Annotated in this window: 41 protein-coding genes and 3 pseudogenes; 30 read left to right on the top strand and 14 right to left on the bottom strand. The window is 49.8% G+C overall.

The features are described 5' to 3' along the window. Positions 1 to 209: 209 nt before the first annotated feature. Together N0M98_RS28385 and N0M98_RS28380 are read right to left on the bottom strand one after the other, a co-directional pair. The gene (locus N0M98_RS28385; RefSeq protein ID WP_259619864.1) at positions 210 to 1,376 is read right to left on the bottom strand and encodes a sensor histidine kinase; all 1,167 of its coding nucleotides are present in this window, start codon (positions 1,374 to 1,376) and stop codon (positions 210 to 212) included. Continuing rightward, on the bottom strand, positions 1,366 to 2,055 hold the full coding sequence (locus N0M98_RS28380) for a response regulator transcription factor (RefSeq protein WP_259619861.1): 690 nt from the start codon (positions 2,053 to 2,055) through the stop codon (positions 1,366 to 1,368). The genes N0M98_RS28385 and N0M98_RS28380 overlap by 11 nt, the downstream gene beginning before the upstream one ends. Before the next feature lie 333 nt (positions 2,056 to 2,388). On the opposite strand from N0M98_RS28380, the gene N0M98_RS28375 reads away from it, so the two are divergent. From N0M98_RS28375 to N0M98_RS28355, 5 genes are all read left to right on the top strand, one after another. Beyond that, a complete protein-coding gene (locus tag N0M98_RS28375) occupies positions 2,389 to 3,270 on the top strand; it encodes a phosphotransferase family protein (protein ID WP_259619860.1) in 882 nt (293 codons plus the stop codon). 148 nt (positions 3,271 to 3,418) lie between these two features. Continuing rightward, positions 3,419 to 3,733: an ArsR/SmtB family transcription factor gene (locus N0M98_RS28370; protein WP_249866364.1), complete on the top strand. Its 315-nt coding sequence runs from the start codon at positions 3,419 to 3,421 to the stop codon at positions 3,731 to 3,733. A gap of 104 nt (positions 3,734 to 3,837) precedes the next feature. Then, a complete protein-coding gene (locus N0M98_RS28365) occupies positions 3,838 to 4,839 on the top strand; it encodes an NADP-dependent oxidoreductase (protein WP_259619859.1) in 1,002 nt (333 codons plus the stop codon). Between the two features lie 270 nt (positions 4,840 to 5,109). Then, positions 5,110 to 6,414: a DEAD/DEAH box helicase gene (locus tag N0M98_RS28360; RefSeq protein ID WP_259619858.1), complete on the top strand. Its 1,305-nt coding sequence runs from the start codon at positions 5,110 to 5,112 to the stop codon at positions 6,412 to 6,414. Between the two features lie 92 nt (positions 6,415 to 6,506). Next, entirely contained in the window at positions 6,507 to 6,863 is a 357-nt protein-coding gene (locus N0M98_RS28355) for a nucleotide excision repair endonuclease (protein WP_249860344.1), read from the top strand. Positions 6,864 to 6,994: 131 nt separating this feature from the next. Here N0M98_RS28355 and N0M98_RS33990 read toward each other — a convergent pair. The 3 genes and pseudogenes from N0M98_RS33990 to N0M98_RS28345 form a co-directional block, all read right to left on the bottom strand. After that, positions 6,995 to 7,136: pseudogene (locus tag N0M98_RS33990) on the bottom strand (transposase); the annotation flags it as partial. Between the two features lie 154 nt (positions 7,137 to 7,290). Next, on the bottom strand, positions 7,291 to 7,842 hold the full coding sequence (locus N0M98_RS28350) for a hypothetical protein (protein WP_259619857.1): 552 nt from the start codon (positions 7,840 to 7,842) through the stop codon (positions 7,291 to 7,293). Between the two features lie 330 nt (positions 7,843 to 8,172). Next, a complete protein-coding gene (locus tag N0M98_RS28345; RefSeq protein WP_249860346.1) occupies positions 8,173 to 9,525 on the bottom strand; it encodes an MATE family efflux transporter in 1,353 nt (450 codons plus the stop codon). Between the two features lie 138 nt (positions 9,526 to 9,663). Here N0M98_RS28345 and N0M98_RS28340 point away from each other — a divergent pair, with 138 nt between their 5' ends. Beyond that, on the top strand, positions 9,664 to 10,344 hold the full coding sequence (locus N0M98_RS28340) for a TetR/AcrR family transcriptional regulator (RefSeq protein WP_249860347.1): 681 nt from the start codon (positions 9,664 to 9,666) through the stop codon (positions 10,342 to 10,344). Positions 10,345 to 10,510: 166 nt separating this feature from the next. On the opposite strand, the gene N0M98_RS28335 is transcribed toward N0M98_RS28340, so the two are convergent. Beyond that, a complete protein-coding gene (locus tag N0M98_RS28335) occupies positions 10,511 to 11,992 on the bottom strand; it encodes an MFS transporter (RefSeq protein WP_249866365.1) in 1,482 nt (493 codons plus the stop codon). Between the two features lie 105 nt (positions 11,993 to 12,097). Here N0M98_RS28335 and N0M98_RS28330 point away from each other — a divergent pair, with 105 nt between their 5' ends. Beyond that, complete coding sequence (locus N0M98_RS28330) at positions 12,098 to 12,901, top strand: helix-turn-helix transcriptional regulator (protein WP_249860348.1); 804 nt, start codon at positions 12,098 to 12,100, stop codon at positions 12,899 to 12,901. A gap of 186 nt (positions 12,902 to 13,087) precedes the next feature. Here N0M98_RS28330 and nspC read toward each other — a convergent pair whose 3' ends face one another. The 3 genes from nspC to N0M98_RS28315 form a co-directional block, all read right to left on the bottom strand. Then, on the bottom strand, positions 13,088 to 14,215 hold the full coding sequence (nspC, locus tag N0M98_RS28325) for a carboxynorspermidine decarboxylase (RefSeq protein ID WP_249860349.1): 1,128 nt from the start codon (positions 14,213 to 14,215) through the stop codon (positions 13,088 to 13,090). Between the two features lies 1 nt (position 14,216). Continuing rightward, positions 14,217 to 15,455: a saccharopine dehydrogenase family protein gene (locus N0M98_RS28320; RefSeq protein WP_249860350.1), complete on the bottom strand. Its 1,239-nt coding sequence runs from the start codon at positions 15,453 to 15,455 to the stop codon at positions 14,217 to 14,219. 641 nt (positions 15,456 to 16,096) lie between these two features. Further along, the gene (locus N0M98_RS28315) at positions 16,097 to 16,903 is read right to left on the bottom strand and encodes a class I SAM-dependent methyltransferase (protein ID WP_259619856.1); all 807 of its coding nucleotides are present in this window, start codon (positions 16,901 to 16,903) and stop codon (positions 16,097 to 16,099) included. Between the two features lie 297 nt (positions 16,904 to 17,200). Between N0M98_RS28315 and N0M98_RS28310 the strand changes: the two genes are divergently transcribed. From N0M98_RS28310 to N0M98_RS28240, 15 genes are all read left to right on the top strand, one after another. Further along, positions 17,201 to 21,538: an Ig-like domain-containing protein gene (locus tag N0M98_RS28310; protein ID WP_259619855.1), complete on the top strand. Its 4,338-nt coding sequence runs from the start codon at positions 17,201 to 17,203 to the stop codon at positions 21,536 to 21,538. A gap of 208 nt (positions 21,539 to 21,746) precedes the next feature. Continuing rightward, complete coding sequence (locus N0M98_RS28305; RefSeq protein WP_259619854.1) at positions 21,747 to 23,495, top strand: sensor histidine kinase; 1,749 nt, start codon at positions 21,747 to 21,749, stop codon at positions 23,493 to 23,495. A gap of 46 nt (positions 23,496 to 23,541) precedes the next feature. Next, a complete protein-coding gene (locus tag N0M98_RS28300) occupies positions 23,542 to 24,591 on the top strand; it encodes a response regulator (RefSeq protein ID WP_259619853.1) in 1,050 nt (349 codons plus the stop codon). Positions 24,592 to 24,847: 256 nt separating this feature from the next. After that, positions 24,848 to 25,756 carry an SDR family oxidoreductase gene (locus N0M98_RS28295; RefSeq protein WP_249860353.1) on the top strand — a complete coding sequence of 303 codons (909 nt, stop codon included), beginning with the start codon at positions 24,848 to 24,850 and terminating at the stop codon, positions 25,754 to 25,756. Positions 25,757 to 26,172: 416 nt separating this feature from the next. Then, entirely contained in the window at positions 26,173 to 27,162 is a 990-nt protein-coding gene (locus N0M98_RS28290) for a metallophosphoesterase family protein (RefSeq protein WP_259619852.1), read from the top strand. Positions 27,163 to 27,168: 6 nt separating this feature from the next. Next, positions 27,169 to 27,993 (top strand): metallophosphoesterase family protein, encoded by an 825-nt coding sequence (locus tag N0M98_RS28285; RefSeq protein WP_259619851.1) that lies wholly within the window; start codon positions 27,169 to 27,171, stop codon positions 27,991 to 27,993. A 25-nt stretch (positions 27,994 to 28,018) separates the two neighbouring features. Next, entirely contained in the window at positions 28,019 to 29,329 is a 1,311-nt protein-coding gene (locus tag N0M98_RS28280) for an ABC transporter substrate-binding protein (protein WP_259619850.1), read from the top strand. Between the two features lie 24 nt (positions 29,330 to 29,353). Continuing rightward, positions 29,354 to 29,575, top strand: a complete 222-nt coding sequence (locus N0M98_RS28275; RefSeq protein WP_259619849.1) for a hypothetical protein — start codon at positions 29,354 to 29,356, stop codon at positions 29,573 to 29,575. Then, on the top strand, positions 29,566 to 30,309 hold the full coding sequence (locus N0M98_RS28270) for a carbohydrate ABC transporter permease (RefSeq protein ID WP_259619848.1): 744 nt from the start codon (positions 29,566 to 29,568) through the stop codon (positions 30,307 to 30,309). Before N0M98_RS28275 ends, N0M98_RS28270 begins: the two co-directional genes overlap by 10 nt. Before the next feature lie 12 nt (positions 30,310 to 30,321). Next, positions 30,322 to 31,152 (top strand): carbohydrate ABC transporter permease, encoded by an 831-nt coding sequence (locus N0M98_RS28265; RefSeq protein ID WP_259619847.1) that lies wholly within the window; start codon positions 30,322 to 30,324, stop codon positions 31,150 to 31,152. Continuing rightward, entirely contained in the window at positions 31,152 to 31,850 is a 699-nt protein-coding gene (locus tag N0M98_RS28260) for a GntR family transcriptional regulator (RefSeq protein ID WP_259619846.1), read from the top strand. Before N0M98_RS28265 ends, N0M98_RS28260 begins: the two co-directional genes overlap by 1 nt. Before the next feature lie 40 nt (positions 31,851 to 31,890). After that, positions 31,891 to 32,628: a tyrosine-protein phosphatase gene (locus N0M98_RS28255; protein WP_259619845.1), complete on the top strand. Its 738-nt coding sequence runs from the start codon at positions 31,891 to 31,893 to the stop codon at positions 32,626 to 32,628. Positions 32,629 to 32,814: 186 nt separating this feature from the next. Beyond that, positions 32,815 to 33,792, top strand: a complete 978-nt coding sequence (locus tag N0M98_RS28250) for a LacI family DNA-binding transcriptional regulator (protein WP_259619844.1) — start codon at positions 32,815 to 32,817, stop codon at positions 33,790 to 33,792. Between the two features lie 154 nt (positions 33,793 to 33,946). Next, positions 33,947 to 35,674 (top strand): amidohydrolase family protein, encoded by a 1,728-nt coding sequence (locus tag N0M98_RS28245; protein ID WP_259619843.1) that lies wholly within the window; start codon positions 33,947 to 33,949, stop codon positions 35,672 to 35,674. Between the two features lie 187 nt (positions 35,675 to 35,861). After that, entirely contained in the window at positions 35,862 to 36,560 is a 699-nt protein-coding gene (locus N0M98_RS28240) for a YczE/YyaS/YitT family protein (protein WP_259619842.1), read from the top strand. Positions 36,561 to 36,730: 170 nt separating this feature from the next. On the opposite strand, the gene N0M98_RS28235 is transcribed toward N0M98_RS28240, so the two are convergent. Continuing rightward, on the bottom strand, positions 36,731 to 36,904 hold the full coding sequence (locus tag N0M98_RS28235) for an Arc family DNA-binding protein (protein ID WP_259619841.1): 174 nt from the start codon (positions 36,902 to 36,904) through the stop codon (positions 36,731 to 36,733). A gap of 148 nt (positions 36,905 to 37,052) precedes the next feature. Here N0M98_RS28235 and N0M98_RS28230 point away from each other — a divergent pair, with 148 nt between their 5' ends. Beyond that, complete coding sequence (locus N0M98_RS28230) at positions 37,053 to 37,355, top strand: hypothetical protein (protein ID WP_259619840.1); 303 nt, start codon at positions 37,053 to 37,055, stop codon at positions 37,353 to 37,355. A gap of 126 nt (positions 37,356 to 37,481) precedes the next feature. Further along, positions 37,482 to 38,588 carry a hypothetical protein gene (locus N0M98_RS28225; protein ID WP_259619839.1) on the top strand — a complete coding sequence of 369 codons (1,107 nt, stop codon included), beginning with the start codon at positions 37,482 to 37,484 and terminating at the stop codon, positions 38,586 to 38,588. A 98-nt stretch (positions 38,589 to 38,686) separates the two neighbouring features. Here N0M98_RS28225 and N0M98_RS28220 read toward each other — a convergent pair whose 3' ends face one another. From N0M98_RS28220 to N0M98_RS28210, 3 genes are read right to left on the bottom strand one after another with little or no spacing between them, the layout of a single operon-like run. Continuing rightward, positions 38,687 to 39,928: an MFS transporter gene (locus N0M98_RS28220; protein ID WP_259619838.1), complete on the bottom strand. Its 1,242-nt coding sequence runs from the start codon at positions 39,926 to 39,928 to the stop codon at positions 38,687 to 38,689. A 46-nt stretch (positions 39,929 to 39,974) separates the two neighbouring features. Next, the gene (locus N0M98_RS28215) at positions 39,975 to 40,430 is read right to left on the bottom strand and encodes a CBS domain-containing protein (RefSeq protein WP_259619837.1); all 456 of its coding nucleotides are present in this window, start codon (positions 40,428 to 40,430) and stop codon (positions 39,975 to 39,977) included. A 37-nt stretch (positions 40,431 to 40,467) separates the two neighbouring features. Continuing rightward, complete coding sequence (locus tag N0M98_RS28210; protein WP_375295559.1) at positions 40,468 to 40,908, bottom strand: MerR family transcriptional regulator; 441 nt, start codon at positions 40,906 to 40,908, stop codon at positions 40,468 to 40,470. 469 nt (positions 40,909 to 41,377) lie between these two features. Here N0M98_RS28210 and N0M98_RS28205 point away from each other — a divergent pair, with 469 nt between their 5' ends. From N0M98_RS28205 to N0M98_RS28185, 5 genes are all read left to right on the top strand, one after another. Beyond that, entirely contained in the window at positions 41,378 to 41,842 is a 465-nt protein-coding gene (locus N0M98_RS28205; RefSeq protein ID WP_249860366.1) for a DUF8821 family protein, read from the top strand. Positions 41,843 to 42,172: 330 nt separating this feature from the next. Then, a complete protein-coding gene (locus N0M98_RS28200; protein WP_259619863.1) occupies positions 42,173 to 43,486 on the top strand; it encodes an ABC transporter substrate-binding protein in 1,314 nt (437 codons plus the stop codon). Positions 43,487 to 43,516: 30 nt separating this feature from the next. Beyond that, positions 43,517 to 44,410, top strand: coding sequence for a carbohydrate ABC transporter permease (locus tag N0M98_RS28195; protein WP_259619835.1), 894 nt, complete (start codon positions 43,517 to 43,519; stop codon positions 44,408 to 44,410). Positions 44,411 to 44,420: 10 nt separating this feature from the next. After that, a complete protein-coding gene (locus N0M98_RS28190) occupies positions 44,421 to 45,221 on the top strand; it encodes a carbohydrate ABC transporter permease (protein ID WP_375295558.1) in 801 nt (266 codons plus the stop codon). A 12-nt stretch (positions 45,222 to 45,233) separates the two neighbouring features. Beyond that, positions 45,234 to 45,977, top strand: coding sequence for a Cof-type HAD-IIB family hydrolase (locus N0M98_RS28185; RefSeq protein ID WP_259619834.1), 744 nt, complete (start codon positions 45,234 to 45,236; stop codon positions 45,975 to 45,977). 154 nt (positions 45,978 to 46,131) lie between these two features. On the opposite strand, the pseudogene N0M98_RS28180 reads toward N0M98_RS28185, so the two are convergent. After that, positions 46,132 to 46,680, bottom strand: a pseudogene (locus N0M98_RS28180) (ABC transporter substrate-binding protein); the annotation flags it as partial. A gap of 79 nt (positions 46,681 to 46,759) precedes the next feature. Between N0M98_RS28180 and N0M98_RS28175 the strand changes: the two are divergent. Beyond that, positions 46,760 to 47,251: pseudogene (locus N0M98_RS28175) on the top strand (MerR family transcriptional regulator); the annotation flags it as partial. Between the last annotated feature and the right edge of the window lie 231 nt (positions 47,252 to 47,482).

The raw sequence follows: 47,482 nt of genomic DNA, 5'->3' as shown, positions 1-47,482 counted from the left end.
CGGTGTGGTAGACTTCACCTAAAAGGTGCTCCTCTCTTTGGGTGATGTTGTCCTGGACAAACACCATTCTACCAAAGATTTGGAGCCCTTTTTATGTTTTTAATGCGCAGTACTTTCGAAATTCAGGTTGAAATGATTCTTCGCATATCTCGTCTCCCCCTCATACATGGATATACCATGACTATACGGGAGGAAAGGTTAATTCTAGGTTAATCGCGTAGGTTAGGCAGTTGAACCTCGAATGTGGTGCCCATGCCCATTTCGCTTTGGACTTGTACGGAGCCACTATGCTTGTCGATGACCGCCTTGGTAATGGACAGTCCCAGTCCGTTGCCTCCCAGCTCTCTGGAACGCGACTTGTCCACGCAGTAGAAAGGTTCGAAGATTTTGTCCAGTTGATCCTTTGGAATCCCAATCCCCGTATCGGCGATGATAATCCGCGTTGTATCCGGATGGCGTGTGCCAGTGATTTGAATGCTCCCATTCGGCTTATTATACTTGATGGCATTATGAAAAATGTTGGAGAATGCCCGCTGCAACAGATTCCTCTCTCCATAGACTGGTATATCCTCAAGGCGGACTTCGACATCGATATGCTTGCTTTGAATCTCCGCGGCAAGCTCGCTTACGATCGACTGGAACAGCTCCTTCGCTGAGAATGTCGCACAAGCGGCCACATTCAAGTCCGCATTCATTCGGAGCAGATCGTGAACCAGGGTGTTAAGTCGCTCCGCATTGCACTGCAGATCCTGCAGTGCTTCCTTATATTCTTCAAGTGATGGCGGGCCACCCAGCTGTACCACCTCAATCCTGGCGAGCATAGCGGCGATCGGTGTTTTGAGTTCATGAGCAGCATTGGCTGTAAAGTGTTTATGAACCGTGAAAGATTTTTCCAATTTCCGTGTCATTCGATTAAACGATAGGGATAACCTCGCGACCTCGTCCTTGGACGGGGGAACCTGAACCTGCCTGTACAGATTATTTTCGTCGATCTCTTCGATCTCCTTGCTTAAGTCTGTGACAGGCTTCAGCGCTCCTCCTGCTACCCTGTAGGCAAGGACGCTTCCGCTAGCGATGATCAAGATTACGCACAGGAAGCCGGTAGAGGCGAAGTAAATCTGCTGCTCAATCAAGACTGACGGCACGGAGGGGATGGGAGGTGGGGACGGTATTGGAGGCACAGACGATATGGATGCTGGAAGGGGCTCTCTCCCCATTTCTTCGGAGGCACTGACTCTAGGAACAAGCTGCGGGGCGACATAAACGACGCGAGCTGTATAGATTAAAGCGGCCATGAGCGAGAAGCATGCGATGGAGAGTATCAGCGCCATTAACAAAGTTAGCCGCACACGCAGCGGAAGAGATTTAATATGCATCAAGCGGCACCTCCGCTATGTAATAGCCAAGGCCTCTCCGGTTCTTGATCACTTCCTGTTCACCCAAGAGCGCCGCCAGCTTCTTTTTGAGAGAATTGATATGAACCTTGAGAGAGTTCGAGAACCCGTCGAAGCTGCTGTCCCACAGGTGCTCAATGATTTCTTCCGCACTGACGACTCTATCCTTATTAAGCATCAGGTACTCCAGAATGCCGTATTCTTTCTTCGTCAATTCCATTAGGTCGCCCTTAACGTACGCAGTCTTTAACGCGGTATCGATCAGCAGCTCGCCATGCGACATCCGCGTATCCGTCTGGGTGAATCTCCGGCGGAGCAGCGCCCGCAGTCTAGCCTCCAACTCCTTGAAGTGAAAGGGTTTCGCCATATAATCGTTCGCTCCGGTGTCCAGACCAAAAATTTTGTCCTCTACCTCGGAACGTGCCGACAGAATCAAAATCTTGATGTCCTGGTTATTCTTGCGGATCTCTCTCAAGACATCGATGCCATCGATTCTAGGCAAATTCCAGTCCAGCACGAGCGCGTCATACTCATGGATTTCAACCAATCGCAACGCTTCTTCGCCGTCCGATGCCGCATCAACTGCATAGCTGAATTTTCGCAAACCCATGCAAATCGACTTCTGCATCGACAGATCATCTTCGACAACTAATATTTTCAACTTTGTCGCCCCTATCCTTTTGTTTGCCAATGTTTATATACTTATATACTAACCCGATTCAACTCCTTTTTACATTACCCGGTTTATTTATTTGAAGGGTTGAAGTGTCTTCGACCTGATCGAGGAGTGTCGCTGGAGGTGGCCCAATCCGGCACAAGATGCTGCTGTGTCTTGGATAATCCTCATTCAAATATCCCTCTTAAAAATGAAATGCCTCCTCGAAAAAGGGGTCTTGGGGCTGGGTCAAGAATATGATATATGCAAGATATTGGATATGATTCGGCTTTCAGAGGAAATAAATCGGAAAAATTACTCCAAAACAGGAGGTACCATATGAGTTCCATTCTAAAAGTTATAGAAAAGCTAAAGTTGAACCTCTTGAATATAGAAGATGTTCCAGAGTCGTTTAGTTCTGATGTATACAAACTTACTCTTGCCAGTGGAGACAACGTTTTTGTAAAAATTCCATTTAACAAGGATAAACTATTCCGTGAATTTCAGATGCTTGAAACATTAAAGGGGATCATACCCGTTCCTAAGGTGTTGGACATTTGGTACGGGGATGAAAGTACTACTGGAGCATTGCTGCTTTCAGCAATTCAAGGTATGCCTTGTACAGGAGACATGGATGAGAAGCTCTCTTTTCAAATTGGCGTGTATCAAGCTATGCTCCATGAGGTTAAAACTCCTGGGTATGGTTACCACGTAACCGATGGTTTTAAGTTACTTCATCAGAATGATTGGAGATTATATATCAAAAGTAATTTTGAAAAGTGGAAAGAGCCATGCAAAGAGATTCTCGACTCCAAATTGTATGAAAGATGTATTGTTCGCTTTGATGAGGCTTTCTCCGCTTTACCGGACCCTGACGGACCATGCATTGTTCACATGGATTTTAGACCAGGTAATATATTGGTGAACGGTAACGAGGTTGTCGGCATCATTGATTTCGAGAGTGCCCGTGGCGGATCGTCGGAAATCGATTTTACAAAAGTCAATCGGTACATTTGGGAAGTCAATCCGAGAACAAAGATACCGTTCATGGAAGGTTATCAATCGATTCGACCTATGTTGGCTTTGGAAAGAGTGCTGCCATTTTATGATTTTTACGATGCTTTCAGCGCAGTTGTATGGTGCAAAAACAGAGGCATTGAAAAAAATCAAACGTTCCTTCAGGAAAATATTATTACTTTAAGGAATTCGGTGGGTTATTAGCCGAGAAGACGAACGCGACTTCGCCGCAGGCTCCCATCGCTAGATGGGGGCTAATTGAATTTCAAGTGCGGACACAACTTGATTTTGTTAAAAAAACAGCTATAATTATGTTTAATAGATTAAACGAATGAACGAAAGGGTGGATCGTATGAGCCAGCAAATCGAGCATGTTCTACAACAATTTAAAGATTGTATCCCTCTATTGGAAGTACTGACCGATGAAAACCGTCAAGCTATTATTATGCTGTTGGCACAGAATAAATCGGGACTTAATGTAAATACAATATCAGGCCATATGAATTTGTCTAGACCTGCTGTATCCCATCATTTAAAGGTGTTGAAACAGTCCGGTTTTATTAAATCCGAAAAAAAAGGCGTAGAAAACTATTATGTGTTGACTGTCCGTAAACCACTTGAACAACTCAAATCGTTAATTACTGCCGTTGAAGATGAATGCAAATGACTCCATGTTTACCCTAAGACTTGAAGGGCATACTGTAGCGAGGAACTTTTTTGCATAATAGGTTTATATGTTTAAACTAATAATCATATATGGAGTGATTTTAAATGAAGGCTATGATCATTGAGAAATACGGAAAAAATGTCCCGTTCGTGATTACAGATCAACCAATGCCTACTATCGGAGAACATGATGTGCTAGTGGAGATTCATGCAGCCAGCTTAAATCCTATTGACTTAAAAATTAAGGAAGGGAAAATGAAATTCCTGCTGAATTACAGGTTTCCTCTCATTTTAGGAAATGATTTCTCCGGAGTTGTCGTCAAGGTTGGCGACCGGGTGAATACATTTAAGCCTGGAGATGAAGTTTACGGAAGACCCCGCAAAAATCGGATCGGAACATTGGCCGAATTTATTGCTGTTCATGAGGAAGATATTTGGCTGAAGCCGCAAAATCTAACCTTTGAAGAGGTGGCATCGATACCGCTGATCGGATTGACGGCTTACCAAGCTTTTGTTGATATATTAAATCTGCAAAAAGGCCAGAAAGTTTTGATTCACGCAGGTTCGGGAGGCGTAGGAACCTTCGCCATCCAAATGGCCAAGCTGATGGGCGCTTTTGTTGCCACAACAGCAAGTGAAAAAGGCTATGAATTGGTCAAATCGTTGGGGGCTGATCTAATTATTAATTATAAAAAAGAAAATTTTGAAGAAATGCTTACCGGATATGACGCTGTTTTTGATACTTTAGGCGGAGAAGCCTTGGTAAAATCATTCCGGATACTAAAGCCAGGCGGACAAATCGTATCCATCTCCGGTATGCCAAACGCCAGATTTGGAAAAGAAGCTAATTTGGGCTGGATGAAAACAACAATTTTGTCCGTCGCGAGCCGTAAGATCAAAGCTCAAGAGAAGAAGAGCCAAACAAGGTATCACTTCCTTTTTATGAAACCGAGCGGAGAACAATTGAAGGTTTTAAAGGAATTTATTGAAGGAGGTCTCATTAAGCCTATTATTGATAAGGTGTATCATTTGAAAGATGCCGGGCAAGGATTTAAATACCTGGAAAGCGGAAGGGCGAAGGGGAAAGTAATCATTAAAATAAAGTAAGTGCGGCCGCCGCGGGCATTCCTGCTTGAGCATATCGACCCAAATGCTCATTTCTTTTTGCAGTGCTCGGAATGGAAAAATAACTTGGCGTCCATCTTGTACATGTGCGCCACGCATGGCGATGGGCTAGTGGCGAAAGTCTGCTGCGGGGGCTTGTCGTTGCATGTAGAATTTAACTGTTACAGAGAATGCAGTACATCATCTCATATCTGGTGTATAATGCAAGAAGTGAAACTTCCGCATCGACGGTGGTATGACGAAGGAGATTATATGACATTTGAACAATTGAAACTAATTCCCCCCATTCTTAAAGCGCTGGCTAAGGAAAATTATAGACAGCCCACTCCCATACAGGAGCAAGCCATTCCGCCGGTGCTGGCGGGCCGAGATTTGTTCGGCTGCGCTCAGACGGGGACCGGCAAGACAGCGGCGTTCTTGCTGCCAATTATCCAACTGCTAAGCTCGCAGCAGGGACGACCGAGCGGCGGCAAGCGCGTCATTCGTTCGCTGATCCTGACGCCTACGCGAGAGCTGGCCATTCAGATATCCGACAACTTTAAATCTTACGGACGCTTTTCGAATCTGCGAAGTGCCGTGATTGTAGGCGGCGTCTCGCAAAAAGCGCAGGAGCAGGCGCTGGAGCAGGGCATGGACATTCTAATAGCGACGCCGGGCCGGCTAATCGACCTGATGAACCAAGGGTTCGCCGATCTGCGTCACGTGCAGATTCTCGTGCTGGACGAAGCAGACCGCATGCTAGATATGGGCTTCATTCACGACATGAGAAGGATCATCGCCAAGCTGCCTGCCAAACGACAGACGCTGTTCTTTTCGGCGACGATGCCGCCCGAGATCACTTCTCTGGTTAACTCACTGCTGACGAATCCGATGAAAATCGAAATTACGCCCGTTTCCTCTACGGCGGAGCGGATCAAACAGACACTCTACTTTGTGGACAAGCCGAATAAGCTGCCGCTGTTGATCGACCTGCTGCAAGACCGGTCGATCGAGAGCGCGCTTGTGTTCACCCGTACGAAGCATGGCGCGGATCGGCTGGTGAGGGGCTTGACGAAGGCGGCGATTACCGCGCAGGCGATTCACGGCGACAAGTCGCAGAACGCCCGCCAAGCTGCGTTGAATAACTTCAAGCAAGGTGTGACGCGCATACTGGTGGCGACAGACATTGCGGCCCGGGGCATCGACATCGAGGAGCTGTCGCACGTCATTAACTACAATTTACCGAATATCCCGGAAACGTATGTGCATCGGATCGGCCGCACCGGACGAGCGGGATTAAGCGGAATAGCGATTTCGTTTTGCGAGTACGAGGAGATTCCTTATCTGAAAGATATCGAGAAGCTGATCAAGCAGAAGATTCCGGTGATCGGGGATCATCCGTATCCGATGGCAATGAATGAGTCGACACAGACGACAGTTAGGGAGATCAAAGCCAGCGTCACCTCTTCCGAGGCTGGTATCACCCGCGGCCCTCGCAAAGGCGCTACCCCAAACGACTCTGCTGGCAGAAAAGGAACCTTCGGAGGTTCCGGCCGCCGCTCGAGACGGCGGTCCTAAATCGTTGAAGCTGCTGTTACAGGCGCCGCGTTAAACCGTAACTACGTTTTTTGAAGTATTACATGTAATAATAAAAAAGGGAGCGGATGCACATGATACAAATAACAATTCCAACACCGGATGTCACCATACACAAACAGAAAAACCCGGAGCTAAGCAATATTTATGGGTTTACGGATTTTCACCTGATTTCAAGAGATAAAGCGGGGATTTTCATGTTTTACAATGATCGGGATGAACTCTTATTCGTCGGCAAAGCACGCAAGCTAAGACCCCGAATCAAAAAACATTTTGAAGATACAGTATCCGTCATGAAAAATCACAGGGACGAAGTTACCAAAATCGAGGTTTATATTGTCGAGGACCCCGTTCATAGGGAAATTTACGAAACATTTATTATTAACGAACTTAAGGCCAGATACAATGTAGATAAAGTGTTATACAAATAAGGATAAACGATACGTAAAACCAAATAGGACCTCTCTATCGGGCTCTTTGTTAATGAGTGAGAGGACTGTTGGGAAGCATGTGATATAAAGGAATTTAAAGCCTCTGAGATCTTGAGTCTCAGGGGTTTTTAGTTCACGCCTTTGGCGTACAGCGCGGTGATCGGCTCATCGATCCCGGTCACATCCGTCTGTTTTTTTGACGACAACCGGATTGAACTCGCCCAAGCGGTCCCGCGGCACCTGAATTTGCATATCGGTATGAACGGTTTTCTTCTAACTATAATAAAGCTTTAGCGGATAAATTGTGGCAGTTCAGCTTGAGCTTTATATCCTGACAATAAAAGATGGCCGTCCAAGAGGGCGCATTTTATTTCGTCTTCATGGCGGTACAACCGTATCGCAAGTAAAGCGAATTGTCGGCTGGCATTCACTTTTTTATCCTCAACCCGTTCAATAAATCGATGAATTGCTTTTTGGTCGCCGCCTCTTTGTCATGCTTTGAGAATTCCAGTACGTAGATATTATTGTCTTGTACCGCGATGACGGCGAAATAGACGTCATGTGTGCCGGTCAGACCGGAGGCGGCTGTACCGTTATCAGCGTCGAGAGTGTATAGCGTGCCGCTTCCGATGGGAGTATCGATCGCTTCTTCATTTGTAATTTGGCTATGGTTGGGCTTATACAATTTGAAGTCAAAATCGTCAGTATACGGGTACACGGTAACGCTCCCGAGATTGACGCCGTTCTCGTCGGTTAGGGATGCCTCAAGGCGGTTGTCCGTACCGACAATTAACAACGGTTCTGTTGATTCTTCGGTATTGTTGGTTGCTGAATAAAGAGCCTGTCCCCATTGACCCATAAGGATCAGGTCGTGATTAGTGCGAGGATCTCCGTTACTGTATACAATAAGTGAGCCTGGTCCGTCATCTGCCGCTTCAAAATAATCCCCGTTATCACATTTCACATAACCGAATTTCATTCCAGGTTCTGCTGGGGTGTTTTCAGTTATGCTTCGGTACACCTTTCCAGACCAATTAAGATTTTGCGGTGGAACTTCACATGAATCTGATTTACCGATGAGTGCGGACTGCGAACGCTGATTTATTACTGGTTCAGACGTTGGCGAGTGGCCCTGTGGTTTTTGTGTAGAGTCACACCCGAATGAGAAAAAGAGAAGAAAACTAATCATAAATGATCCCAGCAATTTCAAACCTTATCACCGCCATATTTTAATACATCTCCTCATTAGACGAAACTAATGCGCGAAAAGTTAACACTATCTCCGGCTTTCCTGCGAATGATATATCGTCTATTGTACTAAACTTTCCAAATCCGGCTGCAATTTGTTCCGCAGAACATACAGCATGAGGGCGCCAACGAGGAACGCGACGGCATCCGCGATGACAAGCGACCAGACCACCCCGTGGAAGCCGTTCATTCGATTGGCGATAAACAACACCGGAATCAGAGTGATTCCTTGAATAACGGACATCATAAACGCGGCGGTTCCTTGCGCTGTTGCTTGGAAGATTCCTGTGAACAACGTGGTCATTCCTGTAATGAACAAGGATAAGAACGTCACATGCAAAATGTAGCTGCCCATTTCAATTAATTGCCGGTCATTCGTAAATAAACCAATCAAGTGGTCGGAAATCAGATAGACGATGATACCGAACACGACGGCTAAAGCGACAATCGCTTTAATCGTAAATCCAATAGTATGCTTCATACGAAGTTTATTGGCTGTAAAAGAGAAAGCAATCAGCGGCACGACTCCCTCGCATAAGCCCATCAAAATAAACTCCGGAAATTGCAACAGGCGTGATGAAATTCCGTAAGCCGCCACGGCCTGGTCCCCATATTCGACAAGGAAATGGTTAAAGATAAGCGACATGGCGCCCAAGAAAATACTCATTACAAAGACGGGAACTCCGATTTTGAATACATTGCACAGAATGTCCTTTGTAACCTTAAACCATGTGACGGAGATCGTTAGGAATTGGCTCTTAGATCCCATATGAAAGGCATAGAATGCACTTGCAACCAGATTGGAAATGACCGTGGCAGACGCAACGCCGATTACGCCCCAATGGAAGACGAAGATGACTAGAGCATCGAGAATAATATTGACGACAACACTCAGAATCATACCAGTCATCGACGTGATTGCCGCCCCCTCGGAGCGCGCGATATTCTCCAGCGTGAAGAAGAGTATGACGAATGGTGAGCCGATAAGCATAACCGTGACGTAGTCTTTCGTGAATCCGAAGGAGTCAGGCGTTGCCCCCAGGCCATGAACGATAGGATCGATTAACGGGAGACCGACGGCCATCACGACAACACCGAGAACCAAACTGCTATAAAAGGCGAATGAGGATACATGCTTGACATCGTCAAATTTTTTCTCTCCCAGCAAACGGGAGATGAATGTACCGCCGCCGATACCGATCAAGTTGCCTAGCGCCATAATGATCGCGAATAACGGCAAGGTTAATGCGAGTGCGGTTAACATGGCCGTATTGCCCAGCGTGCCAAGGAAATAGGCATTCAAGATGGAATAGATGACACTCATTGACGTGCCTAGCATCATCGGTACGGCGAAGTGAGCTACGGCTTTGGCGACCGGCGCTTTTTCAAAGTAATGAAGATTTTCTGCATCCATGCGGGTCACTACTTTCTGTTATTTATTTTGTCTCCAAACTAACAGTGTTAGGTTGTGACTTACAGTGTTAGATGATATCATGAACTTATGAGCCTGTAAAGCATAAACTTACACTGTTAGATAAAAGGGCGGATACCAATGAAGAAGCAGCAGCCTTCGATTTCGGAGGAAAAGATTTTGGAAGCCTCGTGGGAGCTTCTGGGGGAGGAGGGCATCGAGAAGTTCAGCTTAAGACGATTGGCCGACCGGCTTGGGATTCAGGCGCCGTCTTTGTACTGGTATTTCAAGAGCAAGCAGCATCTTTACCAGCGTCTGGCCAACCATGTATCGAAAATGATTCTGGATGAGTTCCACGCCGAGGGGGACTGGAAGGAGCAGCTGACGGGGCTAGCGGCAACGGTACGAAGCGTGCTCAGCCGGTATCCCTGCTCCACGCAGCTGATGATGATGACGCTGCCCCACGAACCGGACATCATCCGGTTCACCAACCGTATGCTGCTCTGCGTGGAATCGACGCCGCTTGAGCAAGCGCAGAAAATGCAAGTGGTTACTACGCTTGTGAACTATGTCTTCTACTTCGTTCTGGACGATTATCAGCATGAACGCAATGTCTCCGCTATCCTTAAAGATCAGGGAGTGCTTCCGGGGGAGGAGATGACTCGCCTTCTGGATTCGATGAGCGAGACGGATGCGGGACTGTTCCGGAGAATGTTCACGAACGGGCTGTTCGAGCTGATGGGGAGCGATACGGCATTTGAGTTCGGTGTGAAGCTGATTCTGTTAGGGATTGAACAGGTGATCAAGGAGCAGGAGAAGTAGAACGCCAAAAAACCGCTCATCTGGTATCGGATGGGCGGTAGCGGAAGAAGAAAGAAGTTCACAATGCAAACAATCCGGCTACAACAGCGAGCGGAAGCTTCCAACGACTGCAGGACACGACGAAATCATCGCACTCCTAAGCGGCGGCGAAGCCGCTCACAACCCATCAACCCCTCTGCTCCGAAGTACGGACAGCTCTCTCAGGCTGCCGCCGCTGTCCCGCCTTCATTAAGAAAATGAGCAGGAACGCATAAATCGCGGACAAGATCAGAACAAATTCAAGCGCGACGGTAAAGGCGTGTGCATAACGCGCATGAGCGTCGGGCAAATCGGAAATATCCAAAGCTCTGTAGAAGAAGATTCCGACAAAGCATACGCCGAGCGCGGTGCTGAGCTGGGTCGTTGTCGTCAAAACCCCGGAAGCCGCCCCTATATTCTCCTGACGCACCTTGGATAGAATGGTTCCGATAAGCGGCGCGGCGCAGGTGCCTTGGCCGACGCCAATGATGAATAAACTCGGCCAAAGCGCATTCCAAACAAGATGACCGCCGTCATGATGGACAATTTCCAATGTGTATCCTATGCCGACTGCCGTAATTACAGCTCCGGCCAGTAGAACGGCCGGCCCAAACTTGCCCACGAGCTTGGGCGATGCCAGTGAAGCGAGGAAGAAGCCGATACCCAGCGGCAAATACGTTAACCCCGACGTTAGAGCAGAGTAGCCGAAGCCCTGCTGCAGCATCACGGCTAACGTGAAGAACAGCGCTGAAGCGATCGCGTAAAAGACGAGAATGAGCGAGATGCCGAGGCTGAAGGAACGATCGCGGAAAAGCGACGGAGCGAGCAGCGGCGATTTTCCATTTTCAAGTAGTTTGCGCTCATATATAATAAACAGTGTCAAACATATCGGGAAGCAGGCAAGCAAGATGAACGACCATGTCGGCCACCCCGCCTCGCGTCCTTGAACGAGCGGAAATGCGAGCGCCAGCAGGCTTGCTGTTAGAATGAGTGCGCCGGTCAGATCAAGGCGTCTGGCTGCAGGGTTGCGCGACTCTTGGAGCAGCGGGATACCGGCCAGTAAAGCGATCACACCAATCGGGACATTCACGAGAAACACGGAACGCCATCCCAAGTCGAGCAGGTTTTGGCTGATAAGGTAACCGCCGAGCAGTTGCCCGGATACTGTGGCTATGCCGATGGTCGCACCGTACAAACCGATGGCTTTCGCTTTTTCATTCTCGGGAAAGCTCACTTGTATCATGGCGAGCACTTGCGGCATCATGGCCGCCGCCGTTACGCCCTGAAGCACGCGAAACAAGATCAAATACATCGCCGAGGAGGCCATGCCGCATAGCGCCGAAGCGATCACAAATCCCAGCATCCCCGACAGAAACAGGCGTTTGCGCCCAAACATATCGCCGAGCCGGCTCCCGGTAATCAGCAGAACGGCATAAGCAAGCGTATAGCCCGCAAGAATAAACTGAATATCCGAGGCGCTTGCCTGTAAATCGGATTGGATGGAGGGGATAGCGACGTTGACGATAAAAGAATCAAGCAAAGCCATAAATGTCGCTGACAACACTACCGCCAAAGCCCACCATCTGCGAGGATCGAGCGGCGCTTCATTCGTTTTGGTCACTTTAATCACCTTTTTCAACAAAGTTATATCCCAATCTTAGATGAAAAAGGTTTTTTTGTAAGAATACCGTTTATACGATTATAAAAAATAATACCTAGATCGGGGGAAGCGAGTGTGGAAGAAGATTTGAAACGCCGCAAAGAGTTAGGGGCTTTCTTGAAATCGCGCCGATCGCGCTTATCTCCATCCGACCTTGGGTTTCAAAGCGCGCCGCATCGCCGGGCCAAAGGGCTTCGCCGCGAAGAAGTGGCGGATATGGCCGGGGTAAGCAATATTTGGTATACGTGGCTTGAACAGGGGCGGGACGTTCGGCCCTCTTCCCAGGTACTGGACAGTTTGGGCAAGGCGCTGCAATTGAACCGATACGAGCTGCTGCATTTATATACGCTTGCCGAGCACCGTCCGCCCGTCAAAGAATGGACGCCCGACATTGACTTGGATCAGTCTGTGCAGCGGATGCTGGATAAATTGGAGCCCTTCCCCGCTTACGTAAGAGGACCGAGGTGGGATACGCTCGCTTGGAACCATGCGGCTTGCGAGCTGTTCGGCGACTTTAACCGGATGAACGTTCTGGAAAGAAACAGCTTGTGGCGGATGTTCGCCCGACCCGATTATCCCGATTTACTGCCGGATTGGCCGCATGTAGCCCAGAGCCTCTTGGCCCAATTTCGCACTAGCTACGGCCAGCACATCGGCGACCCTTCGTTCGAGGAATTGGTTGACTTACTTAAGAAGACGAGCGAAAAGTTCAATCAATGGTGGGAAAATCATGAGGTGCTGGGTGTTCCGCTTGGACTGAAAAGGTTCAATCACCCCAAGCTCGGCATACTCGCGTTCGAGCATCAGTCGCTTACCGTCGCGGATTATCCCGATTTAAAGATGACAGTATATATCCCGGCTCAAGCGGATACCCCTTGAGCCGGGGATTGCTCCCAAGCAGCCGGAAGGCATCCAGCCGTTACGTTGTGCGAGAGGAACCGTACCCTAAGAGCCTGTTCGATGAACCACGCGTACAATAGTAACTCCGTCGGGCAGACTCCTAAATAATAGCGAACATGCAAACAAAGCCTTAACCCTGATGATAGGGCTAAGGCTTATTATTCATTAAGCTAGTCTCATCTTAAAATCCTGATAGCCGAACTCGCGTACGATACGGCAATTGCCGTCTTTATCCTGCACGGCGATCGCAGGCAGCGGCATGCCGTTGAACGTGTTGGTTTTGACCATGGAGTAGATCGCCATATCCTCAAACACCAATCTGTCGCCGCATTTCAGGGGCTGATCGAAGGAATAGTCTCCGATGACATCGCCCGTAAGACAGGTCGGCCCGCCAAGCCGATACGTGTATGGCTTCTCCCCGGCTTCGCCCGAGCCGATCAGCGGCGGACGATAAGGCATTTCCAGAACATCCGGCATATGGCAGGTAGCCGACGTGTCCACGATCGCAATCTCCATGCCGTTCCGATGGATATCCAGTACGGATGTGACCATGTAGCCCGCATTCAGCGCGATGGCTTCTCCCGGTTCGAGATAGACCTCCAAACCATATTTCTCCTGCATTCTCTTAATGCAAGCTTCCAATCTCGGAATATCATAATCTTCTCTCGTAATATGGTGACCGCCGCCGAAATTGATCCATTCCATTTGCGATAGCCATGGCCCGAACTTGTCTTCGACCGCATTCAGCGTGGTCTCCAAATCGTCCGAGTTCTGTTGGCAAAGAGTATGGAAGTGCAGTCCCGAAACGCCCTCAAGCTGTTCCGGCCGGAAATCCTCCCGTTTTACGCCAAATCTGGACCCCGGCGAACAAGGATCATAGATTTCATGTCCCACTTGCGTCGAACATTCCGGATTGATGCGAAGGCCTACTTTTCTGCCGGCGGACAAAGCCTTATCTTTATACTTCTCCAGTTGAGAGAAGGAATTAAAAATAATATGGTCGCAGATGGTCAGGATCTCGTCGATTTCATTCTCACGGTAGGCAGGGGCAAACACGTGATTTTCCTTGCCCATTTCTTCGTGGCCCAGCCGCGCTTCGAATAAACCGCTCGCGGTCGTGCCGCTTAAGTATTTTCCGATGAGCGGATACATCTCGGTCATGGAAAAAGCTTTTTGCGCGAGCACGATTTTGGCTCCCGTACGCTGCATGACGCCGCTTAAGATATTCAGGTTTTTTTCAATGAGCGCTTCATCGACGACAAAACAAGGTGTAGGTAATTCCTCAAACCGCATATTAACGAACGAGCTCCGGCTGTTTAGATTCCTCAGGCAATGCGTCGACAAGCACCGGATTAAAGTCTTCTACCCATGGAAGTCCCCATTTGTTCAGCTCTTCCATGAATGGGTCCGGATCGAACTCTTCGATATTAAATACGCCCGGTTTATTCCATTTGCCGGTAAGGATCATGGCCGCGCCGATCATGGCAGGCACGCCGGTCGTATAGGAGATGGCTTGGGAGCCGACTTCTCTATAGCACTCCTGATGGTCGCAAACGTTGTAGACATAGTAAGTCTTGTCTTGGCCGTCTTTTTTCCCTTTGAAGATACAACCGATGTTCGTTTTGCCCACCGTACGAGGTCCCAGGGAAGCCGGGTCCGGGAGCACAGCTTTCAGGAATTGAAGCGGAATGATCTTTTTCCCTTCGTATTCGATCGGTTCGATGGAGGTCATTCCTACGTTTTCAAGCGCCTTTAAGTGCATGAGATAGCTTTGGCCGAAGGTCATGAAGAAACGGATGCGTTTCAGTCCAGGCATGTTTTGCGCAAGGGATTCAAGCTCTTCATGGTACAGCAGGTACATGTCCTTTTGGCCGACTTCAGCGAAGTTATACTCGCGTTTGATTTCCATCGGCTTCGTTTCGATCCATTCCCCGTTTTCCCAGTAACGTCCGTTGGCGGACACTTCGCGAATGTTGATTTCCGGGTTGAAGTTGGTTGCGAAAGGATAGCCGTGATCCCCGCCGTTGCAATCCAGGATGTCGATATATTCAATTTCGTCAAAATAATGTTTCAGCGCATAAGCGGAAAATACGCCGGTTACGCCTGGATCGAATCCGCTGCCCAGAAGAGCTGTAATACCTGCTTTTTCGAAGCGTTCGCGGTACTCCCATTGCCATTTGTATTCGAATTTGGCCGTATCTTCCGGCTCATAGTTGGCTGTATCCATATAGTGTGTTTTGGTGGCTAGGCAAGCATCCATGATCGTCAAATCTTGGTAAGGCAGAGCCAGGTTCATAACGATATCCGGTTGGAATTCGGTAATCAGATCAATCAGATCTTCCACGATGTCTGCATCGACCTGTGCGGTTGTAATTTTGGTTTTGCCGCCGTCCAACTTTGCTTTCAATTCATCGCATTTGGATTTCGTGCGGCTAGCGATACAAATTTCTTCGAACACCTCGCTGTTTTGCACACATTTATGAATTGCTACAGAAGCTACGCCGCCAGCGCCGATGATTAGTGCTTTTCCCATGTTTCAATCTCCTGTTCCGAATAAATTATTTTTTTCAATGAAAGAACTATAACAAAAAAAGCAAGCGAAACACGCACCATGCGCATCACACTTGCTTCGATATAATCAAATAATAAGACAGTTCCATTAAGAATGGCCGGACAAACCACTTATGTGCTCGTCAATCAGCCATAAAACTCATCGTTTCATGGAAAAGCCCTTAATATTCAAATATACGGTGTTAGGATCAGAGTCTATATAGCAAATAATTACTTTTACCACTCTTATTGATCGTTTCACAAGTTGTGTGCGTGTGCACCGGTTGTAAAGTAACCAACTTATAAAATTTGAGCTCTTAACTCCATCAATAAGGCAACGAAAGTTGCCAATCGGCATTTGACCAGCTGTCCGTATGGCTTTTGCTTCCTATAAAGGAAGTGGTCAAAGATTATCTGCTTGGAAAGATCCTACATGTATTGAATATTAGCTTTCCAAAAATTATGCTACTTCATAATAGCAGGATTAAAGGTATTGAGCAAGAGGAAATTTAAAGCAAACATGATTTTGTCGAAAAACAGCGAATGAAACACCGAATGAAATATCAAATTCAAAATATTTGACGCGCCGCGGCGGGTTTTTTTTACCGATGAAGCTATCGGATGCTAGAGTTTTCTTGCTTTGATTACGAAAGTGACAGGAAGCATCTTTGCTTTTTTGGCAAAGCTGCCGTCCCGCGATTGTATCATTTCGTCATCGGATTCCTCAATCATTTGCTCAATGGCAAATCCCGCCTTGGCCAACGCATTCACATAGGTTGATAGTTTACGGTCCGATAAGGCTAGCGTACTTTCGCCAAGAGATACGGAATACCAAGATTCGTCGAAATAACATTTTTTAAAAACAAGCGTGTTATTTTCTGCAGCAACACATTTGTGTATAGGGTGAGACCAACTGAAAATAAATACGCCGTCTTTTTTAAGGTAAGAAGCAATCCGGTGAAAAGTACCCTCCAGGTCGGTTGTCCAGCCTATGGCATAAATCGAATAAACAAAGTCAAAGTAATCTACTGGCAGGCCGCATTCCTCTTCCATGGGTGAACAAATCAATTTGACTGAAAGACCGCATGCCGTCAAATGCTGCCTTGTCTTTTCGAGTTGGTTTTCCGATAAATCCATACCCCATAGTTCAGAAGCTTTGCGTTCCCCTACATATTGCAAGGATTGACCGCTTCCACAGCCGATCTCCAGCACCTTTTTTCCGGATACATCGCCAAAAAGCCGGCTTTTTTCTTCCGATACGAACGCCCCGTAATAAGGAAGCGAGGTGGCTCCTAAAACCTCATTTCCTTTTGTATCCCAAAATAAGCTGTTTGTTTTATGCACAACGCTCTTATCCATGTTATCGACCGAGATGGCGCCAACCTCTCTACCGCCTATAATATTTGTTCTATAAACCGAATTCTTGTCCATGCAGACACTCTCCCCGGATATAAAAAATATGAGCCTAAACGTGTATCCCAGACTTGCACGTTTCCAATAACACCTATTGAATACGAATACTTTGCAGCGTCGGTTATGGAATAATGTACCATTCATATGCGAACAAATCCACCTAAAATCATCGCTTTTAAGATTGAGTATAAAAGCCGTTCTTTCATCATTCTTTCATTCCGCTCTGTTACACTGTTTAAAGGTCATGCCTCTCGGGGGGAGTTGGCGAGGCAGCCTGCCAAGGGGAATACAAGATGCGGAAATGGGGATGAAGTGTTGAAAAAGCAGTTAGCCATCTTATTAATCGTTTTGCTTGTAGGAGTGCCTTTTCTGGGCGCTTGGCCATTACGGGCCGAGGCCGATTATGCTTTCAGCGGCGGAGGGGACGGCAGTCTGGAGCATCCCTTCGTCATTCTGACGGCGGAGGATCTGGATAACGTGCGGTATAGCCCGAACTCGAATTACAAGCTAGGAGCAGACATTGATTTGTCCTCGTTTGCAAACTGGGTGCCGATCGGAACGCCTGGCAGCTCTTTTGGCGGGAGTTTTGATGGCGATCATTATACGATCAGCAACCTGACCATCGATTCGTCTTTGTCAAATTTAGGTTTGTTCGGGTATGCTCAATCCGCTACCGCAGGTTCGACCCTGGCAACGATCAAGCATGTGCGGTTGGAGAATGTACAGATCACGAGTCGATCTTCCAATGCTAATGTTGGCGGATTGGCAGGATGCACCGATGCCTGGACCGCAGTGGATGACGTTTCTGTGAGCGGTGAAATAACCGGCGCAGGTTCTTGGGTTGGGGGAATAACAGGGCAATCGATCAATAAGATGTCCAATAGTGATGCGCATGTCCATATAAACGGCAATTTCAAATATGCAGGGGGATTAGCCGGGTACAATACATACGGCATTACAGAAAGCTATGCAACCGGCGATGTGACAGTGACCGGCAACTTTAATTATGCCGGGGGGCTGGTCGGGGAAGAGCTTGGGGACGTATCCAACAGCTATGCAACTGGCCGTATTGAAGCCAGTAACCCCGGCAGCTCTATAGGTGGTTTAATTGGTTTCATAGGGAGAAACATGATGAACAGCTACGCGTCGGGGACGCTGATTAAAGCTGCCGGAAGCGGATATATCGGAGGGTTAGTTGGCGACGAGGTTACACCTTCCTCCGCGGTCATCACCAAATCATACTGGAATCTGACAGATAATCCGGGTCTGAACGCACTGGGAAGCGGGAGGGGGGGAGCAGCCGGGGCTATTGAGAAGTCTGATATGAAGGATATGATCGCTTCAGGAGGATGGGACCCGGCAATCTGGGGCATTCAGGAAGGGCTCGATACCCCTTACCTCAAGACATTTTCGCCTGTATTGAGGGTCGAGCCCCTCTCGGCTGCTTATGACACAGGGCTGGCCGGCAATGTGCTTCAGGTTGCGGGTCATATCCGGGATGGAAGCATCGGCGAGCCCTTGACGCTCCGCATAGAGATACAAAATCGTACGGATGCGACCGTGACCGATTATGTATATGAAATGCCTGCTACAGGCGGCAATCAGGCTTATAACTGGTCAACGCTAATCGATGATCAGCGCTACCCGGCAGGGCCGTATACACTGTATATTACGGTGGAGGATACGGTTGCAGGACACAAGCAGCAGGAGTCATTCTCATTCGATGTGCATGACGTAACCGCCCCGCCCGTGCCGACCGTGACGAGCCCGACGAGCGGACAGGTGCTGAGGCAGTCCGCGCCGGTGATCAGCGGTACGGCGGAAGCGGGCAGCACGGTGACGATTGTGCTGGACGGGAATGAAGCGGGAACGGTAACCGCGGATGCAAGCGGGAACTGGTACGGGGTGCCGGTATCGGCGCTGAGCGAAGGCACGCACACGGTACAGGCGAAGGCGGCAGACGCAGCGGGGAATGCGAGCGCGCCCTCGGCAGCGCGTCCGTTTACAGTGGACACCATCGCGCCTACTGTGCCGAGCATTACAAGCCCGACGAGCGGACAGGCACTAGGGCAGTCCGCGCCGGTGATCAGCGGTACGGCGGAAGCGGGCAGCACGGTAACGATTGTGCTGGACGGGAATGAGGCGGGAACGGCAGCCGCGGATGCAAGCGGGAACTGGACGTGGACGCCGTCATCGGCGCTGAGCGAAGGCGCGCACACGGTACAGGCGAAGGCGGCGGACGCGGCGGGGAATACGAGCGCGCCCTCGGCAGCGCGTCCGTTTACAGTGGACACCATTGCGCCGACGGCAACGGTTTCCAGTGCTGGAGGCGGCACGGTCAATGCATCTTTCCCCGTAACCATCACTTTTAGCGAAGCTGTTCAGGGGTTTGCGGAACAAGATTTGGTGATCGAGAATGGGGCGGTATCGAATTTGGTTACCGTGACCTCGATGGTGTATTCGGCTACCGTTAGCCCGATGACTAGCGGGCAAGCCGTGAAAGTAACCGTAGCGGCAGGGGGCGTAGAGGATGCCGCGGGTAACGCTAATCCTCAATCGAACACGTTGCTTGTCCAGTATGATACGACCAAGCCGGTTGCCGCCTTCGGTAACTTTACGCCTGGTCAGCTTTTTCAAGTACCGCCTGCAGCGGTTACCGTGTCTGTCTATGAAGCGGTATATTGGATTGCAGGAGGAGCCCCGTTAGATGCCGGGAATGCATTACCGCTCATCAGCATGGAGAAAGACGGCGAAGCCTTTACGGCCTATACGGCAAGCTTTGATGCGGGTTCCCATGTATTTACTTTAAGTTTGAACGGCACCGTGCAGGACGGAGAGTATAGAGTACTGGTAGCCGGGAATGCGGTGAGAAATGTATACTATAATGTTCTCGATGCAGCGCGTGCGAGCTTTACGATCGATCAGACCCCGCCCGCGGTTCCTGCACTACTAGCGCCGGCGAACGGGCTGCAGGCGAATACGAGCTTGCCGACGATCAGCGGCACGGCGGAGCCGGGAACAGCGGTGACCATCCGGCTGGATGGTATGGATGCCGCTACGGTAACGGCAGCGGCTGACGGGAGCTGGACATGGACGCCAGACGCAGCGCTGAGCGAAGGCGCGCATACAGTGAGCGCAAGCGCAACGGACGCCGCGGGGAATACGGGGAGCTTCTCGGCGGAGCATACGTTCAAAGTGGACACAACCGCCCCAGTGACGCCAGTGCTCGTAGCGCCAACGAACGGAGAGTGGACGAATGCTGCTGCACCGACGATCAGCGGCACGGCGGAGCCGGGGACCGTAGCGACCATCCGGCTGGATGGAACGGATGCCGCTACGGTAACGGTAGCGGGGGATGGAAGCTGGTCATGGATGCCAAGCTCAGCATTGACCGAAGGTGCGCATACGTTGAGTGCGGGCGCGACGGATGCAGCAGGGAATACGGGGGGCTTCTCGGCGGAGCATACGTTTACGGTAGATACGCAGTCTCCGGTTATTACGCTTGTGGGTGATGCTTGGATCGTTCTTGCAGCGGGAGCCGCTTTTATGGACCCTGGCGCAACGGTGACGGATTTGGAAGAAAGCATACCGGTTACGATTACAGGCAGCGTCGATCCTCAAGTGCCAGGCACATATATCCTGCAATACGATGCGCAGGATAGCGCAGGGAATGCTGCGGTACCCGTGACGCGTACTGTACAAGTGAACGGGAGGAATACGGGAAGTAAAGGAAACGGCAGCACTAAGGCAGCATCTAATAATGCGAACCTTACTCAGCTTATTGTGAAAGCGAACGGAGATGCACTGTCGTTAACGCCGGCATTTGCAGCAGACAAGACAAGCTATCGCGTTGAAACGTCAGCAGACGAGGTATCGATAGAAGCAGTCGCTTCTGATGGCCAGGCGCTTGTAAGCCTGGGAGAAGCCATACTGGTTGGGAAGGAGACCGTCGCTCTTGCAAAGGGAGACAATGTGTTTGAGATTATCGTCAAAGCGGAGAACGGCACAGTCAAGTCGTACAGCTTGACGGTTCAGCGTCAGACAGAGGCTGCGCCATCACCATTGCCAGTGCCAGCGGAGCACCCGGTTTGTACGTTCCTTGATATCAAAGGTCATTGGGCAGAGCCGAACATTTGTGAAGCCGCAGAGAAGGGGATTGTAAATGGGCATTCGGAGACTGAATTTGACCCGCAAGGGCTTGTTACACGTGTCGAGTTTGCGGCTATGCTGCTTCGCACACTAGGGGCTGCCTCCGGACCTGCGGCGGATAAAGTATTTACCGACCAGAACCAGATCCCCGCTTGGGCAACAAGTACGGTAAGCAAGGCGGTGGAGAGCGGCATCTTACAGGGATACCCGGACGGTTCACTTCGACCCATACAGACTGTGAGCCGATCGGAGATGGCTGCCATGATGGTTAGGGCCATGAAGTGGGATGTCGAACAAGGACAGATGACTTCCTTTGCCGATGATGCCGATATTCCGATTTGGGCAAAAGGATACATCAATGCCGCTGCCAAACAGGGGCTGCTGAATGGACGCGAAGGCAATCGAGTCAGCCCGTCTGAGCCGGCTACACGGGCGGAAGCAGCCACGATCCTGTTGCGGCTGCAGCATGTTCTTGACGATATGCCCGATAAATCAACACATTAGAAATTAACTATGATTTGATAAAGCAGTAGATTCAGGCCGGTCCGGTACGTCATTCTTAATGACATAACGGATCGGCCGTTTTTTGTTCATGCGCAAACCGGGTAAGCCTTATAGAAACAGACTCCACGGTCGATATATACATAGAGAGAGTCAACACTTCGGATGAGGTTGAATGCATCTCTTTAAATCAAACCTGAGGGGCCTATCTATGGCTACAACCATGCAGCTTGTCTTGATGATTGCTTCAGTCATACTGATGTGCATCATCTTTGTCTTTTTATATCGTTTCAGAAAAGAACGCGGTATCGGCTATCTGATCGGCGTCATCGTGTGCCGAATGATTTATGCAACGGGTGTTATTCTTGAAAATAGCAGCGATGCCTTAATGGAAAAGCTTGTTTTTCGCAATATTCATCAAACGGCGGTAAACTTAATGGTCCCCTTCTTTGTCTTGTTCGTACTTGAATTGGTCGCCTACGACAAGTTGTTAAGGACACGCGGGAAGATCCTGTTTATCTTGGCGTTCGCGCTCTGGTCGATGCTGATGTGGTTCGATTCAGATCTTCATGTGATATATCGCAGGATTGAACTCCATAATGGTCATTTATTAGCGACGAAAAGCATCTACTCGATCACTTTCAGCATGATTTGCTGTAGTATTCTGGTTGTAAGCTTTTATTTGCTATTTCAATATATACGGAATATTCGTAAAGATTTGCGGAACCCGGGGATGTGGGTTCTGTTTCTGATCTCCTTTTCGTTTATGATAGAGATTGTCAAGCTGGTCAGACCGGAATGGTCGCCATGGCTGATACCGATGTCGGTCTACTGCAGTTTCTTGGGCATGTTAGTTCTCATTATTATACTGCGGTATAAGTTTTTCTCTCTCGTTCCTTTTGCCAGAAATATTGTACTGGATACGCTTCAGGAAAGTATTCTGATTGCGAATGCTTCAGGCAAGGTGATCGATAGCAATCAACAGGCCCTCCATTGGTTTTCAAAGCTGGGGCATGCATCTATTTCCGGTCGGAATATCTCGGAGCTACTGGCGCAGTGGCCCGATTGGAATGCGCTGTGCCAGTCTATGCAGCAAGGCAATGTAGAGATCGACGCTTGGCTGGATGGAGAACGAAAAATGTACAGTGTGAACGTATATCCGCTGCATACGCTGCGCAGGCAAGGGCAGGGAAGTATTTCTCTGATCTTCGATATTACGGAGAAGCAGCGCCATCTGGAGCAGAGTGCGCAGCTCAATCAGTTGAAGGATCAATTGTTTACGATCGTTTCGCACGATATTCGCAGTCCGCTGGCGTTGCAATTTCAACTCATTGAATTGCTGGAAGAGGATCGGGACCGTTTGGATACGGATCACCGGGAGATCGTTGGGATGCTGGGCGGCCAGATTCGGAATACACTCGGAATGGCTACCAATTTGCTAGAATGGTTTCGCAGCCAACGGGAAGACATGGCTCTTCGTCCGCAGTTAGTGGAGTTGTCCGAGGTTGTGGAGGATTGCTGTCATGCGCTGCATATTAAAAGCGAAGGCAAACAGATCAGGATGCATAATAACATTGCCTCAGGCACTCGTGTGTATGCCGATCGGGAAGCGCTTGGATTAATTATTCGTAATTTGTTATCCAACGCAGTTAAATTTACCGGATTGGGCGGCTCCGTCCATGTACATGCTCAGTTATCGGGAGACATGGTGGTCGTTTCCGTCCGCGATAATGGAATGGGTATGGAAGAGGAACAGGTTCGTCGGCTATTTAGCGAGAAGCAGCTCCATTCCTTGCCCGGCACTAGGGGAGAGAAGGGCGCGGGACTTGGACTTCTCGTAAGCCGTCAGTTCGTACAACGAAGCGGCGGGAGTATATGGGCGGAAAGCAAAATAGGGCAAGGCAGCGTAGTTTACTTCACCATGAGAGGGGAACCGCGTGATGAAAGTTCTCATAGTTGACGATGAGCCTGCCATGCTGTTGGCTATGAAGCGGATGTTATCGACGATGCAAGGCGTGGAGCTTGTCGGGAGCTTCCAGCATGCGGAGGAGGCGCTGGACTTTGTCCGAAGCGGGGATGTGGATCTAGCATTTCTCGACATTAAGATCGCTAGGGATGACGGATTGGAGCTGGCCCGCCGCCTGCGTTCGCTTCGTGCGGAGCTTAACATCGTGTTTACCACTTCGCATTCGGAATATGCGCTTCATGCTTATGACGTTTATCCCTTGGACTATATGGTTAAGCCGATTTCCAGAAAGCGTCTGGCCCAGACGGTTGCTCAAGCAGCCGGCAGACGCAGTGCTTCTTCTGATGAAGCGGGCGACTTCGCTGTTAATCGGCTTACTGTTCGGGGAATGGGCGGCTTCGAGGCCGGCAGTAAGCAAGCGGGTGCTGTAAAATGGATTTCCAAAAAAAGCATGGAATTATTCGCCTATTTGCTCGTTAACCGGGGACGAAACGTATCCAAAATCCGAATTTTGGAGGATATTTTCCCGGAGAGGCCTCTTAAAAATGCAGAAGCGTATCTTCATACGGCGGTTTATCAGCTTAGGAAGGCGTTGTCGCCGCATGGGTACAAGGAAATGCTCATTTCAGCGCAAGAACAGTATCGTGTAGACTTGGAACAAGCCGACGTCGACTTTATTCAATTTGAGCACGACATGAAGCAATTATCTGAAATCAACGAAGCGAATTCAGCCGCGGCAATCGATCTGGAGAAACAGTTTGCAGGCGAGCTGTTCGAGAATCATTCATTTGTGTGGGCAACTGCGGAACATGAGCGGTTGGGCGTCATGTACGATTCCTTCGCCGAACGTCTCGCTATCTGGCTGCTGGATCGGAAGCGATTTAGAGAAGCAGCGCAAATTGCGAGAAGACTTGTGTCCCGTAATGAATTTGAAGAAGAGTCGAATCTTCTTCTGTTGAGTATATATGGAGCCTTAGGAGATCGGCAGTCCCTACATAATCATTATGAGCATTATAAGCAACTGCTGCTTAAAGAGCTTGGCCTGCAGCCCTCGCCGGTCGTTCAACTGCTATATGAACAATATCGGTGAGCGCCTTGTCTGGCTCTTCACAAGGCAGGATCGAGGCAATGCCCTTATCCTGTCTTTTTGCGTGTTATAGGGTGTCTACCGAACTTAAGCTATTCAAATCCGGCTGCAATTTGGGTCCGCAGGACATACAAGAGCTTTATGACGTTCATACTCTCATCAAAGGTTTCATAAGTTGGTAATAACAATGGCAATTTCTCGTTCAGGGAGAGGCTGACATAGACCCCTTGCAGGAGAAATTCGAGAAAGGGGGCGGCCTATGCAGAGCGGTTATCCTGTATATCCCTATATCGGCTGGCGCGCCAAGACCGTTATAGAGCCGGTGGCCTTCCCGCCGCAGCACCAGAATCGGGTACCCGGCCTGGAATATTTGATGGTGCCCAGGCCCATTTTCGATAATCCCGGTTATATCGGCAGCGGCAAGCTAAAAGGAAAAGTCGCCGTCATCACCGGCGGCGATAGCGGGTTCGGGCGCGCTATCGCGGTGGCTTATGCCAAAGAAGGAGCCGATTTGGCGATTGTTTATTTGAACGAGCATAGGGATGCGGCAGAGACCAAGCGGTACGTGGAGCAATTCGGCGTTCGCTGCTTGATTCTGCCTCGCGATCTTCGCGATCCGGCGGCCTCGTGCGACATTGTGGCGGAGACGATGCATCATTATCAAAGGCTGGACATTGTCGTCAGCAACGCCGCCGTTCAGCCGTACACACCCAGCATTATGAACGTTTCGGACGAACAGCTGGACAATACGTTTCGAACGAACGTCTTCCCTATGTTTTATTTGACGAAAGCCGCCCTGCCTTTTCTGAGACCGGGCAGCGCGATCATCTGTACGACGTCCAGGGTGGCCTATGAGGGGAACAAAAACGCCATCGATTATGCGGCGACCAAAGGAGCGATTGTATCCTTCATTCGTACGATGGCCGTATCGCTCGCCGACAGGAGAATCAGGGTCAATGGAGTTGCTCCGGGTCCGGGCTGGACGCCTCTTACCGTGAGTTCTTGGCCTGCCGAGATGGTGAGCACCTGGGGCGTCAACAGCCCGTTCGGTCGTGCCGTGCAGCCATTCGAGGTGGCTCCTGCCTATGTCTATTTGGCCGCCAGCGATTCCATGTTTGTGACCGGCCAAGTGCTGCACGTAAATGGAGGAGCGATTCGATATTCATAAGCCGGCGATTCTATGCAGCGGCAGCTCTTCTATTTTTTTACCGATGGACCCGTTAACCGGAACCCTGCAATAAATAAGCATATCGTCTGTATTTTGGGAAGCATCGAGGAACAACCGATTGTCCTTGATGCTTCTTTCTTGTGTCTTAGCGGCGCGATGCTTCAGGCATCAGAGCAGGACGGGATTGTTTGCAGAATATTCGGTCTATGTAAACGTTCTGTTAAAAATTCACTCGTCGCGCATACAGTCATTCAGCCGAAAAGCCTGTCATATCAGGGAAAAACCGCTGCAACTCGCCGTGCTACACCGCCGGTCTTCTTCACAATTTCTTATCCCCCGCTTGATATTCAACTTACATACAACCTGCATAATGAGTCGTATAAGCAATTCCATTCTGAGAGACAAAGGAGCAGACTATGCAAACCAAAGATCAGATCAGACCCGATTTCAGCATGTTGGAAGACGCTCGCTTTATTACCAGCAAACGGCCTTGGTTCGGCAAGCTTCCGGAGACATTAACAGGCGACTATGCTTTTGCCGTCGTAGGCGACCGCTGCGGGATGGCGACAGCAGGCGTATTCGAGAAAGCGCTCGAGGTGCTCAAGGATTTGCAGCCGGCTTTTGTGCTGGCAGTTGGCGATCTAATCGAGGGCTATTGGACGAGCCCGGCCTCCGCGCATGAGGAGTGGGACGAGCTGGATGCGATGGTGCAAGCGACGGGTCTGCCGTTTTTTCCGGCGGTCGGCAATCATGACTACGGCAACGCCATGATGGCGGATGTGTGGAGTGAGCGCAAGGGGATGGATTATTACGCTTTTCGCGCCGGAGACGCGCTCTACATTACGATCAATACGGAGCATACGCCGGATGAGCTTCCGGAAGCATTCATGAAGGTGGTCAAAACGGTAACGGAGCAAATCAAGCGCGACCCGGCCGGCGCCAAGCAGTATTTACGAGCGTTCGGAGAGGCGCTGACGCCGGAGCAGCTCCAAGGGATGTCGCAAGTCAAAATGACAATCGGAGAGGAGCAGTTTGCTTTTATTGAGAGTGTGCTGAATGAGCATCAGGATGTGTCCTGGACCTTCATCAATATGCATAAACCGGGCTGGAAAACGGGCAGCGAACAATTTGCGCGCCTGGAGCAGCTGCTGAGCAATCGCCCGCACACGATGTTCGCGGGGCATCTTCATGAGTTGGAATACACCCGCGAGGGCAATCGCGAGCTGATCCAGCTGGGCCGTACCGGCGGGCTGCCGCATGGGGAAGAGGAAGTCGGGGCTAATGCGAACATGATCCTGTGGGTCACGATGCGCGCAGGCGTTCCGACCTACCGTGTCGTTCATCTGGACGGCGTGCAAGACATCACGGCTTATCCGCCGCATACAACCAAACACGCAAAGGAGTAGATCAAGATGAAACCTGTTTTCTTCGTACACATTACGGATATTCACCTCAGCAAGCCGGGCAAGCAGCCCCTGTTCGGACTGACCATGTCCGACAAGCTGCACGGCATTTTCGCAGAGATTGGCAAGCTGAAGACGAAGCCGGCCTTTGTTGTAATCAGCGGCGACTTAACGCATGACGGCGATCTGGAGGACTACCGGTTTCTGCGGAGCTTCCTGCAAGCGGAGGAGCGGGCGCTCGGCGTGCCGATCCATGTGGCGCTGGGCAATCACGATACGCGCGAGCCGTTTCGCGAAGGCTACCTCGAGGAGGCACCTTCGGACGCTTCGTACTACTACAGCTTCATGAACGGCGGGCTGCGCGTGGTCGTGCTGAATACGCAAGTGCCGGGCAGCCATGACGGGCGCTTGGACAGCGAGCAGCTTGACTGGCTGAAAGACGTGCTGGCCGAGCCGGCGCCGATCGGTACCATTCTCGTGCACCATCACCCGGTCGTGCTGACGCCGACGGCGATGATGGACAGCCACTTGCTGCAGAATCCGCAGGACTTGGCAGCGGCGATCGAAGGCAGCGACGTCATCGGCCTGCTGTCGGGACATATTCATTTTCACAACATCGGCATGTTGAACGGCGTCCCTTGCGCTGCGGCGGACGGTTCGGCTTTCGGTTTGGACCCGATGGCAGAGGGCGTTATGCGTATGGTGGAGCGCTCCGGCTACAACTATGTTCTCGTGAAAGACGGACAGATGATCGTTCAGCCGATGACGATGCCGGGCGAGCAGCGCGTGCTGGCCGAGTATGATCTGAAGAAGCTGCAAGCGGCACATAGCTAATTTAATCAGGGGAGAGGGAGAAACGATGATGTTCAAAAAAACGGCGGCGGCCGGTGTGGTAGCCTTGGCCTTGCTGACGACAGCAGCCTGCGGAACCGCGAATCAGGAAGCGTCCGGTTCGGCGAAAGCTTCCGGCGAGCCGACCGAAATTACGTTCTACAGCTACAATCTGGCGATTGCCAGCCAAAAAGAGGGCGTGATGCAGCTGATCTCCGAATTCGAAGCGGCCCACCCGGATATTAAAATCGATCCGATCGCCATTGCCTCGACCGAAATCAACACGAAGGTACAGGCGGATATTGCCGCCGGCTCGCGTCCCGACGTGGCGCAGCTCGTCTTCGACGGACTGGACTATGCCGTGCAGAACTACGGCGCAAAAGCGCTCGAGGACATTGTACCGGCCGATGAGCTGCAAAAGAACTTTGAAGGCTTCTCCCCGAACGGGCTGAAGCTGGGGCAGCTAGCAGGAAAAACGTACGGCATGCCGTATACGTTCAGTACGCCGGTTCTATTCTATAACGCGAACATTTTCCAAGAAGCGGGGCTCGATCCGAACCAGCCGCCGAAGACGTGGGACGAGGTGAAGCAGGCGGCCCTGCAAATCGCGTCCAAGACGAAAGCCGCAGGCGTTCATATCCAAGGGATGGCCGGTGCAGATTGGATTGCCCAAGCGCTGGTCGGCAGCAACGGCGGCAAAGTGCTCTCCGATGACCGCAAATCCATTCAGTTCGGCGAGCCGGCGGCTGTCGGCGCGATCACCATGTGGCGGGATCTCATTCAGAGCGGCGCGCATGACAAATTGAACGACAACGACGTGACGCAATCGTTCAGCGAAGGGAAGCTCGGCATGGTGCTGACGACCAGCGCCCTGCAAAGCGGCTTCATCGCGGCAGCGAAAGCAGGAGGCTGGGAGCTGAAAAATGCGGCGATGCCTTCCTTCGGCAGCAAGCCGACGACGCCGGTGAATTCCGGCAGCGCCCTGTTCATTTTGTCGGAAGATCCAGCGAAACAGAAGGCGGCATGGGAGTTTGTGAAGTTTGCGACCAGCGAACGCGGCTACACGATTATTACGACGAAAATGGGCTATCTGCCGCTGCGTCCGGCTATCGTTGACGACGCCCAATACTTGAAGGAATGGGTCGCGCAAAATCCGCTCGTGAAACCGAATCTGGATCAGCTTACGCGCTTGCAGCCGTGGGTTTCCTATCCAGGTGCCAAGTTCAGCCAAGTGGAGTCTACCTTCCTCGACGCCGTACAAAAATCGCTGCAAACGACCGGCGACATTACACCGATCCTGCAGGATGCGCAGAAACGCGCGCAGACGCTGATTCAATAGGTTCGACCGGAAAGGAGAAAATTCATGAATAACACCCTTGCGGGGGCTCTGCCCAAGGAGCGGTTGAACCCGGTTCAGCGGGTGCGCCGCAAGCGCTCGCTGCGCTGGGTCATGCCGTGGCTGTATCTGCTGCCGGCCCTCATATCTATCGGTTTTTGGGTATATCGTCCGCTGCTGCAGACCGTTCGGCTCAGCTTCTACGAGTGGAACATGCTGCCGACTTCCCTCAGGTGTGGATGGGGCTGAAAAACTACAAGCTCCTGTTCACGCTGCCGGACATGAGCCAGGCGCTGCTGAACACGCTAATCTACACCGTCGGGGTGCTGCCGTTCTCGCTTCTCATCCCGCTGGCTATCGCCATTGCTACCGATAACATCGGCAAACGGTCGCGCACCCTGTACCGGGGGCTCGTATTCGTGCCGATGATCATGGCGCCGGTCGCCGTATCCGCGGTGTGGAGCTGGCTGATGAACCCGATGGGCGGCCTCATCAACAAAATGCTGACGGCGCTGCACCTGGTTCATGATCCGATCGGGTTCTTTTCCGATGCGAACTGGGCGATCTGGTCGGTCACGTTCATTACCGGATGGAAGTTGATCGGCTTCAGCACCTTGATCTTCTCGGCCGCCTTGTCCGGCTTGAATAAGGAATACGTAGAAGCCGCCCGAATGGATCGGGCCGGCCGCTGGCAAATCATTTGGCATGTGCTGCTGCCGCTGCTGTCGCCGACGATCATGTTCATGGCGATGCTGAGCACGCTGTTCGCCGCCGAATGGAGCTTCACGTACATCAATGTGCTCACGCAGGGCGGCCCGATGAACTCCACGACCAACATTTATTACCTGCTGTGGACGTACGGCTTCAAGACATTCTCCGTCGGATCGAGCTCGGCGGCAGCGGTCGTTGTCGTATTCGGCTCGAGCTTGATCGCGCTTGGCTTCATGAAGCTGTCGAACAAGCTGTCGTTCTACGATAACTAAGGAGGAACCGACGTGAAGAAAACGTCTTTAACTGTTTCACGCCCGGCGCTGGCCGGCAAGCATATTCTGCTCATTCTGCTTAGTCTGCTGGCTGTTTTTCCGTTCTACTGGATGCTGAATACATCCTTCAAAACGGCCGGCGACATCTACTCTACTTCGCTGCTGCCGAAGCATTGGACGTTCGACAACTATCTCTATGCGTGGAAAGCCATTCCGATGGCCCGCATGATGGCGAACTCGCTGACGGTAGCGATCGTGCAGACGACAACGCAGCTCTTGACGAGCGTGTTGGCCGCGTATGCATTTACCCGCTGGCAGTTTCGCGGGCAGAGCGTCGTGTTTGCGCTGATCTCGCTCACCTGGCTGGTGCCGTTCCAGGTCATCATGATTCCGAACTACGTCGTTATCAGCGGCTGGGGGCTGCGCAACCATTTGCTCGGGCTGATCATTCCGAACCTTGTTTCGGCCTTCGCCGTCCTGCAGATGTATCACGCCTTCAAGACGTTCCCCAAAACGCTGATCGAAGCGGCCCGTCTCGACGGCGCCTCCGATTGGAGCGTGCTGTGGCGAACCATATTTCCTAACCTGCGGGCGACGATCGCCTCCACGGGCGTGCTGCTGTTCATCTCGGCTTGGAACGATTACTTCTGGCCGCTGCTTGTCACGAATAAACCGCAGTTCTCGACACTGCAGATTGGTCTGCAATCTTTTATGTCCACGGAAGCAAATCAATGGGGGCCGATGATGGCGGCGACGACCATGGCGAGTCTGCCTATTCTCGTGATTTACCTGGTTTTGCAGCGACAAATTATCGATTCTTTCTTAAAAGGCGGCTTGCGTTAATGAATTCAATTGCACCCGGCGAACGGGAATATCCACAACTAACGGGTCTTGCTAAGCCCTCTTTGGAAAAGTTAGCCTATCAACAAATCCGCGAGCATATCATTAACGGGCACTATTTGCCCGGCCTGCTGCTCTCGGAGAATGAACTGGCCGAACGTCTCGGCATGAGCCGGACGCCGATTCGGGCGGCAATCTCCTTGCTGGAGACGGAGGGCTTCGTGGAAGCGATCCGGGGACGTGGCGTTTTTGTCAAAGACATCACGTTCCGGGAGTTCCTCGAGATGTTCGAAGTCTTATCCTCGCTCCAGCTATACAGCCTGGACATCGCGGCGGTGCGGAAGCTCGGCTTCGATCTGCCGACGCTGGAAGGCCATTTGGAGCGGCAGCTTCGCGCCTCCGAGGAGGACGACTACCGCACCTATTATGAAAGCGGGCTTCTTTTTATTGAAACGATGCTGCACCTCGTCAAGAATGCGAGCATGCTGCAAATTATCGAGCAAATTAAAGGCAAGTACATGTTCAAAATCATTTCGTACCGCAAGCTGCATGTCCAAGCGCTGCCGAAGCCGCAGCAATCGGGACATTTCAATAAACGCATCTATCAGGCGCTGGCAGCGGGAGAGCTGGACGAAGCCAAACGCATCGTCTTGGAGCTGGTCGAGCTGGTGCGTCAGCAATTCCAGTCGTTTAATATATAATAAAGCAGTCATCCTATAACAGAAACGGTGGTTACACGACATGAATCCAATGGTAAAAACAAGTGAGCGTGTCCTTGCGGTAGAAGGCGCCTATAATGTGCGTGATTTGGGCGGGTATGCAACGAAGGACGGCAGAACGACGAACTGGGGAGCGTTCTACCGCGCGGACGGCTTGCACCGTCTTACGGACGAAAGCCGCGCAGCGCTGGCCGGACGAGGCATCGCAAGCGTGATTGACTTGCGGCATGCACGCGAAGTGGAGGAGAAGCGAGACGTCTTTATGGATTACGAAGGCGTTGAGTACCACAACATTTCGCTGATCAACCCGGCGAAGGTGTCCGGCGGCGCGGTGCGCAGTCTGGGCGACTTGTACGTCGACATGCTGGACGGCGCGCAAGCGGAATTGCTGCGGATCTTCGATGTAATGGCGGATAGCGGCGAAAGTGCCGTTCTGTATCACTGCACGGCGGGCAAGGACCGCACCGGCGTCGTTTCCGCGCTGCTGCTGGCGCTGGCGGACGTGCCGTCGGAGACGATCGTCGAAGATTACAGCCTGACGGCCGACTGCTTGACGCCGATTCTGGATGAACTGCGCGCCGACCGCCCCGAGGGGGTACCGGCGGAGGTGTACGAGCATTTTATCGGCTGCGACCCTGCCAACATGGTCATGATGCTGGAGCACCTCGCCGAGAAGTACACAAGCGCCGAGCAGTACCTGCGCGGCATCGGTTTGACGGAGGCGAAGCTTCAGGGGCTGAAGGCTCGCTTGGTCGGGTAAGGCTGACGCGGCCTTATAAGGACACGCAAACGTCCCCTCTGGTTGGAGCTTGGAGGGGGCGTATTTTGTAAGAAGCTTTTACGAAAAAAGCGCTTGCAAATCGGATCGTTCCATGATAAATTTGAACTAATCCACTTAGTTAATCGATTAACTAAATAGAAAGGAGGCAGCAAAAGAAGGTTACCCATGGTTACTTTAAAGGATATAGCTAAACACGCGAATGTAAGCACCGCTACGATTTCCCGCTATTTAAGCTCCAATATTGTGGTAAAGAAAGAAACCGAGGAAAAAATCCAGCGGGCGATCAAAGAACTCGGCTATGTGACGAATGTGGTTGCCAAATCATTAAAGCATATGGAAACCTTTAACGTAGCGGTCATCCTGCCCAAGATTAATAATCTTTATTATTCGGAGATGACTTCCGGAATCAGTCAAATTTTGGGCCAGCATCATTATAATCTATATATTTATGAAGTAGACAACTTGAATCTAAGCGAAATAGAAATCATCCAGTTGATGCGTGAAAATATGATAGCCGGAATTGTCTTTATCGGATTATTTTCCGATCGTTCTTTTAAGGACAGCATTCATGACGTGATGAGCTGGAACATTCCTGCCGTATATGCCAATAGGTGCATTCCCTACGACGGTTTCCCTTTGCTGTATCCCGACTTAACGAAAGCAAGCCAGCTGGGCGCCGAGCATTTGTTGTCGAAAGGGAAGCATAAAATTGCCTATGTGCACAATCAACTGCCTGACGATCTACTTGATCATTTTATCGACGGCTTTAGGCAGGCGAGCCACAGTGACGACACCCCCACCATGATAGAAATTAAAGAGGGGATGGATTTAGCCAAAGATTGTATACCTCATCTTCTTCGGAACGATATCGACGGTGTCTTTGTTCTAAATGAAATGAGTGCAGTCCATTTGACCAAGGCATTGGTTGATTGTCAGATTAGCATCCCCAAGGACATGGCCGTGTTGAGTTTGGGAAACTCTCTCATATCGCAAATCTCTACGCCCGAGCTTTCTTGTGTAGATTTGCAAAACCGGGAATTGGGTATCCGAAGCGCGGAAATGATTTTGAGCCAAATTCGCAAAGAAGCGTTTGCTCCGGTAACGGTTCTGGAACCGTTCATTGTTGAACGTAAATCCACCTGATTTTTAGACAGCGGCAATAACTAAAAATCAGGTTTTTATTAGTCCAATTGGTTAATCGATTAACTAATTCTCAATCTCGTTTTCTATCTAAGTCTGGTTTAGTTAATCGATTAACCAAATCGATCCATTCTAACCATTAAAGGAGAGCAGAACAATGAAACTAACAGAGGCGAATCACCTGGAAAAAGTCCACGCTATTTTTGATATTCTAAATGGCAACAAAGAGGCCGATCTTCTTCTGAAAAACCTGAACATTTTGGACGTGCACGGGGAGACGGTCTATCAAGGATCGCTGCTGGTCTACGACAAACGTATTGTAGCCATTAATCCGGATGAATCTATAATTAAAGTGAAAGATGTCTTTGACGGGCAAGGACTTTATGCCATTCCCGGTTTGATCGACGCTCACTTGCACTTCGAGTCGCAATTAGCTCATCCGACGGCGCTGGCTGAGGCGATGGTTCCATGCGGAACAACGACAATTTTCGCCGAGTGCCTTGACCTTCTCAGCGCGGCGGGAGAGAATGGCATACAAGCGGCTCAAGATTTATTTAAAGACTATGACAAACTGCCTTATCGATTGTATGCGTTTGCACCGGGCAAAAAAACGGACGCAGCGGTAACAAGGGCTGTTTTGGATATGGAGCCTGTCATCGGGCTTGGGGAATTTGAGCATTTTACTTACAGCTCGGGCAATGAAGATGACTTCCGCAAGGCCTCCTGGGTAAGAGCCAAGGGCGGATTTATGAACGGTCACTGGGGCGTGACGGCGCTGTCCGACATGATCCTGAACTACTTGCCGGCGATCGGCGTATCGAACAATCACGATGTATGGAATGTGAACGATATCGAGAAAAGCATTCGCTATGGGTTCGCGACGCAGATCAAGTTTGGCGTCGGCAGCAGCGAAGTGATCAAAATATTGCTTCGCGCCATTGTGGATCGCAAGTTCCCGACCGATAACTTTATGCTTTGTACGGATAACATCTCGATCGAGCGGCTGCTCAAGATGGGACATATGGATTGGATTATCTCGCTATGCACGGAGATGGGCATCAACCCGATCAAGGCGATAAAAATGGCCTCCTACAATACCGCCAGATCCTTCCATATGGAAGATCAGATCGGCTCTTTGACACCGGGGCGGTTTGCAGATATCGTGCTGACGGATAGCTTATCCCGCATCAATCCGCTGTATGTGTTTAAAGACGGCGAATTAATCGCTAAAGACAAGAAATTATTGAAAAACGCCGATATCGACTACTCCAATATGAAAACCAAAGGGGTAGCAGGTCTGGATGACTTGACGCCGGAGCAGCTGGACATTGTCCCCTTGGAAGTTTCCGAAGACGGCACACAGGCCAAAGTCTACTTGTTTGATGTGTACGGCCGCGGGCATGCCAAGTTTTATCAGGAAGTTTGGGTGCCGATGCGAGAGGGCAAGATTGTTCCGGAATATGAAGGCGAGAAATTAAGCCGGCTGTCCGTTATTCAACGCTATGCGGATGACAAGCGGCATATCATTAGCGGCCTATTCAAGGGCGTATATGTAGATCGCGGGGCTGTAGCGACCTTTTGGCCTGCCCCTACGCCTTACTTCGTCGCAGTCGGACAGGAAAGCGAAGAAATGTGCTTCTGCGTGAAACAAGTTGATCAATATTCGGGAGCCTGCATTGTAACGGAAAATAAAACGATAAACAGCGTCATGCCGCTTGAGATTTACGGTGTGATGGCGGATATGACCGTGGATGAGTTAACTTCGAGCGCCGCGGCAATCGATGCCGCCTTAGAGGAGTTAGGAAATCGCAACGAGGGTGAGCCCGTCGTTAATAAGCTGTTAAGTCTATTTATTTCGCTGCATCGTTTCCGTTTCATGGAATGAAGCTGAGCGGTCTTACCCACAAGGAAGCTGCCTCCTTCGCGTGAAATGCGGCAGCGGCGAACCCCCTGCGGTCGTCGCTGCCGAGCATTCACCCCGATCATTTTTCATGACAGGAAGTCTGGAATTGCGTTTAATGTAAGCGCTTCATACAAATCATTTATTTTATGTAGAGAGAAGGATGGTAACTATGCAAAAAAACGCAGAGGATTTGAAAAGCGACGGCAGCTTAACGAAGCGGTGGATTATGTATATCATTGGGATTTATATCTTGACGATTGGCGTTAGTTTGGCTATTAAGGCAGGCATAGGAATTTCGCCCCAAAGCAGCCTTACCCGGGTGATGACGGTCGTATATCCCGGTCTATCGCAAGGAACGTACAATTTCATTCTGGAAATGATCATGCTGTTTTTAACTTTTGTCGTGCTGCCCAAAGGATTTAAACTGAAAAACTTTACCTCGTTAATCCCATCCTTCGTTCTGGCTGTATGTCTGGATTTCAATTTGAAAATGACGGGGTTCATTCAGCTTGATCTATATTTTTCAAAACTGCTGCTGCTTATTCTTGGAGACGCGGCACTAGCCTTCGGCTTATTTCTGATGATTCGCGCGGATCTCGTCCTTATGCCGATCGATTTGTTCGTTCATACGCTGGTGATGAAAACCCAGAGAAAATGGGGCAATATTAAAACGCTCTTTGACTGCTCGCTGCTTATTATTTCGGCGTCCATCGGTTTGATTTTCTTGCATAAGATTATGTTTATTCGTGAAGGCACAGTGCTTAATGCTATATTTGTCGGACAATATTTAATCTTTTATTCCTATCTGTTTAGGAGAGTGAAGGCTAGAAAAGACGCTGCCAACAACAATAATCTTATTGATGCTTAAGTCAAGGCTTTTCTGCCTGCTGGATGCCTGGTACCCGGCGCGGAGTAGAGAGATGTTCCGCATTATCGATAACGAGCGGGATTTTCCTTAACCGGGCAGGCGAAATTGAATGTTTCCAGTACGAAGGAGCATGCCGCGGCATGCTCCTTCGTACTTTTTTCGAATTGATATTATTTTTCGATTTGAATAATCCCATTCTTACGCTCAAATTCTTCGATGTGTTGCTCGATGAGATATTCAATTTGCATGGCAATGGAGCGTTTGTTTTTATCCGCAATGACTTTGATTTTATCAAAATTCTCTTCTGCTAGCCGCAAGGTAAAGACCCGTTTGTTCGTAGCCATAAAAACGAATCCCCCCCTTAAAGTGATGTCAATATTATACCAGTATGAATGCGCCGTATATACGGCCACATTGACACTAAAGTGATGTCACTATACAATATTTGTTATTAAGCATTCACTTTGATTTCACTTATTGGGGGTGTAGAGTTTGGTAAAGAATCTTAGAGCTTATTTGCATGATTTTATTGCTATGAGGACAGAGGAAATTGGGAGTAGCGTTCTGAAGCAAGATGCGGGATATCGTGAATTATCCGAAGAACTTCAATCTTTGTTAAAAGAGATTTTTAAGTATGTCCCGGTAGATCGGCACCCAATCATATTTTCTTATGAAGAAAAAGAGCAGGCCCAGATGGCATTAGTCATTGAAATGATGTACAAGCGGGGACTGATTGATGGAGTCTACTTAAATCGAAGATTGTCCGGAGTCATCGTAAGTGAGGATGACTCCTAAATACATATCTCTGTAAGCGCTACCAAAAATAACCCGAAAAATGAATTGTTGCAGCTCTTAAGTTGCTATACAATTCAAATATATGGAAACCTGGAAGGTGTCAGCGAAGGGACGGTGTCGGGAATTATGGGAAACCGGACGTTTTTGAGTGTTACTGCAGAGGCGGGGGATGGAGAGTATGAAGATGTCGCCTTTGAGACGAATAATTTTCTCGCACCCTTCTGGTTTAGCCTTGCCAGTGAAGAGCAATATCAACGCTATCGCGAGCGGCTGATCACAGCTTGGAATGCAGTTAAACCGCACTTGGACAATGAGGATCTTGAGGATATGCCCGAATGGGAGGCATTTGCGGAGGCGTTGTATTGGCCTATTCCATGGGATGAGGCTGTAATGCAATTGCGACAGAGCTTGCCTGTTACATTGGCGCGGTTTCCGGCGCTCGGTCCCTATATGTTAGAATGGCTGGAAACTTTATTTACCTATGTGCGTGCGCATCCGTCTCCTGTTGTCCATTTGGAATTAGCCCAGTATTTTCATTTTTATACCGACCCCCTTGAGTACTTGGAGCAGATTGAGCATTGCCTTCATCTTTGGCGGCGTCCGGACGCATTATGGTTTGAGCGCTGGAACGACGATACGAACCCGTATCTATTGGGAGGCGAGCATATACCCAAGAGAGTAGCGAATGGTGAGGAGCGGAAGCAAGAAGAAACAACGGTTACGCCGGAGATTGAGGAAAAAAAGCGTTCTTCGCAGCAGTCGGAGAAGTTATATGTCTGGCTGCTTGCTATCTTGTCGGGAGCGCTTTTTCTAGGAGCTTTACTGCTGTTCGCAAACAAGTGGCTGGCCGTTCTAGCCTTCTTTCTCCCTTCTATTTGTATCGTTTTGTGGGAGTTATTGATTCGCCCGAAGAAGAAGATCAAGCACTCTGTCAAGAAAGAAAGACCGGCTCCATCGCTGGCAGCAATCAAGATCGCGTATTACGATGGAACATCGCCGATAAAGCTCCAAGGCATCGAAGCCGTCAATTTGGATAAAACCGATTCTTTTACTGTACTTTGGCCTCATATTGCGCGTGCTCAAGTTAGCTCGCCGAATCAAATCGAGCTTATACTTCATACGGAAGCTGAGGGTTTGTATCCATCGCCTGCGCTTGTCATTCTCGATGGCGTTTTAGCGGCTGAACCTATCGCCTCTGCCGTTCATTGTATGGCTCATCTTTCGCGGATGTAGCCGCATCAATAATGTGCCGGTGACGCTGCCGCGGCAGCGTACGGATAAAAAAAACAGACTCTCGTTGGAGAGCCTGTTAAAGAGTCTGAATGAAATGATCAGTGACCCGATCCCGCATGGTCGACATGCTTGACGTGATGATAGTTAAGTCCGACGATAAACCCGGCAATAATGACAAATACGGTCGCAGTGATGAACGGAACGTGAGGATTGAACACCTCCGCCAGTTTCCCCGCAAAATAAGGCGCCACCGCCGCGCCCAAGAACCGAAGAAAATTATAGGCGGACGACGCGGTGGAACGCTCGACAGGAGCGGCATTCATGACTGCAGTCGTGACCAAGGTGTTATTGTTCCCCATGACGGCTCCGCTCAGAATGACTGCAACGATAGGTACCCAGTGGATATTCGTCCAAATACCGATGGCGAGAAGCAGCACTGCGAACAAAGTGAACATAAGACACATAGCTTTGACGGTGCCCATCCATTGCTGGAGCTTTGGCGCCATAAATACGGAAGTAATAGCCAGCAGGATGCCCCATGCTAGAAATACATAACCTAACCCGTGCACATCCAAGCCCATCACAAAAGGCGCATAGGCTAACACTGTAAAGAATCCGAAATTATAAAGTGCTGCTCCGATACCGAAAACAACGAGAGAACGGTGTTTCAGGGCGCGAAACGGTTCGGCGAATGAAGTCCCCCGTTTGGCGCCGGTCTGCCCTTTCAAGGCCGGCATGAAGATGAGCACTGCGAAAAAGGCGATGACCATCAGCAGAGCAACGCCCAAAAACGGTCCTCTCCATGAGATGGCACCAAGCCAACCTCCTAAAAGAGGACCTACGGAAATACCGAGACCAATCGCGGCTTCATACAAAATAATGGCTTTGGCATTTCCGCCTCTGGACAGTGAAATGATAGCGACGAGTGCCGTGGCTACAAACAGCGCATTGCCGAAGCCCCAACCGGCACGCCAGCCAACAATCGCCCAAATGTTATTGGACAGGCCGCCGAGCGCTGAAAACACGGCAATAATCACGATGCCGCACACCAGTGTGCCTTTGGCTCCCATGCGCGATGAGATCGCTCCCGTCACTATCGCAGCCACAGCCATTACCGCATTGTAGCTGGTGAACAGCAGAGTGACCTGACTCTGGGTGGCATGAAGGTCTTCGGCGATCAACGTTAAAATAGGGTCGACCAGCCCAAGACCCATAAATGCGATAATCGAAGCAAAAAAAACGGCCCAAACCGCTTTTGGTTGGTTTAATAGGCCTTCTTTTTCTTGCGAGGATGCCGCTGGAGTTTCTTTACTTGCTATAGAACTCTGGTTTGCTGACATTCAGGTTTCTCCCCCTTTAATTCTGCCCCTATTATGAAACTGGGTATTAAATGATTGTTTTAAAGGAATGGCGGATGACATCTCCGCGGCTTAGGATTCCAACCAATACTCCATTTCGCTCAACGGGAAGTTTTTTGATTTGTTTTTTTCCTAAAATAGAAGCGGCGTTTTCAATTTCTTCATCCCATGAGATGGCAGTCACCCTTTTAGAGGCTATGCTCATAACGTTTAGATCAAGCAGTTCACGCATTCTTTCCTCGAAATTTTCCTGATCTCCTTTAATCACGGCCACCCAATAAAACGAATCCACGACCCGATCGTCATGTTTGCCGATATACCGCATAATATCCCCGTCACTGACGTATCCTACAATCTCGTCTCTTTCGTTCACGACAGGCAGCCCGCTGATCCGGTGATCAATAAACGTTTTGATGACAGAACGTATGGTATCAGTTTCTTTGGCTTTATATACTTGGCTGATCATTATCTCATGAGCTTGCATTATAATGCCTCCCTTGTGTTATTGGTCTTCAAAGTCTTTAGGGCTTCTTCGATATGTCCTCTTCAATTTTCTTGACCCTTGCTCGCGCACGCTCCCTAAGAGCCACTAACTCCGTTTGGATACTGAGGATTTTATGAATCTTTTGTGCAATGATCTCAAGCTGATTATCGGTGATGGCTAAAATTTCGTTCAATTTCTCCATTTGTTCCTTGGGATCGGAGGCCTTTTTATATTCAGCCTTCTGGCTCTCCAAACTGTCCCGGAGCGATAAAAAATGCTGCAGTTCTTGCAGCGTAAACCCTAATACTTCTTTGGCAACGGTAATTCGATTCAAATACTCGATATGTTCCTGCCGGTAAAGTCTAGTCCCTCCCTCACTGCGCTCAGGAGAAGGTAGAATGCCAATTTCTTCGTAGTATCTGATTGTCCGCTTGCTCAAACCGCTCTGTTTGGCAACATCGTCGATTTTCAATAACACATCCGTCAAAGAAGCAACCTCCTTCCGTTTTGTTTTTTTATTATATATACATTTAACGTTAACGTCAATTATGATAATGGCATTATATTTGTTTTTATTTGTTTTATTACAGAGGTTCGTCTATTAAATCGTACGTATACGTTACATTTAATATGTCCATTAGAATGAAATACAACGAATGAGATTTCTTTAGTGGGAATCCGTTAAAACGTAGCTTTTATTATGAGCTTTAGGTATGAATTTATCCTATCCGTACGGATACGCACGGATTTCATTTGCCGAGACGAAGGATTTTGACGCGACAACTTCGTTTGTTGTATGTTTAAAAGAGCTGTTTGTTAATACCCGTTTGTGTGAACACTATGTATCATGCCAATCCATTCGACAGAAAAAGTTCGTATCCTCAAAAGCAAGAGCTTGAACAATAGTCTAGTTTCCGGCCAATAAATTTAGAAAATGAGGGATGGAAATGTCGTATGTCGTTGATTTTAAAAACGTGTCCACGGTTGGTTTGGAATCCTCGCCTGTAGCCGAAGCGCTTGCTGGTTTACGTGCCAATGAAGCACGCTATTTTATGAATAAGTACAAGCATGAATTTACAGTGGTGCCGGCCAGCGAAAGTCAGGAGAGCCTGGATTACGTGAACCGGATTTTAAAAGAAGAGCGCAGCATTGAATTTGCGGCCAAGCCTTTGGAAACGTCGCGGTTTCAAGTGGAAAATATTCAGTTCACCTACGTCTTCTATGAGGATGGTCTCGGGCTTAATGTCATGTATACGGTGGATGATCCAAAGAAGCGGGCGGTTGGTTTCAAGCTTTCCGAGGGGATGGAGGTACCGCAGGAGCTGGAGGGGAAATTTAAGTTCGCCCGGCAGAAATCTAAACTAGCGGGGACCATCCGGGGCTCGTTTTTTGTAATTAAGGGACAATATTAAAATAAGGACGAAGTCTTCCGCGGCACACTAAAAAATATGTTGCAGGATCATAGGGTATAGAGTATATTTGTCTGAGAATCCAAAAAATTCATACAATTGAATTGCCGGCTGTGGGCTGAGTATTGGAGAAACCCAATTGCTACTTATTTCTTTTTTCCTTACGGAGAAAGGAATGGTTGCAACTGGGTTTTTTTTGTTGGCCGGAAAAGGGGGGATCGTCGGAACAATCCGGACCAAAGGCTGGAGGAATGGCAATAACTAATTCGACAAAGGGAGTTGAAACGAGTGTTTTTTCTCAGAGCCAAAATTTCAATTGTAACCGTTCTCACGATGTGCGTATTGGCGCTTACGGCGTGCGGCGGAGGAAGCCCCGCTGCAACAGGAGGCTCGTCATCGGACCAAGCCGGCGCGAATTCAAGCGATTCGGAGAAAAAAGGGACCAAACCGATCGAGCTTTCCTTCTACTATCCGGTAGCTGTCGGAGGGCCTCTGACCAAAATATTCGACAAATTGGCGGAGCAGTTCAACAACGAGAACAAGGACGGTATTACCGTGAAGCCGATCTATACCGGCAGCAATCAGGACACGTTAGTGAAAGCGCAAACCGCAGTGATGGGGGGCACTCCGCCCGATCTGATGCTGTCGTCCTCCACAGATTTGTTCACGCTGCTCGATATGGATGCGATTATTCCGCTCGACGATTTGGCGGCCAAAGACGGCGGGGATGCCTATCTGAAGGATTTCTACGAAGGATTTATGGCCAATGCGCAAACCGGAGGAAAGACGTACAGCATTCCGTTCCAGCGCAGCACGATCATTCTTTACTACAACAAGGAAGCGTTTAAAGAGGCGGGCCTCGATCCGAACAAGCCTCCGCAAAATTACAAGGAATTGACGGAGTACGCCAAAAAGCTGACTAAGCCGGGGCGTTGGGGCATCGAAATCTCTTCGACCGATTACATCGGCTGGATGTTCCAGGCTCTCGCTCTGCAAAACGGCAAAAATCTGATGGACCAGGACGGCAAGAAGGTATTTATTAATACTCCGGAAAATGTCGAAGCGCTGCAATATTGGATCGATCTGATCAAGAAGGAAAAGGTTATGCCCGAGGGCACGACCAACTGGGCGACGATTCCGTCCGATTTCATCAGCGGGAAGACCGCTATGATGTACCATACGACAGGCAATCTGGGAGCGGTCAAAAGCGGAGCCAAATTTGATTTCGGAACGGCGTTCCTCCCGGCCGGCAAAAACTTCGGCACTCCTGTAGGCGGCGCGAACCTGTATATCTTTAAAGGCATTGCGAAAGAAAGGCAAGAGGCGGCGTGGAAATATATCCGCTGGCTGACGCAGCCGGAACGTCTCGCGCAATTCAGTATCGATACGGGTTACGTCGCGCCGACGAGAAGCTCCAATGAAACCGAAACTATGAAGAAGTATATCGAGTCGTTCCCTCAGGCGGTTACCGCTCGCGACCAGCTGAAATACGCCTCGGCATCGTTCTCTACCCATAACTCCGGGGAAGTCGGGAAGGTTCTGAACGACAAGCTGCAGTCCGCCATCGTAGGCTCCGTGCCGCCTGCGGAGGCCCTTAAGAATGCGCAGGAAGAGGCCGATAAGCTTCTCGCTCCGTTTAATAAGTAATCGATTAGCATCAAGAGGGAGGAATGATCCATGGAGAAGCGGTTAGTGGCCAGAAGATTGCGTGAAAACATGCATGCGTGGCTGCTTCTCCTTCCTACTTTCGTTTTTCTCGCCATGTTTACGTTTTACCCTTTATATAAAACGGTAGCTACCAGTTTTTATTTGAAAAAATTGGCGATTCGCGTGCCGCAGTTTATCGGAGGGGAAAACTACAGGCATTTATGGGAAGATGCGAAGTTTTGGAAGGTGCTAGGCAATACGATCGTATTCGTGCTGGGGACGGCGCCGATTGCTATGGCAATTGCGCTTGCAATGGCTTTATTCGTGAATCGTGCGATCAGGGGCAACGGGTTTATGAGAACGTTTTACTTTTACCCGACAGTTATTCCGGCCGTCGCCATCGCCAACATATGGCTGTTTATTTACACGCCGAGATACGGCATCTTGAACAGCATCCTCGGCTGGTTCCATATCCCGTCGGTCAATTGGCTGGGTGATGTCGGCACGGTTCTAGGATCGACCATTGCCATGGCGATCTGGAAGGAAGCCGGTTTTTTAATGGTGTTTTACTTGTCCGGGTTGCAAAATATTCCGAAGGATCTTTATGAAGCGGCGGATATCGACGGGGGGAGGCCGTGGTACATTTTTCGCAAAATTACGTTCCCGCTGCTGATGCCCAGCACCTTGTTTATTTTCATCATCGCAACCACCGGTACGTTTAAGCTGGTGGACCACTTGCCGGTCATGACCGGCGGGGGACCCGACAATGCGAGCAACCTGCTGCTGTATCTGATTTATGAGACGGCATTCAAGTTCTGGGATGAGGGAATGGCAGCAACATTAACCGTGGTCTTAATTGTTCTGCTCTTAATCGTTTCGTGCATTCAATTTTTCGGTTTAGACAAGAAAATTCATTATAGTTAGGATGATCGAAATGCGCTACTTAAAATATGGCGTGATGTACGTGCTGGCTGCCGTTTGGATCATCCCGTTAATTTGGACAGTATGGACATCGTTTCGGCCCCGCGATCTTATCGTCTCCGCAGGCTGGTCGCTGCAGTTTACAGTAGATAACTATAAGCATGCATGGAGCGCGGCTCCGTTCGGATTGTATTATCTGAACACGATTGAGATGGTCATCGGCATTCTGGCCGTTCAACTGGTTACCGTCACTTTTGCGGCTTATGCGTTTGCCCGGATGAACTTCTGGGGAAAAGATGTGATTCTCATGCTTGTGATGGTGCAGATCATGGTTCCCCCGGATATATTGATCGTTCAAAATTATCAGGTGCTGAAGAGCTTGCATCTGCTGGACACGAAGCTCGGCATCATGATTCCTTATTTTGCTTCGGCATTCGGAACTTTTTTACTAAGACAGACGTTCAAGTCCGTACCTTACGAGCTTGAGGAAGCGGCAAGGCTCGACGGCTGCAATTTGCTGCAAATTATTATGAGAGTGTATGTGCCGCTGGCTACGCCTTCCATCGTCTCGTTCGGCATTGTCTCGATCAGCCATCACTGGAACGCGTTCCTTTGGCCGCTGATCGTCACGAACTCGCCGGAGAATCGGCCCTTAACGGTGGGGCTAGCCATATTCGCCCATGCGTCGGAGACCGGGGCTCAATTTGCGGAGGTGACGGCAGCGACGTTAATCATCGCATTGCCGCTGCTGCTAGCATTTTTTATATTCCAAAAAAAGTTTATCAACAGCTTCATGCATTCAGGTGTGAAGTAAACAAGGAGACGCATGACGACATTCAAACTACTTGCACTGGATATGGATGGTACTTTGCTCAATGACCGGAAGGAAATATCGCGGCAAAATGCGAAGTGGATTGCGACATGCCGCGAACAAGGAATCATCGTTGTATTATCGACGGGACGAGGCATTCAGCTCATCCGTCCTTATTACGAGCAGCTGCAGCTGGACTCGCCTATCGTCGCCGTCAACGGCGGAGAGGTATGGAAAGGGCTTGACCAGCAATATGTGCGCCATGCGATGCCATTTGAGCAGATCGACCGGCTGCGCCGGCTTGCTCTCGATCTGGATGTGTGGTACTGGGCGTACCATACGGAAGGTAAGGTGAACCGGAATACATGGGATGAGCTCGCCGCCGGCCAAATGAAATGGATCAAATTCGGCTTCCGTACGGAGGATTCGGCTGCAATGGCCGCCCTTCATGAGAGAATCCCGCAGATTGGCGACTTTGAGCTCACGAATTCACATCCTACCAATATTGAAATTAACCCCGCGGGGATTACGAAGGCTAGCGGGCTGCGCGAGGTATGCAAATTGCTGGACGTCAGGATGCAGGAGGTTGTGGCGGTCGGGGATAGCGCCAACGATCTGGCCATGATCGTAGAAGCGGGACTGGGCGTTGCGATGGGGAATGCGCAGGAAGAGGTGAAGCTCCGAGCCGATGTGATCACGGATTCCAACGAAGAAGACGGCGTTGCGAAAGTGATTCAACGGTATATTTTGCGAATATAAATAAACCATATCACAAGGAACGGCAATTGGCGCTTTATACCTGGATGCCGGGGCGCTACTCACGGAGCGCTATGGCGACTTTTGGTTAGGATCTTAAAAAAGCATCGGGAAAATACGATCCCGATGCTTTCATTTTAATCAACCCAAAAGCAGATTACCGGCTGCCTGCAAACAATTGCTGCATGTAGGTTAAGCCTTTGAATTGCCCCATAGCCAGCGGGCCCAGTATTTCCGTGTCCACAACGAACATCTTCTTGTTCTTCACGGCGGCTAGCGAATTCCATACCGGATTCGTCTCCAGATCTTGGAGCGTAATTTCACTGGAGTTCGTATAGTCTTTACCGTCGAAGATGTATTCCGGATCGAGCTTGCCGATGCCTTCCAGCGTAATCTCTCCTACATTGGACATTCCCTCGAACGGCTTGAATCCGAGCTTTTCGTAGTAAAGCGCCATCCGCGAGCCGCTCCAGTAGGTGAACGACTTTTTCCATGGCATGATGAACAGCGCCGTTTTTCCTTTGGCGCCGGATTTCTCCATCGTTGCCGCGACCTCGGATTGTTTCTTTTGGAACTGCTGAATATATTCCTCGGCTTTGGCTTCTTCGCCGATGGCCGCCGCGACGCCGCGGATCGTTTCCTGCCAATTCAGAGTGGCATTGACGGTAACGGTTTTGGCAAGCATATCGAAAACGGTTTGCAGCTTTTGCTTGCACCTTACGTAACGTAATGTTTTACAATAGAGCTACCGGTACATAGCTAGCGCCAAAGAGTGGAGATGGTTAATGAAGAAACATTGGAAGGTCGGGGACCTCGCCAAGCTGACGGGGCTCACCGTAAGAACGCTGCGCTTTTATGATCAAATCGGCCTGTTGTCTCCATCCGGCCAGACGGAATCGGGTCACAGGCTGTACAGTGAAGCGAACTTGTCACGCTTGCATCAGATATTATCGCTTAAGGAGCTGGGCTTATCCCTTGAGGAGATTAAGTCGGCCTTAAGCGGCGGGCAGATCAGTCCGCTTGAGATCGTGGGCCTACAAATGAATCAAATCAAAGAGCAGATCAAGCTGCAGCAGAAACTATTGGAGCAGCTCAGACATGTATCCAAGCTTTTGCAGGGCAAGGCGGAATTGACGGTGGAAGATTTCACGAGCCTTCTGCAAGCGATGAAGATGGATTTGGAGAAGCCGGTTATTGAGCGGCAGACGAGTTGGGAACGACATTTGGATTTATTGGGAGACTTTCTTACCGAAGAGAGCGGAAGTCCGAAACATAAGTCCAGCGGTATGATGTCAAGTCCCCGAATCGGTCGAATTGGAAATTTTCTTGGCTGTAACAGCTGGGAGTGCCGAAAAAAGGACAGCTCAAACTGAACCCAGCGAAAAATCGAGATAATATCCAGATTTTAACTGGGAATTATGCCAGGGACTTTAGCAAAGGAGGCGTTAATCCTTCGCAGGCGTCACCTTCTTCCGTGGCGTATAGAGTTGGCCGTTGCGTAGCAGCAC

Source organism: Paenibacillus doosanensis (assembly GCF_025060755.1).
GTDB classification, from domain to species: Bacteria; Bacillota; Bacilli; order Paenibacillales; family NBRC-103111; genus Paenibacillus_S; species Paenibacillus_S doosanensis.
This window is presented reverse-complemented; position numbering and strand designations above follow the sequence as displayed.

Excerpts from the sequence above, each read along its gene's own strand:
- N0M98_RS28375 (WP_259619860.1), top strand. The coding sequence starts at position 2,389 with ATGAGTTCCATTCTAAAAGTTATAGAAAAGCTAAAGTTGAACCTCTTG.
- N0M98_RS28385 (WP_259619864.1), bottom strand. The coding sequence starts at position 1,376 with ATGCATATTAAATCTCTTCCGCTGCGTGTGCGGCTAACTTTGTTAATG.
- N0M98_RS28350 (WP_259619857.1), bottom strand. The coding sequence starts at position 7,842 with ATGAAATTCGGTTATGTGAAATGTGATAACGGGGATTATTTTGAAGCG.
- N0M98_RS28315 (WP_259619856.1), bottom strand. The coding sequence starts at position 16,903 with ATGGACAAGAATTCGGTTTATAGAACAAATATTATAGGCGGTAGAGAG.
- N0M98_RS28200 (WP_259619863.1), top strand. The coding sequence starts at position 42,173 with ATGTGCGTATTGGCGCTTACGGCGTGCGGCGGAGGAAGCCCCGCTGCA.
- N0M98_RS28290 (WP_259619852.1), top strand. The coding sequence starts at position 26,173 with ATGCAAACCAAAGATCAGATCAGACCCGATTTCAGCATGTTGGAAGAC.
- N0M98_RS28295 (WP_249860353.1), top strand. The coding sequence starts at position 24,848 with ATGCAGAGCGGTTATCCTGTATATCCCTATATCGGCTGGCGCGCCAAG.
- N0M98_RS28205 (WP_249860366.1), top strand. The coding sequence starts at position 41,378 with ATGTCGTATGTCGTTGATTTTAAAAACGTGTCCACGGTTGGTTTGGAA.
- N0M98_RS28355 (WP_249860344.1), top strand. The coding sequence starts at position 6,507 with ATGATACAAATAACAATTCCAACACCGGATGTCACCATACACAAACAG.
- N0M98_RS28280 (WP_259619850.1), top strand. The coding sequence starts at position 28,019 with ATGATGTTCAAAAAAACGGCGGCGGCCGGTGTGGTAGCCTTGGCCTTG.
- N0M98_RS28225 (WP_259619839.1), top strand. The coding sequence starts at position 37,482 with ATGGGAAACCGGACGTTTTTGAGTGTTACTGCAGAGGCGGGGGATGGA.
- N0M98_RS28220 (WP_259619838.1), bottom strand. The coding sequence starts at position 39,928 with ATGTCAGCAAACCAGAGTTCTATAGCAAGTAAAGAAACTCCAGCGGCA.
- N0M98_RS28255 (WP_259619845.1), top strand. The coding sequence starts at position 31,891 with ATGAATCCAATGGTAAAAACAAGTGAGCGTGTCCTTGCGGTAGAAGGC.
- N0M98_RS28215 (WP_259619837.1), bottom strand. The coding sequence starts at position 40,430 with ATGCAAGCTCATGAGATAATGATCAGCCAAGTATATAAAGCCAAAGAA.
- N0M98_RS28270 (WP_259619848.1), top strand. The coding sequence starts at position 29,566 with ATGGGGCTGAAAAACTACAAGCTCCTGTTCACGCTGCCGGACATGAGC.
- N0M98_RS28305 (WP_259619854.1), top strand. The coding sequence starts at position 21,747 with ATGGCTACAACCATGCAGCTTGTCTTGATGATTGCTTCAGTCATACTG.
- N0M98_RS28190 (WP_375295558.1), top strand. The coding sequence starts at position 44,421 with ATGCGCTACTTAAAATATGGCGTGATGTACGTGCTGGCTGCCGTTTGG.
- N0M98_RS28360 (WP_259619858.1), top strand. The coding sequence starts at position 5,110 with ATGACATTTGAACAATTGAAACTAATTCCCCCCATTCTTAAAGCGCTG.
- N0M98_RS28275 (WP_259619849.1), top strand. The coding sequence starts at position 29,354 with ATGAATAACACCCTTGCGGGGGCTCTGCCCAAGGAGCGGTTGAACCCG.
- N0M98_RS28250 (WP_259619844.1), top strand. The coding sequence starts at position 32,815 with ATGGTTACTTTAAAGGATATAGCTAAACACGCGAATGTAAGCACCGCT.
- N0M98_RS28345 (WP_249860346.1), bottom strand. The coding sequence starts at position 9,525 with ATGGATGCAGAAAATCTTCATTACTTTGAAAAAGCGCCGGTCGCCAAA.
- N0M98_RS28300 (WP_259619853.1), top strand. The coding sequence starts at position 23,542 with ATGCAAGGCGTGGAGCTTGTCGGGAGCTTCCAGCATGCGGAGGAGGCG.
- N0M98_RS28340 (WP_249860347.1), top strand. The coding sequence starts at position 9,664 with ATGAAGAAGCAGCAGCCTTCGATTTCGGAGGAAAAGATTTTGGAAGCC.
- N0M98_RS28365 (WP_259619859.1), top strand. The coding sequence starts at position 3,838 with ATGAAGGCTATGATCATTGAGAAATACGGAAAAAATGTCCCGTTCGTG.
- N0M98_RS28185 (WP_259619834.1), top strand. The coding sequence starts at position 45,234 with ATGACGACATTCAAACTACTTGCACTGGATATGGATGGTACTTTGCTC.
- nspC (WP_249860349.1), bottom strand. The coding sequence starts at position 14,215 with ATGCGGTTTGAGGAATTACCTACACCTTGTTTTGTCGTCGATGAAGCG.
- N0M98_RS28320 (WP_249860350.1), bottom strand. The coding sequence starts at position 15,455 with ATGGGAAAAGCACTAATCATCGGCGCTGGCGGCGTAGCTTCTGTAGCA.
- N0M98_RS28260 (WP_259619846.1), top strand. The coding sequence starts at position 31,152 with ATGAATTCAATTGCACCCGGCGAACGGGAATATCCACAACTAACGGGT.
- N0M98_RS28285 (WP_259619851.1), top strand. The coding sequence starts at position 27,169 with ATGAAACCTGTTTTCTTCGTACACATTACGGATATTCACCTCAGCAAG.
- N0M98_RS28245 (WP_259619843.1), top strand. The coding sequence starts at position 33,947 with ATGAAACTAACAGAGGCGAATCACCTGGAAAAAGTCCACGCTATTTTT.
- N0M98_RS28235 (WP_259619841.1), bottom strand. The coding sequence starts at position 36,904 with ATGGCTACGAACAAACGGGTCTTTACCTTGCGGCTAGCAGAAGAGAAT.
- N0M98_RS28240 (WP_259619842.1), top strand. The coding sequence starts at position 35,862 with ATGCAAAAAAACGCAGAGGATTTGAAAAGCGACGGCAGCTTAACGAAG.
- N0M98_RS28195 (WP_259619835.1), top strand. The coding sequence starts at position 43,517 with ATGGAGAAGCGGTTAGTGGCCAGAAGATTGCGTGAAAACATGCATGCG.
- N0M98_RS28370 (WP_249866364.1), top strand. The coding sequence starts at position 3,419 with ATGAGCCAGCAAATCGAGCATGTTCTACAACAATTTAAAGATTGTATC.